Origin of the sequence: Pseudonocardia sp. DR1-2 (genome assembly GCF_023717215.1) — a bacterium.
Classification (GTDB): Bacteria; Actinomycetota; Actinomycetes; order Mycobacteriales; family Pseudonocardiaceae; genus Pseudonocardia; species Pseudonocardia alni.
The window spans coordinates 572,540-630,210 of sequence record NZ_JAMQOF010000003.1 but is presented as its reverse complement, the minus strand read 5'-3'; the positions used below and the strand labels follow the sequence as shown (position 1 = coordinate 630,210).

The window sequence follows — 57,671 nt, the reverse complement described above, 5'->3', positions numbered from 1 at the left end:
CCGCGGCTACGTCACGAAGACGATCTCGGGCCGGGACCTCGCCGACGCCGTGCGACGCGTACGGGCCGGTGACGCGGTCTTCTCGCCACGCCTGGCCGGGTTCGTGCTGGACGCGTTCTCCGACCGGCCCGGTGCGGCACCGCCGGTGGACCCGGAGATCGACCAGCTGACCAAGCGGGAGCGGGACGTGCTGCGGCTGCTGGCCCGCGGCTACGCCTACAAGGAGATCGCGAAGGAGCTGTTCATCTCCGTGAAGACGGTGGAGACCCACGTGTCGAGCGTGCTGCGCAAGACGCAGACGTCGAACCGGCACGAGCTGTCCCGCTGGGCTTCCGACAGGAGGCTCGTGTAGGTCGCGCAGCGACCGTGTCAGCCGCCCAGGAGCCCGCCCGCGCCCTTCGTGACGCCGCCGAGCACCCCGCCGACCGGCTCGGTCACGCCGGACAGGGCGCCCCCGACCGGCTCGGTCACCGTGCCGGCCACCTGCCCCACGGGCTTCGTGACGGCCTGCAGCGGCTGGGTGGCGTCCGAGGACGAGGAACCGGTGTCCGCGGTGGCCTTCTTCGCGGAGGTGTCGAGGAGCCCGGTGACCGGCTCGGCCGCCTTCAGGACCGGGCCGGTGAGCGGCTCCGTGCTCCTGAGGACGGGCTCGGTGACCGGCGACAGCGCGCCGAGCACCGGCGTCGTCACCGGCTCGAGGGTGTCGGTGAGGGGCCGGGTGACGGGCTTGACCGCGTTCGTCACCGGGCGGACGGCCTCGGTCACGGGGGACACGGCACCGCCGAGGGTCTTCCCGACCGGTGCCGCGGCCTGCGCGACCGGGGCGACGACGCCACCGACGGCGTCCCCGACCGGGCGGACGTTCTCGGTGACGTCCTGGATCGGACCGGTGCTGGTCCCGCCGCGCGACGGCGGGGTGCCGGTCACGGGCTCGAGGATGTTGCCCGCGGACGGCCGGTCCGGGTTGTTGATCGGGGCGACGATCGGGGCGAGCGGCGAGCCCGTCCCACCGGAGCCGCGCGGAGCCGGGACCGCCGGCGACGACGGGGACCCGGTGCCCGGGTTCCCGGTCAAGGGCGAGGTGGGCGTGCGGGGCGCGGGGACCGCGACGGCGGGCCCGCCGGCGGTGCCCGGGGTGCGGCCCGCCGCGACGGCCTGCGCCGGCTGCTGCGGACCGAAGGCGACGGCCATCCAGTCGGTGGCGCCGGGGGCGGTCGCGGGCGCGTCCGGCAGCGGCGAGCTCAGCGCCACGTTCGCCGGGAGGTACTGGGCGGGCAGCGTGTCCGGGGTGTCGCCCGCGGTGGGCAGGCCGAAGCCGGGGAACAGGCCGTCGGCGGCGGCGCGCGCGTCGGAGTTCTCGGTGCCGACGCCGTTGTAGAGCGCCGCGCCGAGCACGGAGCCCGCGGCGAGCAGCGCGCCGGCGACCACACCGGCACGACGGCGACCCGACACCTGACGGCCGGTCCAGCCCTCGGTGCCGGCCGCGGCGCGGGGCTGCGGGAGATCGATGTCCCCCCAGCCGCCCGGGGCACCCGCGGCGGCGATGTCACCGGCCGACGCGGCGTCGGCGGCCGCGCCGTCGGCCACCGGGGGACGCCCCTCACGGCGCAGCAGGTCACCGACGGACAGGACGGGCCCGGTGAGCGGACCCGCGCCGTCGGAGGACGCGTGGGATGCACGCGAGTGACGCGCCAGCAGTTCGGCGACGCTCACCACGTCGCGGGGCCCGGTGGCGCCGGGGGCGCCGGGGAGCGGGGCTCCGGCAGGTGTGTCGGTCACGGCCGCACGTCCTCCTTCGGGTCATTTCGACCTGGGAAGATGTACCGGAAAGAGTCCTCGATCCCCAAGTGATCACACTCCGCTCGTCGCAGGTCACCCGATCGGGTGGTTCCCGTTCATCGGCCGTATCCGACCGCTCGACCTGCTCGTTGCCTCGCAAGGCAACCACTGCGCAAGCCTGCCCCGACCTGAACCCCAGGTGGGGCCCGTGTGGGCGTGTCGCCCTGTGTACTGCGCGTGAATCGCCGAGCGGTCGCCGCTCCGGCCCCCGTCGCCGGGCGCGACAGGGTGTCACACGGCCGTCAACGGCCGCCGAGACGTCCGCGGCCCAGCCGCAGCAGCATCATCGCCAGCTCGCGGCCCTCGGGGCCGAGGTCGGCGAACCGGTCCAGCACCGCCATCTCGCGGCTGTAGACGATGCGCGGTCCGCCCGCGGCCATGCGGGCGGCACCGATGCGCTTCGAGACCTCGGTGCGGCGGAGGATCGCGTCGAGGATCTCGGCGTCGAGCCGGTCGATCTCCCGGCGCAGCTGCTCGATCTCGGGGTCGGCTCCGGTGCGCACCTCGGTGCTCGGGCCGGAGCTCGGCTGCGGGGCGGCGGGGTCGGTCACGGTCATGGTCTCCTCGTCTCGGTCACGGGCCGTCGGGACCGAGGACATGCGAACGCCCCGGGTCCGTCGGACTCCGGGGCGTGCGGGTGGCGTCTGGGCTCAGACGGTCGGCGCAGCGGGAACCGGGGTCCGGTACCCGTAGCGAAATCGCCTGTCGTGAGCCACGCGGCGAGTGTAGACCACCCGGCGCACCGGGCCGCCGTGGTTTCCGGGACCGGCGACGCCGGAGCGGGATCGTCGGACCCCCGGCGTACCGTGTTCGACACGATGAGTGCGCTGTTCGAACTCCCCGGGACGGGCCCCGCCGCCGCTGCCGAGCCGACGACGGCCCAGGGCCGCCGCCTGCTGGACGGCCTGAACGACCGCCAGCGGGAGGCCGTGACGCATGCGGGTTCACCGCTGCTGATCGTCGCCGGAGCGGGGTCGGGGAAGACCCGCGTGCTCACCCACCGGATCGGCTGGCTGCTCGCCGAGCGCGGGGTGCACCCCGGCGAGGTCATGGCGATCACCTTCACCAACAAGGCCGCGGCCGAGATGAAGGAGCGCGTCGACGCCCTCGTCGGGCGACGCTCCGGGCCGATGTGGGTGTCCACCTTCCACTCCATGTGCGTGCGGATCCTCCGGCGCGAGGCCAAGCACCTCGGCGTGCGCAGCGCCTTCTCCGTCTACGACGCCGACGACACGCGCCGCCTCGTCGGCATCGTCGGGCGCGACCTGGAGCTGGACCCGAAGAAGTTCGCCCCGCGCGCACTGGCCGCCCAGATCTCCAACCTGAAGAACGAGCTCGTCTCGCCGGACGAGGCCGCCGAGCGCGCCGCCACCGACCACGAGCGGCGCATCGCCGAGGTCTACGGCGTCTACCAGTCGCGGCTGCGCCAGGCGAACGCCTTCGACTTCGACGACCTGATCATGGAGACGGTCTCGCTGCTGGACCGGCTGCCGGCCGTCGCCGAGTACTACCGGCGCCGCTTCCGGCACGTCATGGTCGACGAGTACCAGGACACCAACCACGCCCAGTACGAGCTGGTCCGCCAGCTCGTCGCGCCGGCCACGGCGAACGGGCGTCCCGGCGAGCTGTGCGTCGTCGGCGACTCCGACCAGTCGATCTACGCCTTCCGCGGCGCGAACATCCGCAACATCATCGAGTTCGAGCAGGACTTCCCGGACGCGCGGACCATCCTGCTGGAGCAGAACTACCGCTCGACCCAGACGATCCTGTCCGCGGCGAACGCGGTGATCGCCCGCAACCCGGAGCGGCGGGACAAGCGGCTGTGGTCCGACTCGGGCGACGGCGAGCGCGTCGTCGGCTACGTCGCGGACAACGAGCACGACGAGGCGTCGTTCGTCGCCCGCGAGATCGACCGGCTCGTCGACACCGGCGAGTACCGCAACTCCGACATCGCGGTGTTCTACCGGACCAACAACCAGTCCCGCGTCTTCGAGGACGTGTTCCTGCGGGTCGGGCTGCCCTACAAGGTCGTCGGCGGGGTGCGGTTCTACGAGCGCCGCGAGATCCGTGACGCGCTGGCCTACCTGCGGGTGCTGTCCAACCCGGAGGACACGGTCAGCCTGCGCCGGATCCTCAACGTGCCCAAGCGCGGCATCGGGGACCGGGCCGAGGCCGTCGTCGCCGAGTACGCCGAGCGCGAGCGCACCTCGTTCGCCCGCGCGCTGCGCGCCGCCGCCGAGGAGCCGCAGCGGCTCCCCGCCCTGGCGACCCGCTCGCAGAAGAACATCGCCGGGTTCGTGCGGATGCTCGACGAGCTGCGCGAGCTCGTCGAGCGTGGCGACGACACCGCCGAGGTCCTCGAGGCCGTCTACGCGCGCACCGGCTACCTGGAGGAGCTGCAGGCGTCGGAGGACCCGCAGGACGGCACCCGGATGGACAACCTCGCCGAGCTCGTCACGGTGGCGCGGGAGTTCGCGGGGGACGCCGCCGTCGCGGACCTGGCGCCGGACGGCGGGGCCGCGATCGGGTCCGGTGCCGCCCCCGCCGACGGGGCATCCGACGGCGCGGCCCCCGAGGGCGAGGCCGACACCTACGACGACACCCCCGACGGTGTCCCGGAGCCCGGCTCGCTGGCCGCGTTCCTGGAGCGCGTCGCGCTCGTCGCGGACGCGGACTCCATCCCCGACGACGACTCCGGCGTGGTCACGATGATGACCCTGCACACGGCGAAGGGCCTGGAGTTCCCGGTGGTCTTCCTGACGGGCTGGGAGGACGGGATCTTCCCCCACCTGCGCACCCTCGGGGACCCGAAGGAGCTCGCCGAGGAGCGCCGCCTGGCCTACGTCGGGATCACCCGCGCGGAGAAGCGGCTCTACCTGTCCCGGGCGATCGTCCGGTCCGCGTTCGGGCAGCCCAGCACCAACCCGGCGTCGCGCTTCCTCGACGAGGTGCCCCCGTCACTGCTCGACTGGCGGCGCACCGAGGAGCAGCTCGCCGCACAGCGGCCGTCGGCGCCGGTGGGGCGGTTCGGGTTCGGGAAGCGGCCGCAGGCGACCGACCGCGGGAGCTGGAAGGTCCCGGAGAGGTCGCTGAACAACCAGTCGCTGCACCTCGACGTCGGGGACCGGGTCAACCACGACAAGTACGGCCTGGGCACCGTCGTCGCGGCCGACGGCACCGGCCCGCGCGCGACGGTGACGATCGACTTCGGCTCGGGCGGGACGGTCCGGCTGATGCTGATCGGCGGCGTCCCGATGCAGAAGCTGTAGACCTCAGTCGTCGTCGCGGTCCTGCGTCGCGGCCTCGGCCGGGGTCAGCACCTTCACCGACCCGAACGCCCCGACGACGTGCACGTCCACCGTCCGGTCGCCCGGCGCGGCGCACGCCGTCGGGCAGTCGGTCGAGCCGAACACGGTGAACCCGGAGACGTCCGCCCGGGTGCCCTCGGGCACCACGACCTCGACCGAGCCGAACAGCAGCACCCCGCCCACCCGCGGGGCCTCGGCCTGGACCCCGATCGTGCGGGACCCGAACACCGTCACGCCGTCGGTCAGCGGCAGCACCTGCGACCCGCCCCAGACGGCGGCGACGACCAGCGCGGCCGTGGCGAGGATCCCGCCGGCGCGCCGCCCGGCGGCCGCGGCGAACTCGCCGGTCGGTGCCCGAGCCGGGAGTGCCGTGGTCGGCGCCTGCTCGACGGCGGCGGTGGACGCCCCGGCGGTGTCGGCCGGGAGGTCGCGGGTCAACGGCTCCAGGTCGGCGCGGGTGCGGGCCGCCCAGGCCTTCGCCGAGCGTTCCTCGTACTCGGGCAGGGACAGCCGTCCCTCGCCGTGCGCGCGCTGCAGCCGGGCGTCGACCGCCCGTCGCTCGCCGTCCCCCACCCGGTACGCCGACTCGTCCGCCACCCGGCCATTCTGGACCGTCCGGGCGCGCCGGGGAGCGGCGACCGCCGGTCAGGCGTCGCGCGAGCCCGTCGCGGCGGTGACGTCGAGGCCGCGCGCGGCCAGCCACGGCAGCGGGTCGATCTTGGTGCCGTCCGGCTCCCACACCTCGAGGTGCAGGTGCGGGCCGGTGGACTGGCCGCGGTTGCCGACCTCGGCGATCTCGTCGCCGGCCTCGACCTGCTGGCCCTCCTGCACGAACGACCGGTTGATGTGGCCGTAGACGGTGCTGGTGCCGTCGGGGTGCTTGAGCACCACCCACATCCCGAAGCCGCTGGCCGGGCCGGACTTCTCCACGACGCCGTCGGTCAGGGCGAAGATCGGGGTGCCGATCGGGGCGGCGAGGTCGATGCCCTTGTGCTGCACGCCCCAGCGGGCGCCGAAGCCGGAGGTGAACCGGCCGGCCGTCGGCATGACCAGGGCCTCGCCGTTGTACATGACCGCCTTCGGGGCGCCGTGCGACATCGCGGTCGTCACGGCCCGCTCCAGCTTGGCGGCCTCGCGGCCCATCCGGGCGGCCTTCGTCAGGTTGGCGACGTCGACCTTCGAGGTGGAGTCCAGGTCGGGCAGCGACGCGGCCTGCGCGGAGAGCTGCTCGCCGCCGATCGCGGAGGTGTCCATCGGGGCGGTCGTGTCGGCCGGGCGGGTGTCGCTGGACACCGGCAGCATCGCCGAGGCGGCGAGCCGGGCGTAGGCCTCCTCGACCGCGGCCTCACCGCCCCAGCCGGGCACCCCGAGGGCACCGGCGACCGTCTGACCGGCCGCGACCAGGGCGCCACCGGCCGCCGCGGCGACGGTCACACGGGTACGCGAGACCACCGGCGGGGGAGCCGGGAGCGCCGGGAGCCGGTGACCGGCCGGCGGCACAGGGGGGAGCGTGCCGGGCCGGGCCTCCGGTCGCGTGGCGCCGCTGGGGAAGCGGTGGCGCGACAAGACTGCCCTTCTGGTGTTCAGGGCGCCGCGGGCCGTTCGGCGGTGATCGTCGGAGTGGGGGCTCCGTCGGGGGATGGCGTCGTTCGGGGCGACACCGATCACCGTGATCGGTCCGTGACGTGGACAACGCGACGGTAACCCGGGCCTCGCCGAGCGGCAACGGCGGCCCGCCGCGCGGTTGCGGACGGTCGTGGATCATCGACGACCGGTCGGGCGGTCGGCGACGCGACGGCGAACGGAGGATCCCGTTCCCCCGCCCGGACCGGGCGCTCAGGCGCCTTCGGCGGCGTGCCGGCCGACCAGCCGCAGCGACCCGCGCAGCCGCCGGTCGCGCACCCGGTCGTGCTCGCGCCGCTCCGCCTCCCCGCGGGCCAGCGTGCTCGCCACGAAGTGCACGGTGCGCCGGTCCACCGGCAGCGCGAGATGGCCCACGTCGTCGAGCTCCAGCTCGGTGACGTCGAGGTCCGGGTGACGCAGCCGGGAGTTCCGCTGCGGGACGATGATCTCGTCCATCCGCGACCAGACCACCAGGAACCGGGTCCGGCAGCCGGGGGCCGGTTCGTCCAGCTCGCGCAGGATCGCCGAGCCGGGGCAGAGCTGACGGCACAGCGGCAGCGGTGCGATCCGGGCCAGGTTGCTGCCCGAGTGCGGGCTGCCGAGCGTCGCCAGGGTGTCGACGACGGCGTCGCCCCCCATCCGCTGCACGTAGTAGCGGGCGATCACCCCGCCGAGGGAGTGCCCGACGATGTGCACCCGGTCCGACCCGGTGGCCTCGCGCAGCCGTTCGACGTGGCCGCGCAGCTCGTGCGCCGCGGTGCGGACGTCGTCGGTGAACAGGCTGTAGTTGATGGCGTGCACCACCCCGAAGCCGCGCCGGCGCAGCTCGTGGGCGAACACGGTGAACACCGAGCGGTTGTCCATGATGCCGTGGACCAGCAGGATCGGCGTCCCGGCGGCGGTGGGGTCGGCGACGACCAGGCTGCGCTTGACCGGCGGCAGGCTGTCGGTGCGCCAGTGGCCGTGCGGCCGGACGGTCTCCTCGGCCAGCCCGATCGGGTACAGCGCGAGGTGCGCGGCCAGCCAGGCGCCCTCCAGTGCCAGTCCGCGCAGTCCCGCACGCGAGGTGAAGGTCCGCGCGGCGTATCCCGCCGCCTGCCCGAGATCGGACGTCGCGGCCGTCACTGTCGACAGCGCCCCGTCGGCGATCGCGCGCAGGCGAGCGCCTCCGGGTAGCGACGTCGCCATGTCCGAAAGGTAAGGCAGGTCACAGGATTCTGCTGTGTCGCGGGACGATCGGTGGCCCCGATCACTCGGTCGGCCGATCTGAATCGAGCACTGCGCCGACGGGGTGACAGCGGTCACCGGCCCAGGTCAGGACCGGTGCGCGCGGCGTGGCTAGGCTCCCCGACGCAGCATCACCGACGTCCGCGACCGCTGCCGCCCGCCACCTGTGCGGGGCGCGCCCGGAGAACGAGCCGGGGTCGCGCCGGTCGCGGCGAGAGCGAAGTGGAGCGGGAGAGCCGAGTGGACCTCTACGAGTACCAGGCGAAGGACCTCTTCGCCGCGCACGGAGTCCCGGTGCTGCCGGGCCGGACCGTGGACAACGCCGCCGACGCGGCGGCCGCGGCGGCCGAGCTGGGCACCGCCGTCGTGGTCAAGGCACAGGTCAAGACCGGTGGTCGGGGCAAGGCCGGCGGCGTGAAGCTGGCCGAGAACGCCGACGAGGCCAAGGAGAAGGCCGAGGCCATCCTGGGCCTCGACATCAAGGGCCACACCGTGCACCAGGTCCTGGTCACCGAGGCCAGCGACATCGCCGAGGAGTACTACTTCTCCTTCCTGCTGGACCGGTCCAACCGCACCTTCCTGGCCATGTGCTCGGCCGAGGGCGGCATGGAGATCGAGCAGCTGGCCGTCGAGCGCCCGGACGCGCTGGCCCGGATCGCCATCGACCCGATCGCCGGAGTCGACAAGGCCAAGGCCGACGAGATCGTCGCCGCGGGCAAGATCCCGGCCGCCGTCGCCGACGAGGCCGCGAACGTGATCGTGAAGCTCTGGGAGACCTTCGTCTCCGAGGACGCGACGCTGGTCGAGGTCAACCCGCTGGTCCGTGACCCGCAGGACAAGGTGATCGCCCTCGACGGCAAGGTCACCCTGGACACCAACGCCGACTTCCGGCACCCGCAACACGCGGACCTGGTCGACGAGCGCACCGAGAACCCGCTCGAGGCGAAGGCCAAGGCCAAGGGCCTCAACTACGTCAAGCTCGACGGCGGCCAGGTCGGCATCATCGGCAACGGCGCGGGGCTCGTCATGAGCACCCTCGACGTCGTCGCCTACGCCGGCGAGGCGCACGGCGGGGTCAAGCCCGCCAACTTCCTCGACATCGGCGGCGGCGCCTCGGCGCAGGTCATGGCCGACGGCCTGGACGTCATCCTGGGTGACGACGAGGTCAAGAGCGTCTTCGTCAACGTCTTCGGCGGCATCACCGCCTGCGACGCGGTCGCCAACGGCATCGTCGAGGCCCTCAAGATCCTGGGCGACGACGCGACCAAGCCGCTGGTCGTCCGCCTGGACGGCAACAACGTCGAGGAGGGTCGTCAGATCCTCGCCGACGCGAACCACCCGCTCGTCACCGTGGTGGGCACGATGGACGACGCGGCCGCCAAGGCCGCCGAGCTCGCGAACGCTGGAGCCTGAGACATGTCGATCTTCCTCAACGAGAACAGCAAGGTCATCGTCCAGGGCATCACGGGCGGCGAGGGCACCAAGCACGCCACCAAGATGCTCGCCGCCGGGACGAACATCGTGGGTGGTGTGAACGCCCGCAAGGCCGGGACCACGCACACCATCGGCGACAAGGACGTCACCGTCTACGGCACGGTCGAGGAGGCGATCAAGGAGACCGGCGCCGACGTGTCGGTCATCTTCGTCCCGCCGAAGTTCGCCAAGGACGCCGTGATCGAGGCCATCGACGCCGAGATCCCGCTGGCCGTGGTCATCACCGAGGGCATCCCGGTGCACGACTCGGCGTACTTCTGGGCGCACGCGGTCGCCACCGGCAACAAGACCCGGATCATCGGCCCGAACTGCCCCGGCATCATCTCGCCCGGCAAGTCCAACGCGGGCATCATCCCGGCGAACATCGCCGGCGCGGGCAGGATCGGCCTGGTGTCGAAGTCCGGCACGCTGACCTACCAGATGATGTACGAGCTGCGTGAGTTCGGCTTCTCCACCGCCATCGGCATCGGCGGCGACCCGGTCATCGGCACCACCCACATCGACGCCCTCGAGGCGTTCGAGGCGGACCCCGAGACCGAGGCCATCGTGATGATCGGTGAGATCGGTGGCGACGCCGAGGAGCGCGCCGCGGACTTCATCAAGGCCAACGTCACCAAGCCGGTCGTCGGCTACGTCGCGGGCTTCACCGCCCCCGAGGGCAAGACGATGGGCCACGCCGGCGCGATCGTGTCCGGCTCGGCCGGCACCGCGCAGGCCAAGAAGGAGGCCCTCGAGGCCGCCGGTGTCAAGGTCGGCAAGACGCCGTCCGAGACCGCCGCGCTGATGAAGGAGATCCTCTCCGCCTGATCGGAGTTCGGGTCGCACGTCCGACGCGCGGGCCCCGGGAACTTCTCCCGGGTGCCCGCGCGTCGTGCTGTGTGCACCCCGAGCGCCTCACCCGGCCGGGTCGGGGGCATCGGCTAGCGTGCGGTGCAGCGAGTCCGTCCGTCACACGGGAGTGGTCGTCATGTCGAGCAACGAGCCCGGGGCCGTCCCGGCTCCGGAGCAGGCCGCGCCCGCTCCGACGGTGCGGGTCGCCGTCCTGGCGGGGGCCGTGCTGGCCCTGCTGGCGCTGGTCCTGACCTTCTTCGACGTCACGACCGGGCTGTTCCCGGTCGCGATGGTCGTCGCCGGTGGCGTCGCGGGAGGCCTCACCCTGCTGCCCGGTACCGGGCGCACCCTGGTCGCGGGCGTGGTCCTGTCGACGACGGGGGCGCTGACGATGCTGCTGCTCCTGGCCGGCAGCGGCACCGGGGCGGTCGGCGGCACGCTCGGGTGGGTCGTGTTCGTGGTCGCGCTGCTCGCCGCCGCCGCACTGCTCTACGCCCAGCTCCTCCTGTCCGGTGTCGTCTCCGCCCCCGCGCCGCGGGCGCAGCGCCCGTCGCACGTCGGGCAGCCCGGCTGGGGCCCCGGCCCCGGCCAGGTCCCGCCGGGCCAGCAGCCGCCCTGGATGCCGCAGCAGCCCTACGGTGCGGGCCAGCCGGGTGCCGTGGCCCCGTACGGTGCGGCCTCCGGTGCGACGCCCTACGGCGCGGACCCCTACGCCTCGGGCCAGTACGGCGCGAGCCCCTACGCCGCCCAGCCCGGCGCGGCCCCGTACGCCCCCGGCCAGCCCGGTGCGGGCCAGTACGGCGCCGGACAGCACGTCGCGGGGCAGCCCGGTGCGGGACAGCACGGTGTCGCCCAGCCGGGCGCCGGCCAGTACGGCGCCGGCCAGTACGGAGCGGGCCAGTACGGCGCCGCCCACGGTGCGGCGCAGTCCGGTGCGGTGCAGCCCGGCGCGGATCACGCCGGTGCCGCCGCGTACGGCGCCCCCGGTGCGGTGCCCGCCGCGTCGCAGCCCGCCGCCGGGCAGTACCCGGGGCAGTCCGGGGCCCACGGCGCGCCCGAGGTGCCCGGGGCGCAGGACCGGACCGGCGACGACGCGGGCCGTCACGCGGTCGGCGGCCGCACCCCGCAGGCGGACGCGGCACCGCACACGCCGTCCGGCGCGGGCGGCGCCTTCTCCGGGGTGTCCTACGGCGACCGCGCCGCCGCGGTGACCGGCGCGCCGGGAGGCGAGCAGGCCCCGCCCCCGACCACCCCCCACCCGGCGGGCGCGAGCGGTACCGGGGACGACGCGGGCGTCACCCGCCCCTCCGCGATCCCCGGCTCCGGCTCCGCCCCGGCGCCCGGCGAGCAGACCGAGCGCCCCGGGGCCCCGGCGTCCGGTGACGACGAGGCCACCCGCACCTTCCGGCCCGGCGGTGAGGGCTCCGCCTGAGCGGAGGGAACCGTGGGTCCCGGCACGTCGCGGCGTGCCTGCCCCTCCCGGGCCGCGTTCGCTGCGACGCTGACCGGGTGAGCACCACCCCGCCCCGTCCCGCCCGCGGCCGCCCGGCCTCCCGGGCCCGGTCCACCGGGCCCGCACCGGAGCGGTCCCGCGGTGGGCGCGCGACCGCCGTCGCGGACCGGGAGCGGGGGCGCCGCCGCCCCGCCCGGACCCCGACGCGCGGTACCGGGACCGGCACCGGGCTGGACCGGCTGCGGATCCTGCTCGTGGCCACGATGGGCGCCGTCCTCGCCGGGTACACGATGCTCGTCCCGGTGGCGGCGCTGCTGACCGGCACCGGCGGCGTCGCGGTCACCGCGGACGGGGCACTCGCCACAGCCGTCCCGCTGTGGCTGGCCGCGCACCTCATCCCGGTCGCGGTGGACGGGCGCCCGTTCGGGGTGCTGCCGCTGCTGCCGACGCTGGTGGTCGTCGCGCTGGTCGCCTTCTGCTCGCGCTGGGCGGTGCTCCGCCTGGGCGGGCGGGTCCGGCACGACGCGGGCGCCGTCGTCGCGTCCCAGGCCGGGGCCGCCGCCGCGCTCGCCGTGCTCGCCGGCGCACTGCTGCCGCGGGACATGGCCGTCACCGCCCCCTGGGCGTCGATGATCGGGGCCGGGCTGGTGGCCGGGGCGGCCGCCGGGATCGGCGTCGTCCACGCCTGCGGGGCGCCGGCGGCCTGGAAGCGGGTGCTGGCGGGTTGGCCCGGCGCGGCGCTCGCCGGGGCCAGGGTCGCGGCCGCCGCGCTGCTGCTGGTCGCCGCCCTCGTCCTGACCGTGGCGCTGGTCGCGAGCGCCTCGGACGTCGCCGACACCGCCGAGCGCATCGCCCCCGGCGCCTGGGCGGGCGTCGGGGTGCTGGTGCTGAGCATCGGGTACCTGCCGAACGCCCTGGTCGGGGCGCTGTCCTGGGCGCTGGGCGCGGGGGTGTCGGTCGGTATCGCCCGCTCCGGTCCGTTCGGCGTCGAGCCGGGTCCGCTGCCGCCGTTCCCGCCCGCGGTGGTCCTGCCCGTCACCACCGTCCCGACGGCCGCGGTGCTGGTCGTGCTGCTGCCCGTCGTCGCGGGGGTGCTCGGCGGGATCGCCTGCCGGCGGGCGCTGGCCGACGACGCGCCGGTCGTGGACCGGGTCGTGGCACCGGCGCTGGCGGCCGTGGTCGTCGCGGTCGGGGCGGCCGTCCCGGCGGCGCTCGCCGGGGGTGCGCTCGCGGGCGGGCCCTACGACCCGGTGTCGTTCCACCCGTGGGCGGTCCTCGGCTGCGCGCTGCTGCTGGTCGGGATCCCGGCCGTGCTGACCTGCGCCGGGACCGAGCTCGCCCGGCACGTCCCGATGGGCGGCACCGACCGGTCGCGGACCGCGGTCGACCGGGCCCGGGCGGCCCGGGACCGCCGTCGCGGGTCGACGGTGGGGGAGCTGGTCGAACGCCGTCGCACCGCCGGGGCGCCCGCCCGCCGTGCCGACGCCGCGTGGGACGACGACGGGGGCCACGACGACCTCCACCCCTACTCCGACGCCGCCCCCGACGAGGAGCCCGACGGAGCCGGTCGCACGGCCACCCGTCGCGTCGACGGTTCCGCCGGCCGTGACCCCGCCGGCGACGACGAGGACCCCGACCACGGCGACGGCGACGGCGACGACGCGGGGGACCACGGCCCCGACGGTCGCCGCGCAGCCGGGCGCCGCCCCGACCGGGACACCGACGGCGGGGACCCGTCCGACCGGCGCACCGACGGCCGGACCGACCGGATCACCCGCCCCCGCGACCGCTCCCGGGACGACTGAACCGCCCGGCCGGGCCGGGTGACCCGGGCCACCGCACCGGGCGCCCTCGTCGTCGGAGGGCGCGTCTACCCTGGCCAGGGGCCGTGGAGCGGCCCGGACCGGCGAGGAAGGGACACGGTGGGCGCGCAGGAGCGGCACGGGGCGCTGCGGGTCGTCGTCCTCGTCTCCGGGAGCGGCACCCTGCTGCAGGCACTGCTCGACACCGCGGGCGCCGGGTTCGCCGTCGTCGCCGTCGGGGCCGACCGGGCAGGTGCCACCGGGCTCGACCGGGCCCGCACCGCGGGTGTCCCCACCTTCGTCGAGCGGGTCGCCGACCACCCCGACCGCGACGCCTGGAACACCGCGCTCGCCGCGGCCGTCCTCGCGCACCGGCCGGGCCTCGTCGTCGGGGCGGGGTTCATGAAGCTCGTCTCCCCGGCCTTCCTGGACGCGCTCGGATGCCCGATGCTGAACACGCACCCGGCGCTGCTGCCGGCGTTCCCCGGCGCGCACGCCGTCCGGGACGCGCTGGCCGCCCGGGTGCCCGTCACCGGCGCGACCGTGCACGAGGTCGACGCCGGGCTCGACACCGGACCGGTGCTCGCGCAGGCGGAGGTCCCCGTGCTCCCGGGCGACGACGAGACCTCCCTGCACGAGCGCATCAAGACCGAGGAACGACGGCTGCTGGTCGCGACCGTGCGACGGTTCGCCGCCGCCGCCCAACCCCATGAGGTGAACAGTGAGTGAGCGCAGGCCGGTACGCCGGGCCCTGATCAGCGTCTACGACAAGGCCGGTCTCCTCGACCTGGCCACCGGGCTGCACGCCGCCGGGGTGGAGATCGTCTCGACCGGCTCCACCGCACAGCGGATCGCCGACGCCGGCGTCCCGGTCACCCCCGTCGAGGAGGTCACCGGGTTCCCCGAGTGCTTCGACGGCCGGGTCAAGACCCTGCACCCGCGGGTGCACGCCGGGCTGCTCGCCGACACCCGCAAGCCCGAGCACCTCGCGCAGCTCGAGCAGCTGAACATCGCGCCGTTCGACCTGCTGGTGTCCAACCTCTACCCGTTCCGCGAGACCGTCGCGTCCGGCGCGGGCCGCGACGAGGCCGTCGAGCAGATCGACATCGGCGGCCCGGCGATGGTGCGGGCCTCGGCGAAGAACCACGAGAGCGTCGCGGTCGTCGTCGACCCGTCGCGCTACGCCTGGGTGCTTGAGCAGGTCGGCGCGGGCGGGTTCGTCGTGGAGGACCGCCGCAGGCTGGCCGCCGACGCCTACCGGCACACCGCCGCCTACGACGTCTCGGTCGCGACCTGGATGGGCGAGCAGTTCCCCGCGGGCGACGACGACGCCTCCGCCGAGTGGGTGGGCGCCACCTGGACCCGCGAGCGCCCGCTGCGCTACGGCGAGAACCCGCACCAGTCCGCCGCGCTCTACACCGACGGCACCGGTTCCGGCCTGGCCGGCGCCGAGCAGCTGCACGGCAAGGAGATGTCCTACAACAACTACGTCGACGCCGACGCCGCCTGGCGCGCCGCGCACGACCACGGCGACCGCCCCACGGTCGCGGTGATCAAGCACGCCAACCCGTGCGGGATCGCGGTCGGCGCCGACGTCGCCGAGGCCCACCGCAAGGCGCACGCCACCGACCCGGTGTCGGCGTTCGGCGGGGTCATCGCGGTCAACGGCGAGGTCTCGGTCGCGATGGCCGAGCAGGTCGCCGAGATCTTCACCGAGGTCGTCGTGGCCCCCGGCTACGCCGACGGCGCCCTCGAGGTGCTCCAGCGCAAGAAGAACGTCCGTGTCCTCCGCATCCCCGACGGCGCCGCCCGCACCGGCACCGAGCTCCGCCCGATCTCCGGCGGGCTGCTGGTGCAGCAGCGCGACCTCGTCCACGCCGACGGCGACGACCCGGCCGCCTGGAAGCTCGTCACCGGCGACGCCGTCGCCCCCGAGGTGCTCGACGACCTCGCGTTCGCCTGGCGTGCCTGCCGCGCGGTGAAGTCCAACGCGATCCTGCTCGCCCACGACGGCGCCGCGGTCGGCGTCGGCATGGGCCAGGTCAACCGGGTCGACGCGGCGAAGCTCGCCGTGACCCGGGCCGGGGACCGGGCCCGCGGCTCGGTCGCCGCCTCCGACGCGTTCTTCCCCTTCCCCGACGGGCTGGAGGTGCTGCTCGACGCCGGGGTCGCCGCCGTCGTGCAGCCCGGCGGCTCGGTCCGCGACGACGAGGTCGTCGCGGCCTGCGCGAAGGCGGGCGTGCCGATGTACCTGACCGGGACGCGGCACTTCGCCCACTGACCCACCGCCCACCCCGACGGCCCGGGACCGCCTCGCGCGGCCCGGGCCGTCGGCGTTCGGAGCAGTTCGGAGGGTGTCCCGGCCGAGGATGTCGGGGGTGCGTGCGACGGTCCTCCCGTCGTCGTCGCCACCCCCACCCGGGGGATGCGGAGAGACGGCACAGGCCCTATGCTTCGAACGTCAGTTCGAGCACGCGTCGCCTTCCCCGCGGCGCGCCGGGCGAGGTCGCGACCGTTCGGTCGTGGCGCGGTGTGTGGCGGGGAGGTACTGCGGTGCGCGTCGGTGTGGGCGAGGGGCCGGTCGTCGTCGGAGGAGCGGCGGCGGTCGGCCGGGTGGTCGGCGGTGCCGGTGGGGGAGCCGGCGTCGACGCCGGGGACGACACCGGTCCGGAGGGGTCCGGGCCGGTGGTCGGGGCCGGGTCACGTGTCCCCGGGGGCGGGCGGGAGCCGCTGCCCGGGGCACGGGGCCCGGCCGGGGGGCCGGGGGCCGCGGCCGGCTCGGCCGCCGAGCGGCTCGCCCGGGCCCGGCACGTCCTGCGCCGCACGGAGACCCGGGCGGGCCTGGAGCGGTCCCGGCCGGGGCCCGTGGGGCCCTGCCCGGAGCCGGAGCCCCCGGCCCGCAGCGCCGGGACGGTCGAGGCGCGTCCGGTGACCGAGGCCGACCTGCTGCCGGTGCCGGGGCCGCTGGCCGGTCTGCTGCCCGGCGGGGGCCTGCGGCGGGGGTCCACCGTGGCGGTGGGTGTGGGGTCCGGCGCGGGGTCGCTGCTGTTCGCGCTGCTGGCCGCCGCGTCCGCGGAGGGCGCGTGGTCGGGCGTGGTCGGCCGTCCCGGCCTCGGCGCGACGGCCGCGGCCGAGGCGGGCGTGCGGCTGGACCGGCTGGCGCTGGTCCCCGACCCCGGCGCGGACCTGGTCGGGGTGACCGCGGCACTGCTGGACGGGCTGGACCTCGTGGTGGTGGCCGGGCCGGAGCGGGCCGGGCTGCGGGCCGGGGACCGGCAGCGGCTCGCCGCACGGGCCCGGCAGCGGGGTGCGGTGCTGCTCGCGCTCGGCGGGTGGCCGGGCGCGGACCTGCGGCTGCACTGCACCCGTCCGCGCTGGGAGGGCGTCGGCCGCGGGACGGGGCGGCTGCGGTCCCGGCGGGTCGAGGTCCGGGCGGAGGGGCGCGGGATCGGCCCGGCCGGGTGGGGGGTGGAGGTGCTCCTCCCGGGCCCCGGCGGGACGGTCGTCCCCGCCCCGGCGACACCCCCGGTCCCCGCGGTGCCGTCGGTGCCCGCGATCACCTCGGTGCCGTCGGTGCCCGCGGTCTCCGCGGCCGCGGTGGGCGAGGTCGCGGTCGCGCGGCCCGTGGCCCGGGCGGCGGGATGAGCACGCCCGGTACGACGGAGGCGGGCGGCGCGACGGGCACGGGCGGCGGTGGACGGGCGGAGCCCGACCCGCGGGTGCTGGCGGTCTGGTCCCCGGACTGGCCGGTCACCGCGGCCGCCCGCGCCGCGCACGTCCCGGCGGACCGGCCGGCCGCGGTCCTGCACGCCAACCGGGTCCTGGCCTGCTCGGCGACGGCCCGCCGGCACGGGGTCCGCCGGGGGCTGCGGCGCCGGGAGGCGCAGGCCCGGTGCCCGGAGCTCGTGGTGCTCGCCCCCGACCCGGGGCGCGACGCCCGGCTGTTCGAGCCGGTCGCCGCCGCGGTGGAGGCGCTCGCCCCCGGCGTCGAGGTGGTGCGGCCGGGGCTGCTGGTGCTGCCCGCGCGCGGTCCGGTCGGCTGGTTCGGTGGGGAGCGCGCCGCGGTGGAGCGGCTGATCGACCAGGTCGCCCTGCACGCGGGGACCGAGTGCCAGATCGGCGTCGCGGACGGGATGTTCGCCGCCGCGCTCGCCGCCCGCCGGGGGCGCGGGGTGCCGCCGGGACGGTCGGCGGAGTTCCTCGCACCGCTGGAGGTCGCCGAGCTGGACCGGGACCCCGACGTCGACCGGGCCGCGCTGGTGGACCTGCTGCGCCGGCTGGGGCTGCGGTCGCTGGGGGCGTTCGCGTCGCTGTCGGAGTCCGACGTGGCCTCGCGCTTCGGCGCCGACGCGGTGGCCGCGCACCGGCTCGCCCGTGGGCTCGACCCCCGCCCGCCCGCGCGCCGGGTCCCGCCGGAGGAACTGTCCGCGGCGGTCGAGCTGGACCCGCCGGTGGACCGGGTCGACGCGGCCGCCTTCGCCGCGCGGGCACTCGCGACCCGGCTGCACACCGCGCTCGCCGGGTACGGCCTGGCCTGCACCCGGCTGGGGGTGCACGCACGCACGGAGAGCGGGGAGGAGCTGCTACGGGTCTGGCGGTGCGCCGAGCCGCTGACGCCGTCCGGGACGGTGGACCGGGTGCGCTGGCAGCTCGACTCGTGGCTCGGGCGCGGCGGCTCCGGGACGCTGGTCGCGCTGCGGCTCACCCCGGAGGACACCGTGGTCGCCGGGGCGCTGCAGCGCGGGCTGTGGGGCGACGTCGGCGAGGGCGACGAGCGGGCCGGGCGGGCCCTGGTCCGGGTGCAGGCGCTGCTCGGGCCGGAGGCGGTGCTCACCGCGGTCCCGGCGGGCGGCCGGGACCCGGGCGAGCGGGCGCGGCTGGTGCCGTGGGGCGACGAGCGGGTCGTCGAGGACACGGCGGTCCCCGCCCGGCCGGGGCCCGTGGCTCCCGCGCGGGACGGCGCCGCCGGTGCCCCCGGGCATGCGGAGCAGGCAGCCCCGGAGCCGCCCGGGCCGGTCCCCGGGCGGCCGGCGGTGGCACGTTCCGACGACCCCGCGCCCGACGACCCCGCGCCCGACGACCCCGCGCCCGACGAGGCCGCGGGGAAGGAGCCGGGGGAGGCCGGGGCCGCGGGACGGCCCCGGGGCGGGGGGAGGAACGGGACCGCGCATCCCCGCCGCGCTCCCGGTCGTCGTCCACCCGCCGACCCCCCGGCGACCTGGCCCGGCCGGCTCCCGGCACCGTCCCCGGCGACGGTGCCCCCGGACCCGGTCCCGGTCCGGTTGCTCGCCGCGGACGGCGCCGAGGTGTGCCCGGCCGCGCCGGACCTGCTCGACGGCGTCCCGCGCCGGGTCGCGGGCGGCGGCCCGGACCGGGAGGTCACCGGCTGGGCCGGACCCTGGCCGGTGCACACCCGCTGGTGGGCCCCCGACGGCCCCGGGCCCGCGGTCCGGCTGCAGGTCGTGCTCGCCGACGGCACGGCCCTGCTGCTCGTGCACCGCGGCGGCCGCTGGGAGGTGACGGGTGTCTACGACTGAGCCACCGGCCGCCGCGGGCGGGTCAGCGCTGCGGGACCCCGGTGAGGTCGACGGCGAACCGGCCGATCGCCGAGGCCATCGCCGTCACGTTCCGGTCCAGTGCGGTCCGGTCGATGTTGGTCAGCCGGTCGCAGGCCGTGTGGTAGCAGGGGTCGTAGGACTGTCCCGGCGTGCCGCCCCACTTCTGCGCCTGCTCCGGGGTCTTCCGCTCCTCGGCGCCGGTGAACAGGCCACCGGCCGGGATGCCGGCCTGGATGAACGGGCCGTAGTCCGAGCGCCCGTCGAACGCGGTGCCCTCGGGGCCGTTCACGCCGGCCCCGACCAGCGCCTCGGTCAGGACGCGCTCCGCGGTGTCGGAGCCGGGCGGGCCCGCCTCGCCGCCGAGGCCGTCGGAGTTGTCGCCGTCGTAGACGAGGTAGCCGGGGTTCGGCGAGCCGACCATGTCGAAGTTGAGGTACAGCGCGATCCGCGCGCGGTCGGCCTCGGACAGCCCCTCGACGTACTTCGTCGAGCCGACCAGACCGATCTCCTCGGCGCCCCACCACGCGAAGCGCACCTTCTGGCCGACCGGCGGGGAACCGCCGAGCTTCTGCGCGATCTCGAGCAGGGCGGCGCTGCCGCTGCCGTTGTCGTTGATGCCGGCGCCCTCGGGCACGCTGTCGAGGTGGGCCCCGGCGACCACGACCCGGCCCGGGTCGCCGGTGGTGGTCTCGGCGATCACGTTCCGCGAGGTCTGCTGCCGGATCGTGGTGTCGAGCACCAGCGACGCCTGCTGCCCGTCGCGCAGGGCGGCTCCGGCGGTCCTCGTCACGGCCGCCGTCGGGACGACCCCCGGGGTGTCGCCGAGGGTGGCGGGCAGGGCCGCGTCCTCGGTGTTGACCACGATCACCGCCGCCGCGCCCGCCGCCCCCGCGAGCCGGGACTTCTGGCCGAACTCGCAGGTCCCGCGCTCGACGACGGCGATGGCCCCGGCCGGCATCCCGGCGTAGTCGGCGGCGTCGCAGCCCGGTGTCGGGTCCTGCGGGGTGCGCGGGCGCAGCGACAGCGGCGCGGTCAGCCCGCCGGGCGGGGTGGCGGGGGAGAAGCCGAGCACCTCGGTCGTCACCGGTGCGCCGGCCACGGTCAGCCGTGCGTCGCCCGCGGAGAAGGTGCGCACCTCGAACGACGGGGTCGACACCTCGAACCCGCTCGCACGCAGCGTCCCGACGACGTGGTCGACGGCCGCGTCGTACCCGGGGGTGCCCACCGCGCGGTTGCCGTCGTTCGCGTCGGCGAGCCTCTCGAACTGCTGCAGGTGGGCGTAGGCGCCGTCGCCGCCCACCGCGGCCGCGAGCCGCTGCGGCAGGCCGGGGTCGCCCTGCGCGGTCCCCTGGCTCCCGCCGCCGGTGGTGCCGATCGTCGCGGTGCCCGGCGTCGCGGGGACGTCCGCGCAGGCCGCGAGCGCGACGACGGCGACCCCGGCCGCCGCGACCCTGACCAGCCGGTTCCCGAGGCGTGGCCGGTGCAGGCCACCCGTCGTGCTCGCCCGTCCCATGGAGCCACCTCTGCCGTCCGGCCCGGTACCGGGCCTCGTCCGCGCCGGGTGTCCGGCGCTCCTCGTGCGTGCGCGGTACCGGTCGGGCGCCGCGGCGTCGGACCAGCATCCGCCATCGGGCGTGGCCGTGCGGTGAACCGACGATCACGACACGGCGTCACGAACACGACGGTACGACCCGGCGCGACCCGGGGCCGCGGTGATCCTCGGTCGATCCACACCGGGGTCTCAGTCGTTCCACAGGTTCGGCTGGTGAACTCGGAGATGTCGGCGGGGAGGTCCACGAACCACCTGCCGGCACCGGATGGGTACGTCCGGGTGGCCCGCGGGCCGGCGCTGGGGAGCGGCCGGTGTGCCGCGCCGGAGCCCGGACCCGCCGTGCGGGGCCGACCGGCGCTGGGGAGCAGCCGGCCGGCCCGCACGGCGACGCCCGTCCGCGGAACCCGGCACTCGACGTTCGAACTTGTGTTCGAGTACGCTGCACGGGTGGGCTGGCAGAATCCGGACGTCCCCTGGGCGGAGCTGGAGAGTGCGCTGTCGGGTCGTTCCGTGCGCGACGGCGCGAGCCTGCGCGGCGGCCCGGAGGCCGACGGCGGGGACGCACCGGCCTGGTCCGTCCATCGCGGCCCCTACGAGCCGCCCGAGGACCTGCACCCGGCGGGGCCCGGCGTCGTGCCGTACGCGGAGCTGCACTGCCACTCGCACTTCAGCTTCCTCGACGGCGCGAGCGCCCCGGAGAAGCTGGTCGAGCGCGCTGCCGAGCTGGGGCTGGAGGCCGTCGCGCTCACCGACCACGACGGCATGTACGGGGTCGTGCGGTTCGCCGAGGCAGCCCGCGCGCTCGGGGTGCGCACGGTGTTCGGCGCCGAGCTGAGCACCGGGCTGACCGCCCCGCAGAACGGCGTCGCCGACCCCGAGGGCGAGCACCTGCTGCTGCTGGCCCGCGGCCCCGACGGGTACCGCGCGCTGTGCCGCACCATCTCCACCGCGCAGATGCGGGGCGGGGAGAAGGGGCGGCCGGTCTACGACCCGGACGAGGTCGTCGCCGACACGGCGGGGAAGGTCGTCGTGCTCACCGGCTGCCGCAAGGGCGCGGTGCGCCGCGCCCTGGACCGCTCGGGCCCGGCGGCCGCCGCGGCGGAGCTGGACCGGCTGGTCGCGCGCTTCGGCGCGGAGAACGTGCGGGTCGAGCTGACCGTGTACGGCGAGCCCGGCGACACCGAGCGCAACGACGCACTGGCCGCGCTGGCCGAGCGGGCCGGCGTCGCGACGGTGGCGACGACCGGAGCGCACTACGCCACCCCCGACCGGGCCCCGCTGGCCGCGACCGTCGCCGCGGTCCGGGCCCGGCGCAGCCTCGACGAGATCGACCCCTGGCTGCCCGCGGCGGGCACCGCGCACCTGCGATCCGGGCGGGAGATGGCCCTGCGGTTCGACGAGCGCCACCCCGGTGCGGTGGAGCGCGCGGCGGAGCTGGGCCGGGAGCTGGCGTTCGAGCTGCACCTGGTGGCGCCGGACCTGCCGCCGTTCGACGTCCCGCCCGGGCACACCGAGACGACCTGGCTGCGGGTGCTGACCGAACGCGGCCGGATGGAGCGTTATGGCAGCTGTGACGAGAACCCGTTCGCGGCGCACACCGTGCAGCGCGAGCTGGAGATCATCGAGGCGAAGAACTTCCCCGGCTACTTCCTGATCGTCCAGGACATCGTCGACTTCTGCCGCCGGTCGAACATCTTCTGTCAGGGCCGGGGATCGGCTGCGAACTCGGCGGTCTGCTACGCGCTGGGCATCACCAACGTCGACGCCGTCCGGCACGGGCTGCTGTTCGAACGGTTCCTGTCCCCGGACCGCGACGGCTACCCCGACATCGACCTCGACATCGAGTCCGGCCGCCGCGAGGAGGCGATCCAGTACGTCTACCGCCGCTACGGCAGGCTGTTCGCCGCGCAGGTCGCGAACGTCATCACCTACCGGCCGCGGTCGGCGATCCGCGACACCGCCCGCGCGCTCGGGTTCTCACCCGGCCAGCAGGACGCCTGGAGCAGGCGCGTCGAACGCTGGCACGCCCTGGAGGCGAGCGAGCTCCCGCAGGAGATGCCGCCGCTGCTGCTGGACCTCGCGGGGCAGCTGATGGGTGCGCCCCGGCATCTGGGCATCCACTCCGGCGGCATGGTCATCTGCGATCGGCCGGTGTCCGAGGTCGTGCCGGTCGAGTGGGCGCGGATGGCCGACCGGACCGTCGTGCAGTGGGACAAGGAGGACTGCGCCGCGGCCGGGCTGGTGAAGTTCGACCTGCTCGGGCTGGGCATGCTCACCGCGCTGCACCTGATGGTGGACCTGGTCACGGCCGCCACCGGTGAGCGGATCGAGCTGCACGCGATCGGCGAGTCCGACCCGGAGGTCTACGCGATGCTGTCGCGCGCGGACTCGGTCGGGGTGTTCCAGGTGGAGTCCCGCGCCCAGATGGCCACCCTGCCGCGGCTGCGCCCGCGCGAGTTCTACGACCTCGTCGTCGAGGTCGCGCTGATCCGGCCCGGCCCGATCCAGGGTGGCTCGGTGCACCCCTACATCCGGCGGCGCAACGAGCTCGAGACCTGGGACCACGACCATCCGCTGCTCAAGCCCGCGTTGCACAAGACGCTGGGCATCCCGCTGTTCCAGGAACAGATGATGCAGATCGCCGTCGACGTCGCGGGGTTCACCGCGGCCGAGGCCGACGAGCTGCGCCGGGCGATGGGCTCCAAGCGGTCCACCGAGCGGATGGAACGGCTGCGCGGGCGGTTCTACGACGGGATGGCCGCGAACGGGATCACCGGCGAGCTCGCCGAACGGATCTTCGCCAAGATGCTGGCCTTCGCGAACTTCGGGTTCCCGGAGAGCCACTCGATCAGCTTCGCCGCGCTCGTCTACTACTCGGCGTGGTTCAAGCTCTACCACCCGGCGGCGTTCTGCGCGGGCCTGCTCAACGCCCAGCCGATGGGCTTCTACTCGCCGCAGTCGCTGGTGGCCGACGCCCGCAGGCACGGTGTGCGGGTGCACCGGCCGGACGTCAACGCCGGGCGGGCCGACGCCGTCCTCGAACCCGACGACGACAGCACCGGCGGCCGGGCGGTCCGGCTCGGCCTGGCGGGTGTCCGCACCGTCGGCGCGGACCTCGCCGGGGCCATCGACGCCGAGCGCGACGCGGGCGGGCCGTTCGCGGACCTGCCCGACCTGGCACGCCGGGTCCGGCTGACCGGCCCGCAGGCCGAGGCGCTGGCGACGGCCGGGGCGTTCGGCTGCTTCGGGGTGGAGCGGCGGGAGGCGCTGTGGGCGGCGGGCGTCGTCGCGGGGGTGCGCCCCGAGCACCTGCCGGGCACCGCCGTCGGGTTCGACGCGCCGGCCCTGCCGGGGATGACCGAGGCGGAGCTGACCGTCTCCGACGTCTGGGCCACCGGCGTCTCCCCGGACGGGCACCCGGTGCAGCACCTGCGCGCGGATCTCGACGCGCTCGGCGCGGTCCGGATCGACCGGCTCGACGAGGTGGGCCTCCGTGCCGGCCCGGACACCCCGGCCCGGGTGCTGGTCGGGGGACTGGTCACCCACCGCCAGCGCCCGGCGACCGCGCGCGGGGTGACGTTCGTGAACCTCGAGGACGAGTCCGGGATGCTGAACGTGACCTGCTCGGAGGGCCTGTGGGCGCGCTACCGGTCGGTGGCGCTGGGGAGCGCGGGGCTGCTGGTCCGGGGCCGGCTCGAACGCAGCCCGGAGGGCGTGCTGAACCTGCTGGCCGACCGGCTGCAGCGGATGCCGCTGGCGGTGAAGGTGGCGTCCCGGGACTTCCGCTGACCACCCCGCCCGCGCCCGGCGCCGGGCCCTCGCGACCTCCGGGCCCCGTGGTCCCGAGCACGCGGACCGCGGGACACGCGGACCACCGGGACCGGGCACACCACAGGCCCCGCCGGAGGAACCGGCGGGGCCTGTACGTGGTCGCGACGGGGTCAGGACTTGACGAGCGGCCCGCCCATCGACATCGCGCGTCCGCCCAGTGTCTGGCCGAACGCGTCGAACAGGATGTAGGCGAACACGACGCAGAACGCGAACGTCGTGATCCCGGCGATCGGGAACAGGCCCGCGTTGCCCGCGGTCACACCGATGTAGGCCAGCACGAAGGTGATGTCGACGAGCACGAAGCCGATCGTGAACATCAGCGGCAGGCGCAGCGTCGCCAGCGTCAGCAGGACGAACACCAGGGTGAACGAGAGCAGATAGGTCGACTGGATCGACCCGATCTGCTCGGTGGACAGGGCCTGTCCGGTACCGGCGTCGATGATCCAGCCGTTGTTCAGCGCCATGAGCAGCACGCCGAAGCTGGTCCAGAACGCGGAGAAGACCCCGAAGATCGCGGCGGTGACGCTGTCCCCGACGCGCAGCGCGACCATGGCCGACAGCAGCAGGAACAGACCCGCCGAGAAGGTCACGATCGGGATCATGCCGCCGGGCAGTGCGGTGGTGTCCAGGTAGCCCACGAACCACAGGCCCAGCGTGATGCCGGACGGCAGGAAGCAGATGAGGCCCATCAGGGCCGGGTTGGCAGCCGGGGCGGCTGCTGCCGGGGCGGGCGGGGCGGCAGCGGCGTGCGCCCCCGCGGTGTCGCTCTCCACGCTCATGGAAAACTCCTCGTCGAGTTCGTGACCGGTCGAGCACCGGCGGTGTGATTCTGCTCTCGCGGAGATCGTTTTTCGCCCCTCCGTACGACCAGACCCCGACCTGTACCCCGGTCGCACGGAACCGGGCCGTCGTCGCAGCTCGCGGGGTCGGCGCCCCCTACCTGCGCGGCACGTACGCGTCCTTCGGTCAGGTTCGACCGGCCCGGGCGTCACCTGAGAGGATGCCCGGGTGAGCGCACGCGTGATGGACGGCAAGGCGACGTTGGCGGAGCTGCTCGACGACCTGCGGGGCCGTGTCGAGAAGCTGACCGCCGCCGGGGTGACTCCCGGGCTGGGCACGGTGCTGGTCGGTGACGACCCCGGATCGCACGCCTACGTGCGCGGCAAGCACCGCGACTGCGCCAAGGTCGGCATGACCTCGCTGCAGCGCGAGCTGCCCGCCGACGCGAGCCAGGCCCAGGTCGAGGACACGATCGACGAGCTGAACGCCGACCCGACCTGCACGGGCTTCATCGTGCAGCTCCCGCTGCCGGACGGTCTCGACGCCGGCGCCGCGCTGGAGCGGGTCGACCCGGGCAAGGACGCCGACGGCCTGCACCCGACCAACCTGGGCCGCCTGGTCCTCGGCGAGCCGGGGCCGCTGCCGTGCACCCCGCGCGGCATCGTCGAGCTGTGCCGCCGGTTCGGTGTCGAGCTGAACGGGGCGCGGGTCGTCGTCGTGGGCCGTGGCGTGACGGTCGGCCGCCCGCTGGGGCTGCTGCTGACCCGCCGCTCGGAGAACGCCACCGTCACCCTGTGCCACACCGGCACCCGGGACCTGGCGGCGCACCTGCGGGAGGCCGACGTCGTCGTCGCCGCGGCGGGCCGGGCCGGGCTCATCACCGCCGACCAGATCAAGCCGGGCGCCGCGGTGCTCGACGTCGGCGTCACCCGTACCGACCTGGGCCTGGTCGGCGACGTGGCGCCCGAGGTCGCCGAGGTCGCCGGGCTGCTGGCGCCGATGCCGGGCGGTGTGGGGCCGATGACCCGCGGGATGCTGCTGACGAACGTCGTCGAGGCAGCCGAACGCAGCCTGTCGGAGTGAGAATCGATACCGAACGCAGCCTGTCGTCGTGACGGGCGGCGGAGGGCGGTGATGGTGGCGACCCGTTCCGGTCACGGCCTGCGGGCGCGGCTGCGGGCGCACTGGCCGCTGCTCGTCGTCCTCGGTGTGTCGCTGGTCGGGCTGCAGCGGGTGGTCACCGAGCACTGGCGCGAGGGGTCCGCGGCGCTGGCGGTGGCGATGCTGGTCGCCGCGGGCCTGCGCGTCGCGCTGCCGCCGGACCGGGTCGGGCTGCTCGCGATCCGCGGCCGCTACGCCGACGCGCTGGTGTACGGCGGGTTCGGCGTCGTCGTCCTGCTGCTGGCTCTGACGATCACCCAGGGGTCGCTGACCATCAGCTGAGTGCTCAGCTGCGGGAGCCGCCGGTCGTCTCCGGGCCCGCCGGGCGCCGGGTCGGGGGCCTGCGGGGCCCCGCGGGACGCTTGCTCCCTGGACGCCCGGGGCCGGTGCTGGTCGCGCGCACGACCCGGCCCGGCCGGGCGGGGAGATCCCCGGTCGGTCTGCTGCGGGACGGCCTGATAATGATCATCGCTAACGAGATTCTACCGGTGGGTACACCCGCTCCGGGACGGGGGTTGCTCCGGACGGGTTGCGTGACGTCGCCCACGGTGGCCCCGCTGATCACCCGTTGATCGCAACGAAGATCCATCCGCCACCCGGTCGGCGGCGCACGGTCCGGCGGGACCCCACGGACGGAGGTGGTCCCCGCCACCGTCCGCGAGCATGATCGCGCCATGACCGACCGCAGCGGCCACATCGTCGACACCCTCGTGACCGCCTTCGACGACCTGATGGCCGCCGACCCCGCGGCGTTCCGGACCAAGTTCCGGAAGATGGCCGCCGACCCGTTCGCGTTCTACCGGGGCAGCGCCTGTCTGTTCTACGACGACGTCGCCCGCCGCGAGGACCCCTGGGTCGACGAGCGGACCGCCCGGGTCTGGATCCAGGGCGACCTGCACGCGGAGAACTTCGGCACCTACATGGACGGCGACGGCGTGCTCGTCTTCGACGTCAACGACTTCGACGAGGCCTATCTCGGCCACTGGACCTGGGACGTCACCCGGTTCGCGGCCAGCCTGTGCCTGCTCGGCTGGCGCAAGGCGCTGTCGGACCGGTCGCTGTCCGAGCTCGTCGAGCGCTACTGCCGCAGCTACCTGGCCCAGGTGCGGCACTTCGCCGACCGCGACGACGACGCGTTCTCGCTGCGCCTGGACACCACCGAGGGCCCGGTGCACCAGGTCCTGCAGACCGCGCGCACGCGGACCCGGGTCGGGCTGCTCGACGCGGTCACCGAGACCGAGGGCTTCGACCGCATCCTGCGCGCCGGACCCGGCGTCCGCACCCTCGACGACGACGAGAAGGCCGCGGTCACCGCGGCGTTCGAGGCCTACGTGGCCACGATCCCGGAGTCCCGGCGCCATCGCGGCGTCGCCTACACCGTCAAGGACGTCGCCGGGCGATCCGGCGTGGGCATCGGCAGCGCCGGGCTGCCGACCTACACGGTGCTGGTCGAGGGGCTGAACCAGGCGCTGGACAACGACATCGTCGTGTCGATGAAGCAGGGCAACGTGGCCGCGCCCTCGCGGGTGGTCACCGACGAGCGGGTGGCGGCGGCGTTCCGCCACCACGGGCACCGGACGGCGGTCTCGCAGCGCGCGCTGCAGGCGCACGCCGACCCGATGCTGGGCTGGACCGAGCTCGACGGCGTCGGGTTCGTCGTCGCCGAGGTCTCGCCCTACGAGGCGGACCTGGACTGGTCGGAGCTCACCGAGCCCGACGAGATCGCGCCGGTCGTCGCGGACCTGGGCCGGGCCACCGCGAAGATCCACTGTGTGGCCGACGCCGACGCCGACCACGCGCTCGTCGACTTCCGGGTCGAGGAGGCGGTCGCGGCGCGCACCGCCGGTGCGGAGGACGCGTTCGTGGAGTGGGTCGTGGAGTTCGCCCACGACTACGCGCGGACCGTGCGCGCCGACCACGCGCTGTTCGTGGAGGCGTTCCGCTCCGGGCGCGTCCCCGGCGTCAGCTCGGCCTGACACGACGACGGCCCGCCCTCCCGGCAACGGGGGGACGGGCCGTCGCGGTGGGGCTACTTGCCGGCGAAGGCGTCGATCGCCGCGTTGAACGTGGCGCTCGGCCGCATGACCGCGTCGGTCTTCGCGCGGTCGACGTAGTAGTAGCCGCCCAGGTCGACCGGGTCGCCCTGGACCGCGTTCAGCTCACCGACGACCGTGTCCTCGACGGCGGCGAGCTTCTCGGCGAGCGGGGCGAAGATCGCGGCCAGCTCGGTGTCCTCGGTCTGCGCGGCGAGGGCCTGCGCCCAGTACAGCGCGATGTAGAAGTGGCTGCCGCGGTTGTCGAGCTCCCCGACCTTGCGCGACGGCGACTTCCCGTTCTCCAGCAGCTTGCCGGTGGCCTCGTCGAGGGTCTGGCCGAGCAGCTTGGCCCGCAGCGGCTCCTCGGTCTTCGACGCCAGCATCTCCAGCGAGACGGCCAGCGCGAGGAACTCGCCGAGGGAGTCCCACCGCAGGTGGTTCTCCTTCTGGAGCTGCTGCACGTGCTTCGGCGCGGACCCGCCGGCGCCGGTCTCGAACAGGCCGCCGCCGTTCATCAGCGGGACGATCGACAGCATCTTTGCCGACGTGCCCAGCTCCATGATCGGGAACAGGTCCGTGAGGTAGTCGCGCAGCACGTTGCCGGTCACCGAGATGGTGTCCTCGCCCTTGCGGGCCCGCTCCAGGGTGTAGCGGGTGGCCTCGGCGACCGGGAGGATCTCGATGGTCAGGCCGTCGGTGTCGTGCTCGCCCAGGTACGTCTCGACCTTCGCGATCAGCTGCGCGTCGTGGGCGCGCGCCGAGTCCAGCCAGAAGACGGCGGGGGAGCCGGTGGCCCGGGCCCGCTCGACGGCCAGACCGACCCAGTTGCGGATCGGGGCGTCCTTGGTCTGGCAGCCGCGCCAGATGTCGCCCTCGCCGACCTCGTGCGAGAGCTTCTCCTCGCCCGACGCCGCGTCGACGACGCGCACGGTGCCCGCGGAGGCGATCTCGAAGGTCTTGTCGTGGCTGCCGTACTCCTCGGCCTTCTGGGCCATCAGCCCGACGTTCGGGACGGTGCCCATCGTCGTCGGGTCGAAGGCGCCGTTGGCCTGGCAGTGCTTGACGGTCTCGTCGTAGAGCGGGGCGTAGGACGAGTCCGGGATGACGAACTTGGTGTCCTGCAGCGCGTCGTCGGCGTTCCACATCCGGCCGGAGGTGCGGATCGCGGCCGGCATCGAGGCGTCGATGATGACGTCGCTCGGGACGTGCAGGTTGGTGATCCCGCGCGCGGAGTCGACCTGGGCCAGCGCCGGGCCGGTCTCGTAGGCGGCGGTGATGGCCTTCTCGACGGCGTCGCGCTTGTCGGCGGGCAGCTTCTCCAGCGCGGTCAGGATCGAGGCGAGACCGTCGTCGGGGTCGGCGCCCACGGAGGCGAGGTCGTCGGCGAAGGAGGCGAACACGTCGGCGAAGTAGGCGCGGACGGCGTGGCCGAAGATGATCGGGTCGGAGACCTTCATCATCGTGGCCTTGAGGTGCACCGAGAACAGCACCCCCTTGGCCTTGGCGTCCGCGACCTGCTCGGCGAGGAAGGCCTGCAGCGGCTCGCGACGCATGACGGCGCCGTCGAACACCTCGCCGTCCAGCAGCGCGACCTTCTCCTTCAGCACCGTGACGGTGCCGTCGGCGGCGACGTGCTCGATGCGGACCGCGCCGTCACCGGCGGCGGTGAACGAGGTCTCGGAGTGGCGGAAGTCGCCGTCGTCCATGGTGGCGACGTGGCTGGTGGAGTCGGAGCTCCAGGCGCCCATCGAGTGCGGGTGCTTGCGGGCGAAGTTCTTCACCGACAGCGGGGCGCGGCGGTCGGAGTTGCCCTCGCGCAGCACCGGGTTGACCGCGGAGCCCTTGACCGAGTCGTAGGCGGCGCGGGCGGCCTTCTCCTGCTCGGTCTGCGGGTTCTCCGGGTAGTCCGGTACGTCGTAGCCGGCGCCCTGGAGCTCGGTGATCGCCGCCTTGAGCTGCGGGATCGACGCCGAGATGTTCGGCAGCTTGATGATGTTGGCGTCCGGGGTCTTCGCCAGCTCGCCCAGTTCGGACAGCGAGTCCGGGACGCGCTGGGCGTCGGTGAGCCGGTCGGGGAACTTCGCCAGGATGCGGGCGGCCAGGGAGATGTCGCGGGTCTCCACGTCGACCCCGGCCTGGCCGGCGAAGGCCTCGATGACCGGCAGGAAGGAGTGGGTCGCCAGTGCCGGCGCCTCGTCGGTGTACGTGTAGATGAGCTTCATCGCGTCCTCAGGCCTGCCTCGGCTCGTCGTGTGTGCTGCCGTGTCCAGCGAGCGGGCCGCGACGGCGCCGGCGGACGGGCCCGGGACGACCGGGCGGGTCCCCGGCGCGGCGACCCGCTGACTGGGCCACACGCTATCTGTTCACCGGCCCCGCCCGCCCGCAGGAGTAACCGGCCCGACACCCCCGTGACGGTCGAGCCCACGGCCGCGGACCGGCTACCGTGGTCGCGGCAGCGTTCGGCGGGAGGGGAACCACGGTGGCGAAGGTCTTCGGGCTCACCCGGAAGTCGCTCCTGAGGGGCTGGCCGCTGGTCGGGCTCATCGGAGTCGGCCTCACGGTCGTCGCCCTCGCCTACGGCGGTGTCACCGGGAACCTGGAGACCACCGGGTGCCGTGTCGTGGTGCAGGGCGAGCAGGTGACGGTGCGCTCGGCGCCCGGCAACTCGGCGGCGCCGGTCCGCACGCTCCCGGTCGGGACCGAGGTCGCGGCCGAGACGATCGTCGACGGCGGCTTCCGCAAGCTCACCGAGCAGAACCAGTGGGTCCCGGTGGACTCCGTCGCCGCGACCTCGGGCAGCCGGTGCTGAACCCGTCGCGCAGCGTGATCAGGGGTGCGGCACAGTAGACGGTGTGAAAGCGCTCGCCACGGTCAACGTCAACGGGGTCCGTGCCGCCGCCACCAAGGGGCTGCTGGAGTGGCTGGCCGCGACCGACGCGCGGGCGGTCTGCCTGCAGGAGGTCCGGGCCCGGCCCGACGAGCTGCCGGCCGCCTTCCTGGCCGCGCTCGACGAGGGCGGCTGGCACCTGCGCCTGGCCCCGTCACTGACGGCGAAGGGCCGCAACGGCGTCGCCGTGCTGAGCCGCGACGAGCCCGAGGCTGTACGGATCGGCCTCGGCGATCCCACCACCGACCTCGACGGCCGCTACCTGGAGGTCGACCTGCCCGGCGGGCTCACCGTGGCCTCGCTGTACCTGCCCAAGGGCGAGGCGGGCACCGAGCGGCAGGACCACAAGGACGCGTTCTGCGCGGCCTTCGGTGACCATCTGCGCACCGCGTTCGACCGGTGCGCCGCGACCGGGCGGCAGATGGTCGTCGGCGGGGACTGGAACATCGCGCCCACCGAGCTGGACCTGCGCAACTGGCGCGGGAACCGGCGCAACTCCGGGTTCCTGCCGCACGAGCGGGAGTGGTTCGCGAAGCTGCTCGAGCACGGCTGGCGCGACGTGGTGCGCGAGCGGCACCCGGGCGTCGACGGGCCGTACTCGTGGTGGAGCTACCGCGGGCGGGCCTTCGACAACGACACCGGGTGGCCGGTGACCACGTCACGATCAACGTGGTCGAACACGAGCGAGAGCTCGACGAGTTCCGTGACTTCGTCCGGAAGCACCTGAAGATCCTGGCCGCGGACACAGAGACCACCGGTCTTCAGATGTACGCGTCCGGGTTCCGGGTCCGGCTCGTCCAGTTCGGCACTCCTGACGAAGCCTGGGTCATCCCAGTCGAGCTTGGCAGGGCGTTCGAGAACGAGGCCCGCCAGGCTCTGCTCGGAGTCTCCAAGCTCGTCTTCCACAACGGCGTGTTCGACCTTCAGGTCATCGACAAGCACTTCGGCATCCGGATGGAAGACCTCTGGCCGAAGGTGACCGACACCCAGATCCTCGCGAAGTGATCGACCCGCGGGCGCCCGAGAAGGGCGGCATCGGCAACGCACTAGAGGACGTCACACGGCACTACATCGACCGGCAGATCGCAGACGGGGTCAAGGGCTTCATGTCTGCGCTGGCGAAGGAGATGAAGACGACCAAGGAGAAGGTCTTCTCCACGGTCGACCTGTTCAACCCCCAGTACGTCCGCTACGCCGGGATGGAAGTCATCCTCGCGGCTCGACTCCTGCGAGCACAGCTCGGACGAGTCCCCGCGAGCGCGAGGAACCTCTCGGCCTACGAGCACAAGGTCGCCGAGGTCTGCTCGTACATGCAGCGGACCGGGTTCCTTCTCGACCGGGAGTACGCGGAGAAGCTGTCGGACCGGCTGACTGCCGACGAGCTGCTGAACAACGAGCGAGCCGCAGAGCTGGGAGTCGAGAACGTCAACTCGACCGACCAGGTCGCAGACGGACTCGAACGTATGGGCGTCCGGATCGTCGAACGCACCCCGTCCGGCAAACGCAAGGTCGACAAGAAGCTGCTCGACCGACTCGTCGGCGAGGAGAACCCGCTGGCGATCGCGGTCAAGGAGGCGAAGAAGGCCGGCAAGTGGCGGAAGACCTGGGTCGACACGTTCCTCGCCACGGCCGACGAGAACGACAGGTGCCACGCCTCGATCAACACGCTCCAAGCCCGGACCGGTCGCATGTCGATCACGGGCATCCCGGCACAGGCACTCCCGTCCGGGGACTGGATGATCCGGCGCTGCTTCACGGCGGACCCAGGACAGGTCATGGCCTCGATCGACTACCAGGCTCAGGAACTCAGAGTCCTGGCAGCGCTGTCCGGGGACAAGACGATGATCCGTGCCTTCGAAGAGGGCGCAGACCTCCACCTCGTTACCGCACGAGCCGCCTTCGGTGACCACATCACCAAGGACGACAAGGAGCGGAAGTACGCGAAGGTCGTGAACTTCGGCCGGGTCTACGGCGGTGGCGCGAAGGTCGTCGCCGAACAGACAGGGCTCGACATGGCGACCGCGAAGCGAGTCGTCTCCGGGTTCGACAAGGCGTACCCCGGCGTGAAGACCTACTCGGACAAGCTCGCCCGGCTCGCGGGACGACAGGGGTACATCGAGACCCCGATCGGCCGGCGCCTACCGGTCGACCCCGAGCGCTCGTACTCGGCACTGAACTACATGGTCCAGTCGACCAGCCGAGATGTCACGTGCCGCGGAATCCTGCGGCTCCACAAGGCGGGGTTCACCCCGTACCTGCGACTCCCCATTCATGACGAAGTCCTCGCATCGGTTCCCGAGGCGAAGGCCGAGTGGGGCGCACAGAAGATCGCAGAGCTGATGGCAGAAACGATGGGACCGGTCTTTATCGGGACCGACCCCGAAGTGGGCGGGCGCTCATGGGGCTCGCTCTACGGCGCTGACTACTAGGAGAGGAATGTACGCAACACTCTACGGCCTGTTTGACGACGAGGAGACCACGGTCGCACTCGACGTCGTCGGCGACTGGGCAATCGAGAACGAGATCCTGCTCGAATACCGGAAGGTCCTGTCCGGCGAGGCCCATATCGTCACTCTTAACGTCCGGACCGGCGATCTCTCAGTCGACGACTGGTACTACGGACTCGCCGAGATCTTCGAGGTGGTCGTCCCGTGATCGTCGTCCCGATGCCCGAATGGTACGGCCAGTTCTCCGCGATCGTCGGCGTCGTCATGTTCTGCGTGATCGCACCGCTCGTCCTCTACGGGATCTACCACACGTGGAAGGATATGAAGTGAGCGACACAGTCACGCTCCGCGTGACCAGTCCGTGCGAGCACGGAGTCGACCACGAGATCTTAGAACTGATCGACGGCGCCGCGTTCTCTTTCCCCGAGTGCAAGGACTCGAAGGGGAAGCCCCGAATCCACATCGCCTCCAAGGAGGCGTACCCCGAGACGAAGAGGAGGCGATGATGGACGCCGTTCAGCGGACGCTCGACTACATGTCCACGTTCGGATCGACGATCGAACTCGCGAACGAGATCGGCGCTACCGGCGTCCGTGGCCGGCGGGACCACGACCCGTCCGAGTGCCTGGTCGCGCGGTACGTCCGGGCTGTCTCAGGCGTACCGGTCAAAGCGTTCCCGATCTCGGGGATCGAGGAGCAGGTCGTTACCCGGACCTGGGCAGTGCCCCAGGTCGTCGCACGGCTGATCGTCCAGTTCGACGACGGTCTCTTCCCGGAGCTGGTCGACGGGGAGGTGACCCACTACCCGTGGCCGGTGTGAGCAAGGACAGGCTGAAGGAGATCGCGAGGGAGCTCGTCCTCGACGAGCTGGACTCGTTCGAGTTCATCTCGGTCGTCGAGAAGTGCGACGACTACTACGAGGAAGACGAGCTGACCGACTCGGATCTTGGTCGGATCTTCTCGATGATGTACCAGGCCGAAGTCACGGTCGTGATCCCGTAGCTATTGCTGGGCGAAGATTGCCCAGACTGCCACTCCTACGCCCGCAGCACCGACCAGGAGGGCGACCAAGGCAATCGTGTTGGCGCGGATCGGATGCTTCTCTGACCGCCTTCTGTCGCGAAACTCGGCCATCGTACGGGGCTCAATGATCGCGTAGGACTTCGGAATGGCTAGGTCGCCCCTCTGGCGGCTGAACAAAGCGCCCATGGCGGCCGAAATGAAGACTACTCCGGATGCTGCCATCGAGAATAAGGCCGGATACTCCGGGAGGCCCAGGATCTGTGAGCCGACAAATGGTAGAACCAGGACCACGGCGATTACGATGATAAGTAGTTCGAGTCCAGATACGCGCACTGGTCCGCTCAGGCGCCCGCGTGGGGGTGTAGAAGTGGTCTGTCTTACTGACGCCCAGTGGACGACCTTCGCACGGATTGTCGTATTGGGGCTAACAACGGTCGCGCTCTGTGGGCTGAGCGTGATAGACGCTTGCATGGAATCGACAGCTAAGAAGGATAGCTCGCCGTCGCTGAGCGAGCGAATATCGTTGGCGTCGTCGAAGTAGCCGCCGTTGAACCTTGCGTGCACGTCGTCTGTGTCCGGAGTCTGGGCTCGAAGGATCTGGAAGAGTGCTTCCAGGTCGTCGATGGTTACGAGCACCTTGCCGAGCGTGTCGCTGGGAGTCGGCTTGCTACTCGGATTGCCGACTCTGCGGATAGTCATCTCTAGTCCTCGCTTTGGATCGGGGGCTCTGTACTACTTCGGGGCGAAGTACGCGAGGAAGATGCTTACCCCGATCGCGACTACTGCGGCCACCGCGCCCGCCGCGGCAATCAGGTTTGCCCGTCTGGGGAGCTTCACTGCTTGCTTCCGAGCTCGGTACTCGGCTGCTGTTAGTGGTTCGATAACGGCGCACGTCAGCTCCTCGGGCTGGCGAAAGGTATCTATGAGGAGCCAGATTCCTGAGATCACAAACGTGGTATTTCCAACGGCCATAAGTGTTGCATCAGAGATAAAGAGCAGATTGCCAATCGTTTGCCGGATCAGCGACACCGAGGTTAGCGCCATAGAGGATAGAAAAAAGGTGCAGGCAGTGATCGTTTCTTTCCGTTGGCGTCGACTGACTTTGCCGTCGCCCTTGCGAGGAGAGTCCTTGGTCTGCCTTGTGGATGCCCAGTGTTGAACCATACCTCGAATCTCGTCGTATGGGCTCACGACAGATGCGCGGTTCGACCGCAGCTGAACCTGAGCTGCTGGTGTCTCGACAGACAGGTAGCTGAGTTCGCCGTCGCTCAGCGATCGGAGATCATGAGGGTTGGTGAAGTGACCGCCGTTGAACCGGGCACGAACCTCGGTCGTTCCGTGGTTGCTTAATAGCTTGAACAGGGCTTCTAGGTCGTCGATCGTGACGAGTACGCGACCCAGCTCGGCGCTCGGGGTCGGACGGTCGGTCGGCTGTCCGACTCGGTGGATCGCCATTTCAGCCTCTCGGTCTTAACGCAGTAGCAGGGTTCTAGTGGGGCTACTTCGGTGCGTAGATCGCCCAGACTGCGACGACTACTCCGACCAGGCCGACCAGCATTGCGCCGAGGGCGATTAGGTTTGCTTGGCGTGGCGCGATCGCTGACTGCTTCCGATCGCGGTACTCGGCCATCGTTCGGGGCTCCACGATAACCCACGAACGATCACGCTCCTTGCTGAACTTGTATCCGCCCCACCCTAGATAAGCCAGCATGGCGGCGAGGACTAGTCCAGCGCCGAAGTACACACTGGTTGAGCTTGTCAACTCGGCGGGAACACCAACGTAAAGTCCCAAGTAGGTCCCCAACGCGATGCCGAGGAGGCTACTGAAGAACGGCCAGAGGTAGATTCTCGAGAACGCCTCCGGCCGGATCTTGGTGCGGCGTGCCGCGGCCCACGCCACGACGTCCTTGCGGTGTTCTTCTACTGTGCTTGTAACGGAGGCGCGGAGCTCGCTCAGTTCGACCGTTAAGTCGCCTGCTATCACTGTGAGTTGCGACAGCTCTGCATCACTTAGAGACCGCAGGTCGTTCGCGTCTGTGAAGTGACCACCAATGAAGTTGACCTTCACGGGTCGCTCCGGACTTTCGAACTTCGAGGCGATCTGCAACAGGGCATCGAGGTCGTCGATAGTCAAGAGAATGCCGCCGAGCGTGTCGCGTGGAGTCGGCTTGTTCGCGGAACTACCGGCTCTGTGGATCGTCATCTCAAGTCCTCACGGCCGTGCGGGGGCTCAGGGCTACTTTGGAGGGAAGTATGCAAGGAAGAGAGTCACCCCGATCGTAACCAGCGCGGCTACTGCGGAGACGGTAGCAACGATGTTCGCCTGGCGTGGTCGATGATCAGACTTCTGTCTGTCGCGAAACTCCGTCATCGTTCTGGGCTCGATGATCGCCCAGGAGTAGCGACTGCGATTGGCGCGTAGATCACGACTGCTGGTCGTCTGAAGCCAGACGACCATACCCAGGCAAACGATGCCAAAGATTATTCTGATCCAGTTCGGCGATTCTTGAGTGACTGCCCACCATAGAATGCCGAATAGTCCGGCCATCAGAACGGGCGGGATCCATACCTCAGCAATCTCGATCCGCCTGCTCTTCATGCCCACGGGGCGAATGTCTGTGGCTCGATCTTTCGCCCAAGTCTTAACAGCGACACGGAGTCGTTCGTCCTCGGTGACGACTGACGCGAAAGACGGGGTCAGCTCGACACTGACAGCGCCTGAGACGACAGTGAGACGAGACAGCTCTTGGTCGCTCAGTGAACGTAGGTCGTTCGCGTCTGTGAAGAGCCCACCGCTGAAGCGCACTCGCAGCGGTTCTTCATCTGTCTGGTGGGGTCCAAGGAGCTGCATCAAAGCGTCTAGATCGTCGATCGTGACGAGGACGCAACCCAACCTTTCGCGAGGGGTCGGCTTGTTCGGTGCACTGCCGGCCCGATGGATGACCATCCACTGATCTTAGAAGGAAACTAGTGGATCTAGTAACCAAGGGCTGCGACTCAGTCGCGCCCGTGAGTCGTCCCGACTGGGACGAGTACTTCCTCGGGATCGCCGAGGCGTCGGCCCGTAGAGCCGACTGCGAGAGACGACGTGTCGGCGCGGTCATCGTCAAGGACCGCCGGGTCAGGGGGACTGGGTACAACGGTGCCCCGTCCGGGCGACCGGGTTGCGCCTCATGTCCACGAAGAGTGAGCGAAGTCCCACCCGGAAGTTTGTACGACACTGGACCGGGTCAGTGTGTCGCAATCCATGCGGAGGCGAACGTCCTGCTGCACTGCGACCGGGAGGATCTGATAGGCGCCACTCTGTACGTGACCTGCGAACCTTGTGACGGCTGCCTGAAGCTGATCGCCGCGTCAGGCGTTCGTAAGGTCCGTTACCCAGTACGGACTATCTGGCTCTCAGACATGCCATAGGGGCTAGGTAGTCAGCACGGACCGCGCTACGCTCCGTGAGTCTCGCCGGATGAGAGAGTACGGAGACGACGGAAGCCCCGCGCGGGGGTTTGTGAGGGGCTTGGAGGTCCGACCACACACCCCCCGCGCGGGACTCGGACGTGATCCTAGGCGCAAGCGCTTGTCGCTCGCCATCACGGTGTGTCGTCACGCGTGTCGCGTTTGACACTCCTGTCGTGCGTAACGAACCCGGTATCTCGGGCGATCGTAGAGTGCTCAACATAACCAAGATCAAATTGTTGAGCGTCTGACTACTGTCGCGGTTGGCGCTCTCGGATGTGTAACGGCTGTGCCGGTACGACCGATGTGCCGCAAGACAACCTTTCGCCCCGGGTGTCCAGTGCACCCAGCGATGCCGGCCGGTCCTAGCTTCCCGCTCGGACCGCCTCCCCGAGAGCCGCAGCCGCCCCGCGAGCGGCGGACGAACCACGTGCTCCACCTGATCCTGACGGTCATCACGTTCGGCATGTGGGCCTTCGTGTGGATCATCATGGTCCTCGCCCACAAGGCGGGCGAGTCGGCCGACCAGACGCGGTACAGCCGGGAGTACGAGCAGTACCGGATCGCGTACCACCAGTGGCAGACAGGGCAGCCGCCCGGACCGGCGCCCAGGCGCTGACCCTGATCGCATAGCCCCGGCTTCGGCGGGGCTTTTTGCGTTTCTGGCGTGTCGCGTTTGGCATCGCTTGGCGCGTGCCGGTGTTATCTCGCGGTGCCTACGATTCGCTGGGAAGCTGATGTCTGCCGATTCTTCTGGTCTGTGTGGGTCGGATCGGATCTCGTATGGGGGCTCGAGGACACTCGGACCAGGTGCCAGAAGAAGATCGACGAGCTGATCGCCCCAGCCCTCGCGCGGCCGGGGCTGGACGGAGTGGTCGCAGGTGGGTCGGTACGCCAAAGCCGCAGGTAGGCGGCACATCGGCAGCGTGTCGTACGTTCTGCAACGCGCGCCGATCCGTGGGCGGATCGACCACCTGCTCACCACCCCCGGGCTCGCGGACGCCGCGCACGAGGCCGTCGTGGACCGGGCGCCCGCGCACGACCGGCGCTTCTCCGACCACGCCCCCGTCGTCGTCCGGCTGGGGGCCGTGTGATCGCCGGCCGGATGGTCGGCGGCCGCTACCTGCTGCTCGACGAGCTGGGCCGGCGCGGTTTCGGGCCCACCCACCGTGCCGAGGACCGCATCACCGGCCGCACCGTCGCCGTCACCGAGATCGCGCTGCCCGCGGTCGCGGGGGTCCGGGAGCGGCTGCTCACGGAGGTCCGGGCGGCCGGACGGCTGCGCCACCCGTCGGTCGTCGGGGTGCTGGACCTGGTCACCGACCGGTCCTCGGCCGGGGACATGCGCGAGTACCTGGTCACCGAGCACCCGGAGGCGCGACCGCTGGGTGCGGTCGTCGGGACGGCGCCGCCCTCTCCCCGGCAGGTCGCGCTCGTGGGCCGGGACGTGCTGGCCGCACTGCGTGCGGTGCACGCCGACGGCGGCACCCACGGCGGCCTCGACGCCGACGCGGTGCTGGTCACCGCCGACGGCCGCGCCCTGCTCACCGACGTCGGCCTCGCCCGCGCGGTCGGTCCGCGCCCCGGCGGCAACGGTGCGCCCGCCGCCCCCGAGGGCGCCGACACCCCGGCCGCGGACCTGTGGTGCCTGGGTGTCGTCCTGCGCGAGGCGGCGGGCCCGCGCCCGTCGGCGGGCAGCGCGCTCGCGACGGTCCTGGACGGCCTCACCGCCGACGACCCGGCCGACCGCCCGACCCACGACCGGGCCGCCGAGCTGTTCGAACGCGGCGCCCGGCCCCGGTCACCGGGCGGGGACCTCGGCCGCAACCGCTGGATCCTGCTGGGCGTGGCCGGGGTGCTGGCCGTGGTCGTCGTCGTGCTGCTGGTCCTCGCCGTCCTCTGAGCACACCCGCCGGCGGGAACCCGGCGGCGCCCGCGACGCGGCGGGGGCAGGATGGGCCGGGTGAGCCGGAGCGTCGAACACCCCGCCGACCACCCCCGCGTCGCCGCCGTGAAGGAGGCGTTGCGCCGGGCCGGTGCCGATCCCGCGTCGATCGCGGGCCTGGTGCTGCTGCCCGACGCGGTGACCACCGCGGCCGCGGCGGCCGCCGCGCTGGAGGTGGAGGTCGGCCAGATCGCGAACTCGCTGGTCTTCGACGCCGACGGCGCCCCGCTGCTCGTGCTCACCTCCGGCGCGCACCGGGTCGACACCGACAGGGTCGCCGCCCTGGTCGGCGCGCAGCGGGTCGGCCGGGCGTCCAAGGAGCTCGTGCTGGAGGCGACCGGGCAGGTCATCGGCGGGGTCGCCCCGGTCGGGCACCCGGCGCCGGTGCGCACCCTGGTCGATGTCGCGCTGGGGGAGTTCGATCGGGTCTGGGCGGCCGGCGGGGTGGCCCGCTCGGTGTTCCCGACGACCTTCGACGAGCTCGTCGCGGTCACCGGCGGGACGCCCGCCGAGGTCGCCTGAGCCGTATTCCCGCACCGGCCGTGATCCATCGCCGGGAAACGGACGGTCGCTGCGATGATCCGCGAAACCTAGTGTGGGTGGCATGGCCGATACTCCTGCCGCACCCGTCCCGGCCGAGGCCGAACCGCCGGTCGGACTCCCGACCCCCGCACCCGCCGAACCGGTGCCCTCGGACTCGGCGTTCCGCCGGGCCCTGCGCCGGGTCCGGGACGGGTCCACCCTCGACGTCACCGAGGCCGCCGTCCTGCTCGCCGCCCGCGGTGAGCACCTCGACGAGCTGCTCGGGCACGCCGGCCGGGTCCGCGACGCCGGACTGGTCGAGGAGGGCCGCCCGGGCGTGGTCACCTACTCCCGCAACGTCTTCATCCCGCTGACCCGGCTCTGCCGCGACCGCTGCCACTACTGCACGTTCGCGACCGTCCCGCACAGGCTCGACGACATGTACCTGGAGCGCGACGAGGTCGTCGAGATCGCCCGCCAGGGCGCCGCGCAGGGCTGCAAGGAGGCCCTGTTCACCCTCGGCGACCGCCCCGAGGACCGCTGGCCGCAGGCCCGCGAGTGGCTCGAGGCGCGCGGCTACGACTCCACCCTCGACTACGTCCGGGCCTGCGCGATCGCCGTGCTGGAGGAGACCGGGCTGCTGCCGCACCTCAACCCGGGCGTCATGAGCTGGGAGGAGCTGACCCGGCTCAAGCCGGTCGCGGCCAGCATGGGGATGATGCTGGAGACGACGTCGCAGCGGCTGTTCGAGAAGGGCGGCCCGCACTTCGGCAGCCCCGACAAGGAGCCCGCGGTCCGGCTGCGCGCCCTCACCGACGCCGGCCGCGTCGGCGTCCCGTTCACCACCGGCATCCTGATCGGCATCGGCGAGAACCGCACCGAGCGGGCCGAGTCGCTGTTCGCGATCCGCTCCGCCGCCCGCGCGCACGGGCACGTGCAGGAGGTGATCGTCCAGAACTTCCGCGCCAAGCCCGACACCGCGATGGCGAACGACCCGGACGCCGACCTGGAGGACCTGGCCGCCACCATCGCGGTCGCCCGGCTGGTGCTGGGCCCGAAGGTCCGGCTGCAGGCGCCGCCGAACCTCGTCGGCGACGAGCAGGCGCTGATGCTGCGTGCCGGCATCGACGACTGGGGTGGTGTCTCCCCGGTGACGGTGGACCACGTGTCCCCGGAGATGCCGTGGCCCGCCGTCGACGAGCTGGCCGCGATCACCGAGGCCGAGGGCTTCTCGTTGCAGGAGCGGCTCACCGCCTACCCGAAGTACGTGCGGGCCGGGTCGCCGTGGATCGACGCGCGGCTGCACGGCCACGTCGCCGCGCTGGCCGGGCCGGACGGGCTCGCCCGGCCCGACGCCGTCGTGGAGGGGCGGGCGTGGCAGGAGCCCGACGGCGGGTTCGCCTCGACCGGGCGCACCGACCTGAACGCGACGATCGACACGACCGGGCGCACCGAGGACCGGCGCAGCGACTTCGGCGACGTCTACGGCGACTGGGACGAGGTGGCCGCCGAGCTGGAGCACCAGCGCGCCGGGCACGGGGCGGCCCCCGAGCGGCTCGACTCCGACGTCCGGGCCGGGCTGGACCTGGCCGCGTCCGACCCGGCGGCGCTGCTCGACCCGGCGCACGCCGACGCCGCGATGGCCGTGCTGACCGCCGACGGGTCCGCGCTGCGCACGCTGCTCGACCTCGCCGACGACGTGCGCAGGCAGGTCACCGGGGACGACGTCACCTACGTGGTCAACCGGAACATCAACTTCTCGAACGTCTGCTACGTCGGCTGCCGGTTCTGCGCGTTCGCCCAGCGCGAGCGCGACGCCGACGCCTTCCGGCTCTCGCTCGACGAGGTCGCCCAGCGCGCCGCGGAGGCCGCCCGTGACGGCGCCACCGAGGTCTGCGTGCAGGGCGGCATCGACCCGCAGCTGCCGGTGTCGTTCTACGCCGACCTGGTCCGCGCGGTCACCGCGGCCGTGCCGGGGATGCACGTGCACGCGTTCTCCCCGATGGAGATCGTCTCCGCGGCGGCCAAGGCCGGGGTGTCGATCCGGGAGTGGCTGACCGAGCTGAAGGCCGCCGGGCTCGGCTCGATCCCGGGCACCGCCGCCGAGATTCTCGACGACGAGGTCCGCTGGGTGCTGACCAAGGGCAAGCTGCCGGCGTCGCAGTGGATCGAGGTCGTCTCGACCGCGCACGAGCTGGGGATCCCCAGCAGCTCGACGATGATGTACGGCCACGTCGACGAGCCCCGGCACTGGCTCGGGCACCTGCGCACCCTGGCCTCGATCCAGGACCGGACCGGGGGGTTCACCGAGTTCGTGCCGCTGCCGTTCGTGCACCACAACGCGCCGATCTACCTGGCCGGGATCGCCCGGCCGGGGCCGACGGAGCGCGACAACCGGGCGGTGCACGCGTTCGCCCGGCTCGCGCTGCACGGGCGGATCGACCACGTCCAGTGCTCTTGGGTGAAGCTCGGCGACGACCTCGCCGCGGACATCCTGGCCGGGGGCGCCGACGACATGGGCGGCACCCTGATGGAGGAGACGATCTCCCGGATGGCCGGCTCGGAGAACGGCTCCGAGCGCTCCGTCGCCGAGCTCACCGCGATCGCGGCGGCCGCCGGTCGCCCGGTCCGGCAGCGGACGACGACCTACCGCGGCGAGCCCCGCGTGCTCACCCCGGCGTCGGGTACCGGGCCGCGGATGCTGCCGCTGACCCCGGCCTGATCCCGGCCGGTCCCGCGTCGCCCCCGGGCCGCGCGGGACCGGCTCGGCCGCCGATCGGCCTACGGTGGCGGTATGGGTGTACTCGGAGAGATGTTCCCGCGGAAGCGGATGCACGAGGACTCGGACGCCGCGCAGGGCGGACAGCAGTGGCGGCTGGGCCCGATCGACCTCGACAAGGGAGTGGTGACGGTCGAGCCGGCCCCGCGGCCCGAGGACCCGGAGCAGGAGAAGGACCGGGAGAACGGATGACGTGCTGACCGGGACGACGCCCCGCGGCTGCCGCAGCCCCCTCACCGCGCTGTCGCAGGACGTCCGCCCCGGCCGGTGGGCCGACCCCCCGATCCGGCCCACCCCGCCGCCGGCCGGGCCCGGAGGCGCGGCTTCGATCGGCAGAGTGAGGCCAACGGTACGATCTTGAGCAGTCCGGGGTCAAGGGAGGCGAGCGGGTGCGGCCGCAGGAGCTGGGCGCCGTGGGGCGCGGTCTCGGCCTGCTCGCCGACACCTGGACGCTGCTGATCCTGCAGCGCGCCTTCCTCGGCGTCAGCCGGTACGCGGAGTGGCGGGAGACCCTCAACATCTCCGACGCGACGTTGTCGGCGCGGCTGCGCGGTCTCGTCGACGCGGGTCTGCTCGAGCCCCGCAGCTACGCCGACGGTGCCCGCGAGCGCCGCGGCTACGCTCTCACCGAGCGCGGCGGCGACATCTGGAAGCTGCTGATCTGCACCTGGGACTGGGAGAAGACCTGGGTCCCGCGGGAGGTCCCGCTCCCCGAGATCGTGCACCGCGACTGCGGCCGCCCCACCCGGGTGCGGGTGTGCTGTGCGGCCTGCGGCGGCGCGGTCGGGCCGCGGGACACCGAGGTCGAGCGCGAGCCGTGGGCGCCGGGGCTGGACCTGCTGGCCCGCAGACACCCGCGGCGCACCCGCGGCACGCTGCCCGTCGACCCGCTCTCGTTCCTGCCCGGTGCGATGGAGATCATCGGCGACCGGTGGGGTGCCGCCGTCCTCGGCGCCGCGCTCACCGGGATCCGGGCGTTCAACTGCTTCGCCCACGAGCTGGCGATCTCCCCGGAGGTGCTGTCGGACCGGCTGCGCCGCTTCGTCGCGCTCGGGGTGCTCAGCCGCAGCGGCGACGGCGAGTACCGCCTCACCGACAAGGGCCGGGCCAGCTTCCCGATCCACGCCTGCCTGGTCGAGTGGTCGCACCGCTGGTGCGGCGGGGACGGCGCCCCGATCGACCTCACGATCCGCCACCGGGCCTGCGGGCAGCCGCTCTGCGTGCGGCTGGACTGCGAGCAGTGCGGGCGGGCGTTCGCCCGGGACTCGGTGTCCCCGGTGCGCCCGAGATGACGGACGGTAGGGAACGATGGCGGGCATGAACGACCCCCACCGTCCCCGCGTGCTGTCCGGGATCCAGCCCACGGCCGACTCGTTCCACCTCGGCAACTACCTGGGTGCGCTGCGGCAGTGGGTGGCCCTGCAGGACGACCACGAGGCGTTCTACTGCGTCGTGGACCTGCACGCGATCACGGTGGAGCACGACCCGGCCGAGCTGGCCCGGCGTACCCGGGTCGCGGCCGCGCAGCTGCTCGGGCTGGGGCTCGACCCGGACCGCTGCACGCTGTTCGTGCAGTCGCACGTCCCGGAGCACGCGCGGTTGTCCTGGATCCTGGAGTGCATCACCGGCTTCGGCGAGGCCGGCCGGATGACCCAGTTCAAGGACAAGTCCGCCAAGCAGGGCACCGACCGGGCGACGGTCGGGCTGTTCACGTACCCGATCCTGCAGGCCGCGGACATCCTGCTCTACCAGGCCGACCGCGTCCCGGTCGGCGAGGACCAGCGCCAGCACCTGGAGCTGACCCGCAATCTCGCGCAGCGGTTCAACCACCGCTTCGGCGAGACGTTCCGGGTGCCCGAGCCGCACATCCCGCAGGCCACGGCGAAGATCTACGACCTGCAGGACCCGACGGCGAAGATGAGCAAGTCGGCGTCGTCGCCCAGCGGGATCGTGGAGCTCCTCGACCCGCCGCGGACCTCGGCCAAGAAGATCCGCTCCGCGGTGACCGACAACGAGCGCGAGATCCGCTTCGACCCGGAGAACAAGCCGGGCATCGCGAACCTGCTCACCATCAACGCGGCGATGACCGACCGGAAGGTCGCCGAGGTCGAGGCCGAGTACGTCGGCCGCGGCTACGGCGACCTGAAGAAGGACCTGGGCGAGATCGTCGCCGCGTTCGCGGAGCCGTTCGCGGAGAAGGTGAACGGCTACCTGGCCGATCCGGCCGAGCTCGACCGGGTGCTCGCGCGCGGTGCCACCCGTGCGCGTGAGGTCTCCGGCGCGACACTGGCCGCGGTTCACGAGAGGATCGGGTTCCTCCCGCCCGCCTGAGCGACGCTCCCGGGGCGGGGAGAACCACCGAACCGGGGGAATGATGGCCGAGAACCGCGCTGCCACGATCGCGCACCGGCTGGAGACCGACGAGGAGGAGACCGAGACCTTCCTCGACCGCCAGCGGGAGAAGCATCCGTGGCTCGACCACCTGGTCCGGGCGGGGGAGCGCTACACCGAGAACCACGGCGACCACTACGCCGCGGCGATCACCTACTTCTCCATCCTGGCGCTGGTACCGCTGCTGATGGTCGGGTTCGCGGCGGCCGGGTTCGTGCTGCGCGGGAACCCTGAGCTCCTCGACTCCCTGCGCCAGGCGATCCAGTCGGCCGCACCGGGCCAGATCGGCGAACTGCTCGGCGGGATCGTGCAGACCGCGATCGACCGGGCCGGGGCGATCGGTCTGATCGGTCTGGTCGGTGCGCTGTACTCGGGCATCGGCTGGATGAGCAACCTGCGCGAGGCGCTGACCGAGCAGTGGGGCCAGCGGGACGATGCCCCGCCGATGATCAAGCGGCTGGCGTTCGACCTGCTCGCCCTGGTCGGGCTCGGGCTGGCCCTGGTGCTGTCGTTCGCGATCTCCTCGATCGGTGGCGCGGCGGGGAGGTTCCTGCTGGACCTGGTCGGCCTCGGCGAGGCGACGTGGGCACGCGTGCTGCTGAGCATCGCCTCGTTCCTGCTCGTGCTCGCCGGGAACTGGCTGGTGTTCCTCTGGGTGATCGCCCGGCTGCCGCGCGAGCCCGTGTCCCTGCGCAGCGCGGCCAGGGCCGCGCTGATCGGCGCGATCGGGTTCGCGATCCTGCAGCGGGTGATGGTGATCTACCTCGGCTCGGTCACGAACTCCGCGGCCGGTGCGGCTTTCGGATCGATCCTCGGTCTGCTGGTCTTCATCTTCTTCACCTCGCGGTTCCTGCTGTTCGTGACGGCCTGGGCCGCCAGCGCCGAGGAGAACGACCTGGGCTACCGCGACCTGCCCGCCCCGGCGATCATCCGGCCGCAGTACGTCGTCCGGGACGGGCCGGGCGCGCTCGCGTCGGCGGGCCTGGTCACCGCGGGTCTGATCGGCGGGGCACTCGGCCTGCGGGCCCTGGGGCGCCGGCGGCGCTGACCCGGATCGCCGTCCCGCCCCGATATCGGAGGACGTGATCCCGACGAACTCGCTGACCCGGTAAGCGAGTTCGCAGGAGGGCGTGGCCCGGCCCTCGGGCACCGGGGTCAGCCTGTGCCGTCTCGGCCGGTCCTCCCGGCACAGACCCCGACGAACTCCTTCGCCCGGTGAACGGTGCCGGGCGCCGGGACGATCCCGGGCGTCTGCCGCAGGTCAACGGCGCCGGCGCAGCCGCGCGGCCACCAGCGCCCCGACGCCGGCGAGCGCGGCGACCCCGCCGACCAGCACCGCGGCGGGGATCGGCGCAGCACCCGCGGGATCCGGGGCGCTGGTCGCCGTCGCCCCGTCCGCGCCCCTGGATCCCGTTGCGCCGTCCGCGCCGCCTGCCCCGCCCGCGGGGGCCGCGGCGCCCGGGGGCGTGTCCGAGCCGTCGGCGGAGCCCGTGGTGCCCGGCTCGACCAGCGTCCCGATCCCGGTGGCCGGGGCGCCGAAGCCCCAGTCCAGCAGGGCGCGGGCCTGGTCGACCATCAGCACCGGCCGGGGCTCGCCGCGCACGACGGCGACGACCAGCCGTCGCCCGTCGCGCTCCATCGCGCCGACGAAGGTGTGCCGGGCGGCGTCGGTGAACCCGTTCTTGCCGCCGAGGAAGCCGGGGGCACCGAGGAGCCGGTCGTCGTTGCCGAGCAGGAAGCCGGGCTTGTCGGCGAACCCGGGGAACGGGATGCTCCGGGTGGTCAGCGCGGCCGCGATCCGCGGGCGCTCCAGCGCGGCGCGCAGCAGCAGGCCCAGGTCGTAGGCCGATGCGGACATCCCCGGGCCGTCGAGGCCGGAGGGCGTCGCGGGACGGGTGTCCAGGGCGCCGAGGCGGCGGGCCTCGTCGCGCATGGCGGCCAGCGCCGCGGGGACCCCGCCGAGTTCGCGGGCCAGGGCGTTCGCGGCGTCGTTGCCCGAGGACAGCAGCAGCCCGTGCAGCAGCTGGTCGACCGTGTAGCGCCCGCCGGGACCGATCCCGGCCCGGCTGCCGTCGACATCTCCGTCCTCGGCGGTGCCCACGACCACCCGGTCCATCGGCAGCCGCTCGTCGACGACCAGCGCGAGCAACAGCTTGATCGTCGACGCCGGACGCTGCCGCGCGTGCGGGGCCCGGGCGGCGAGCACCGCACCCGAGTCGAGGTCGGCGACGACGTACGACGCGACCCCGACCGGCGGGGGCGGCACCGGCCCGGCGTGGGTGTCACCGCAGCCGCCGAGCCCGCCGACCGGTGGCGACGGCACCGGCAGCGGGGGGACGGCCACCGTCTCCTCCCGCGCGGGCGGGCCGGGCGGGACCTCCTGCCCCGGGCACCCCGCGGCGACCGCGACCGGAGCGGCGGAGGCGACCGGTGCGGTGCCCGCCGCCCCGGCCAGCGCGAGCGCCACGACGACGGGAACGAGCAGCCGGGCGGCGGGTCGGCGCGGGGAGCCCGGGCCGGCGGGGGTCGTCACCGTTGCAGCATGACCCACGGCCCGGCGGAACGGGCCGCCCGCCGCGGGCCCGGCACCACGGACCGCGCTCCGCGGCACGGTCAGCGCTCGACGATCTCCTTGACCCGGTCCAGGCTGCGCTCCAGCCCGTCGCGCATCAGGGTCTCGCGGTCCCGGCCCAGGATCCCGCTGCGCTGCAGCAGCCGTACCGGCAGCGCCGCCTCGCCGGTCTTCTCCCGCCAGGCGACGACGGTCGTCGCCCCGTCGCCGGCCGGCTCCAGGATCCAGCCCCAGGCCGTCTTCGACTCGCCGACCACGAAGGTGAACCGGCGGGCCGGCTCGCACTCGGTGACGCGGCAGTGCGTCGACCAGCGGATCCGTCCGTGCCGGTTGCCCCCGGTGAACCTCGCGCCCACGGCGGGCCCGGTCGCGTCGCCGCGCCACCGTCCTCCGGTGGCCTCCGGGCTCCACTCACCGGCCCGGGTGATGTCCGAGACCAGCTCCCACACCCGCTCCGGTGGGGCCTGCACCGTACGTTCCGCGCGATCCATCGATCCTCCTCCGAGACTGCCGTCACCTCCCGGGTACAAGATCGTCCGGGTGCGCGGACGGTACCGTCCGTCAACCGCTCGACGATTCCGCGTCACGGCCGTGTTTCGAGTTCTGCCGAAACCGTTGTCCAGCGGTTACCGTCCCGTCCGGACATGCGCCGCCGAGCGGTGGCGCCGGAGGGGGAGGTCACCTCGTGCGGATCAACCAGCGCATCGGAGGCAGGAGCCGGTACGCGACCGCGATCGCGCTCGTGGCCGCGGCGGCACTCACGCTCGCGGGCTGTGCCCGCGACACCGGCGGGGGCGGCGGCGCCCAGGCCGGGGAGTGCGAGCGCGTCGCGCCGCCGTCGGTCCCGGCCGCGTCGGCCCAGCCGGCGCCGGAGGCCCCGAAGGCGGACGCGAGCCGGCTCAAGGTCGGGCTGGCCTACGACATCGGCGGGCGTGGCGACGCCTCGTTCAACGACGCGGCGGCCGCCGGCCTCGACCGCGCCGTCGCCGAGCTGGGGCTCCAGAAGGCCAACACGCGTGAGGCGACCGCCCAGGCGGGGGAGAGCGAGGACGCGGGCACCAACCGCCTCCGCCAGCTCGCCCAGGGCGGGTTCAACCCGATCGTCGCGGTCGGCTTCAACTACGCCACCGGCGTGAAGACCGTCGCGACCGAGTTCCCGAACATCCAGTTCGCCATCGTCGACGACGACACGGTCGACCTGCCCAACGTCAAGCCGCTGGTCTTCGCCGAGGAGCAGGGCTCGTTCCTGGTCGGCGCCGCGGCCGCGCTGAAGACCTCGGCCTGCAAGGTCGGGTTCATCGGCGGCGTCGACAACCCGCTGATCCAGAAGTTCGACGCCGGCTACGAGCAGGGCGCCAAGGCCGTCGCGCCGCAGATCGACGTCGAGTCGGCCTACATCTCCCCGGCCGGCGACTTCACCGGCTTCAACGACGCCACCCGCGCCACCGAGATCGCGTCCGGCCAGTACGACGGCGGCGCCGACATCGCCTTCGCCGCGGCGGGCCAGTCGAACCAGGGTGTCTTCGCGGCCGCGCAGACCGCGCAGAAGAAGGCCATCGGCGTCGACTCCGACCAGTACAACTCGCCGCAGCTGACGCAGGTCCGCGACACGATCATGACGTCGATGATCAAGCGGGTCGACGTGGCGGTCTACGACTACATCAACGCGGTCGCGGGCAACACCGTCGCGCAGCTCCCGGCGCGGTTCGACCTCGCCAACAACGGTGTCGGCTACTCCACCTCCGGTGGCCAGGTCGACGACATCGTCCCGCAGCTCGAGGCGTACAAGGCCGCGATCATCGCCGGACAGATCCAGGTCAAGTCCACCAAGTGACCGACCAGCCCGACGCGGTCGCACTCCGCGGGATCACGAAGCGCTTCCCCGGCGTCGTCGCGAACGACGGCGTGGACCTCACCGTCACCCACGGTGAGGTCCACGCCCTCTGCGGCGAGAACGGCGCCGGCAAGTCGACCCTGATGAAGATCCTCTACGGGATGCAGACGCCCGACGAGGGCACGATCGTCGTCGACGGGGCGGAGACGCACTTCCGCAGCCCCGCCGACGCCATCGCCGCGGGGATCGGGATGGTCCACCAGCACTTCATGCTGGCCGACAACCTGACCGTCGCCGAGAACGTGCTGCTCGGCGCCGAGCGCCTGCACGGCATCGGGAAGGCGGCCCGGGCGCGGATCACCGAGCTGTCCGCGACCGTCGGGCTCGCCGCCCGGCAGGACGCGCTCGTCGAGCACCTCGGCGTCGCCGACCGGCAGCGCATCGAGATCCTCAAGGTGCTCTACCGCGGCGCCCGCACGGTGATCCTCGACGAGCCGACCGCGGTGCTGGTCCCGCAGGAGGTCGACGAGCTGTTCGCGACCGTGCGCACGATGCAGGGCGACGGCTACACGTTCCTGTTCATCTCGCACAAGCTCGACGAGGTCCGCGCCGTCGCCGACCGGATCACCGTGATCCGCCGCGGCCGCACGGTCGGCACCGCGGACCCGCGGACCGTCACCAACCGCGAGCTGGCGGAGATGATGGTCGGCTCGGAGCTGCCCTCGCCGGAGACCCGCGAGTCGACCGTGACCGACCGCGAGGTGTTGCGCGTCGAGGGCCTCGGGCTGGCGAGCCCGGACGGCGGCCGCGACCTGCTCGACGGGGTCGACCTCGTCGTGCACGCCGGTGAGGTGCTGGGCATCGCCGGCGTCGAGGGCAACGGCCAGACCGAGCTCGTCGAGACGGTCATGGGGATGCGCCGGCACGCCCGTGGCCGGGTGCTGCTGAACGGCACCGACATCTCGGCGACGTCGACGATGGCCCGCCGCGAGGCCGGCATCGGCTACGTCCCCGAGGACCGGTCCCGCCACGCCCTGCTCGGCGAGCAGCCGCTGTGGGCGAACCGGATCCTCGGGTTCCAGTCCCGGCCGCCGATCGCCCGGCGCGGGCTGCTGGACACCGCCGCCGCGCGCACCGACACCGAGCGGATCGTGCGCGACTTCGACGTCCGCACCCCCGGTATCGACGTCATGGCGGCCGCGCTGTCCGGCGGCAACCAGCAGAAGCTCGTCGTCGGACGGGAGCTGTCCGGTGACCCGGTGCTGCTCATCGCGGCCCACCCGACCCGCGGCGTCGACGTCGGCGCGCAGGCAGGCATCTGGGCCGAGCTGCGCCGCGCCCGCGCGGCCGGGCTCGCGGTGCTGCTGGTCTCGGCGGACCTCGACGAGCTGATCGGCCTGTCCGACACCCTCGCCGTCATCTCCGGCGGGCGGCTGGTCGGCACCGCCGATCCCGCGACCGTGACCCCCGAGGAGCTGGGTACCAAGATGACCGGAGCCGCCACGTGAGCCGGCTGCGGGGCGCCGTCGTCGCGCCCGTCCTGGCGATCGCGGTCGCCGCCCTGCTCTGCGGGGTCGCCCTGGTGATCAGCGGGGCGTCACCGTGGACGGCGGTCACCACCATCCTCGCGCAGGTCGGGTCGGGCACGGTCGTCGTGGACACCGTGAACTCCGCCGCCGTCTACTACCTCGCCGCCCTGGCCGTCGCGATCGGCTTCCAGATGCGGCTGTTCAACATCGGCGTCGAGGGCCAGTTCCGGGTCGCCGCCTGCGTCGCCGCGATCGTCGGCGGGACGGTGGCGCTCCCGCCGGTCCTGCACACCGTGCTGATCATGGTGGTGGCGCTGCTGACCGGCGCCGCCTGGGTCGCGATCCCGGCGCTGCTCAAGGCCTACCGCGGCGTCTCCGAGGTCATCTCGACGATCATGCTGAACGCGATCGCCACCGGGCTGATCGCCTACCTGATCCGCGCCGAGACCTTCGGCGAGCTGCGCGGCAACAACATCACCACCCCGCCGATCCCCGAGTCGGGCTGGTTCCCCGGGATCCCGGTCGGCAACGGCGCGATCTTCGGGATGGTGTTCGTCGCGGCCGCGCTGGGCATCGGCTACTGGTTCCTGCTCGGACGCACCCGGTTCGGCTTCGAGCTGCGCGCCTCCGGCGAGTCGGCGACGGCCGCCGCGACCGGCGGGGTGAACGCGCGCCGCACGATCGTCGTCGCGCTGCTGCTCTCCGGCGCGGTCGCCGGGCTGGTCGGGTTGCCCGAGCTGCTCGGGCGCGACCACGCCTACACGCTGTCCTCGCCGCAGGGCTACGGCTTCACCGGCATCGCGATCGCGCTGCTGGGCCGCAACCACCCCGTCGGCATCGCGCTGGGCGCGCTGCTGTGGGCGTTCCTGGACAAGTCCGCGGTGGCGCTCGACGTCGTCGGCATCCCGCGGGAGATCGTGCTGATCATGCAGGGCCTGATCGTGCTGTCGGTGGTCGTCGCCTACGAGGTCGTCCGCCGGGTCGAGCGCCGGGCCGAGCAACGGCGGGTCGCCGCGGCGGCCCCCGCACCGCAACCCGCGGAGGTGTCGTCGTGACCGCGGTGCTGGATCGTGCACGGTCCCTGCCCGGCTGGGCCCGGTCGGCGCTGATCGCGGCCGCGCTGGTCGCTGTCCTGTCGGTCACGGTGACGCTGACCGGCCAGACCCAGCTGACCTCCGGCGGCACCGCGTCCGCCGCGGTGCGGCTGGGGCTGCCGATCCTGCTCGCCGGCCTGGGCGGCCTCTGGGCCGAACGCGCCGGGATCATCAACATCGGCCTCGAGGGCATGATGGTGCTCGGCACCTGGGGCGCGGCCTGGGCCGGCTACCAGTGGGGGCCGTGGGCGGCGATGCTCGGCGGGCTGGTGTTCGGCGCGCTCGGCGGGCTGCTGCACGCCGTCGCGACGGTCACGTTCAACGTCAACCACATCGTCTCCGGCGTCGCGATCACCCTGCTCGGGACGGGGCTGACGAAGTACCTGGCGACGCTGGTGTTCACCCCGGTCTCGCAGAACCCGCGCCAGTCCCCGCGGCTGGAGGGCTTCACCGAGTTCTCGATCCCCGGGCTGTCGGAGGGCCTCGCGGCGCTGGAGGCCCAGCAACGGGTGTTCGTCTCCGACCTCGCCGGGTTGCTGTCCGGGCTGGTCACCGGCCTGACGCCGATCCTGGTCATCGGGGTCGCGCTGGTCCCGGTGAGCTACCTCGTGCTGTGGCGGACGGCGTTCGGGCTGCGGCTGCGCAGCGCGGGCGAGTCGCCGGTCGCGGCGGAGTCGCTCGGCGTGAACGTGGTGCTGCACAAGTACGTCGCGGTCACGATCTCCGGCGCGCTCGCCGGGCTCGGCGGTGCGGCCCTGGTGCTCAACCCCGGCCAGCTCGGCTACCTGGAGAACCAGGTCGGCGGGCGCGGGTACATCGGCCTCGCCGCGATGATCTTCGGCAACTGGCGGCCCGCCGGGCTGCTCGTCGGCTCGGCGCTGTTCGGTTACGTCGACGGCCTGCAGCTGCGTGCCGGCGGTGAGGCGGTGCACGCGCTGCTCTACGGCGCGACGCTGGTCGCGGTCGTCGTCGCGGTGCTGTGGGCGATCCGCCGGATGTGGACCGCCGCCGCCGTCGCGCTCGTCGCGGGGCTGCTGGTCTACGCGGTCTACTGGTCGGTCGACACCGTGCCCAGCGAGTTCGCCTCCTACGCCCCGCAGCTGGTCACGCTGATCGTGCTCGCGGCGGCCTCGCAACGACTACGACCACCGGCCCGGCTCGGCGAGCCGTACCGGCGCGGGGAGGGCCGCTAGATGGCAGGCGGGGGACCGTCCGGAGCGGGCGCGGACATGGTGCCGCCTGACGCACCGGTCCCGGACTGGGACGCCCTGCGGGCCGCCGCGGTGCAGGCCGCGGCCTGGGCGTACGCGCCGTACTCCCGGCTGCACGTCGGCGCGGCCGCACTCGTCGACGACGGGCGGGTGGTCACCGGCTGCAACGTCGAGAACGCCTCCTACGGCCTCGGCGTCTGCGCCGAGGTGACCCTCGCCGGGCAGCTGCGTCTCTCCGGCGGCGGACGGCTGCTCGCGGTCGCCTGCCGCTCCGGCGACGGTGACCTGCTCATGCCGTGCGGACGCTGCCGCCAGGTGCTCCACGAGTTCGGCGGCGCCGCCCTGCTCTGCGACACCCCGCGCGGGGTGCTGCCGTTCACCGAGGTGCTGCCCGACGCGTTCGGCCCGGAGGACCTCCCGTGAGCTTCTCCGCGGTCGAGGTCATCGCGGCCAAGCGCGACTGCCGCACGCTGTCGAAGGCCCAGATCGACTGGGTGGTCGACGCCTACACCCGCGGCGAGGTCGCCGACGAGCAGATGGCCGCGCTGGCCATGGCGATCCTGCTCAACGGCATGGAGCCCGGCGAGATCGCGCACTGGACCCAGGCGATGATCGACTCCGGCGAGGTCCTCGACTTCGGCGACGTCGGACGCCCGCTGGTCGACAAGCACTCCACCGGCGGCGTCGGGGACAAGATCACGCTGCCGCTGGCGCCGCTCGTCGCGGCCTGCGGGGCGGCGGTGCCGCAGCTGTCCGGCCGCGGGCTCGGCCACACCGGCGGCACCCTGGACAAGCTGGAGGCCATCCCCGGCTGGCGCGCCTCGCTGACCACCGACGAGATCACCGCGCAGCTGCGGGAGGTCGGCGCGGTCGTCTGTGCGACGACGCCCACGCTCGCCCCCGCCGACAAGCGGCTCTACGCACTGCGCGACGTCACCGGCACCGTCGAGTCCGTCCCGCTGATCGCCAGCTCGATCATGAGCAAGAAGCTCGCCGAGGGCACCGGCGGGCTGGTCCTCGACGTGAAGGTGGGGTCCGGCGCGTTCATGAAGACCCTGCCGCGCGCCGGGGAGCTCGCCGACGCGATGACCGCGATCGGGGCCGCCCACGGCCTCCCGACCACCGCGCTGCTCACCGACATGTCCCGCCCGCTGGGCCGCTGCGTCGGCAACGCCCTGGAGGTCGCCGAGTCGGTCGAGGTGCTGCGTGGTGGGGGACCGGCCGACCTGGTGTCGCTCACCGTCGCGCTGGCCACGGAGATGCTCGCCCTCGCCGGTCTGCCCGACGCCGACCCGGCCGCCGTGCTCGCCTCCGGTGCCGCGTACGACGTGTGGGAGCGGATGGTCGCCGCGCAGGGCGGGGACCCGTCCGCGCCGCTGCCGGTGGCCACGCACGTCGAGACGGTCGTCGCCGAGCGGTCCGGGATCTTCGCCGGGGCCGACGCACTCGCCGTCGGCACCGCGGCCTGGAAGCTCGGCGCCGGGCGCGCCCGCAAGGAGGACCCGGTGCAGGCCGGGGCCGGGGTCCGGCTGCTGGTCGACCCGGGCGACGAGGTCCGTCCCGGCACCCCGCTCGCCGAGCTGCACACCGACGACGACGCCCGGCTCCCCGCCGCCCGCCGGCTGCTCGCCGGCGCGGCGCTGATGATCACCACGGACCCGCCGCCGGCACGCGACCTCGTCCTGGACGTCCGCCGGGCCGGCTGACCGGACGCCACTCGTCGCTGCGCCGTGACGTGCGCCCGGTGCGCCCGCCGGGTGGGCCGGGTACGACGGCCGGGCGGGCGTCGGCGCGAGGATTCCGATCCGGCACGATGGACCACGATGCGTGAGGACCGACGAGCGGCGGAGCGGGCGCCCCATCCCGCGGTGGTACGGCGCGAGCCGTTCCCCCGACCGGTGATGGGCGCGGGGCACCGCCCGGCCCCGCGGACGCCCCCGGAGGGTGCCGCGGAGGTGACCCGTCCGCTGGGCTCCGGCGGCCGTCCCGCCGACGGCACCGGGCCCGGCCGGGTGCCCGACGCGGGCGAGCCGACCGCGCCGCTCGCCCGGCCGGCCGAGCCGCCCCGGGCCGCGGACGGCGCGACGCCCCCCGCGGGCGCTCCCGCACCGGACCGGGGCATGGTCCCCGGGGCACCCGCCCCCGGGGCCGCCCCGGGCGGGGACGCGGCGACGCCGTCGGGCGGCGCGGAGCACACCGGGTCGCTGGTGCGCTCCTCCGGGATGATCGCGATCGCCAGCCTGGTCAGCAGGCTCACCGGCTTCGTCCGGAACCTCGCGCTGGTCGCGGTGCTGGGGTTCGCGGTCGTCAACGACTCCTACACGATCTCGAACACCCTGCCGAACATCGTCTACGAGCTGCTGCTCGGCGGGGTCCTGACCAGCGTGATGATCCCGGTGCTGGTCCGCGCCCAGGCCGAGGACGCCGACGGCGGCGAACGCTTCACCCGGCGTCTGCTCACCGTCGTCGGGGCCGCGTTGCTGGTCGCGACCCTGATCGCGATGGCCGCCGCCCCGCTGCTGACCCGGCTCTACCTCGGCTCGGGCGACACCGGGCAGGCCAACCCGGCCCTGGCCACGGCGTTCGCCTGGCTGCTGCTGCCGCAGATCTTCTTCTACGGGATCGGCGCGCTGCTCGGCGCGGTCCTGAACTCGAAGCAGGTGTTCGGGCCGTTCGCCTGGGCGCCGGTGCTGAACAACGTCGTGCTGCTCGGCGTGCTGGTCGTCTACGTGCTGGTGCCGGGGGAGATCTCGGTCGACCCGGTGCGGATGGGGGACCCGAAACTGCTCGTGCTCGGGGTCGGGACGACGCTGGGCATCGTCGTGCAGGCACTGGTGCTGATCCCGTTCATGCGCCGGATCGGGTTCCGCTACCGCCCGGTGTGGGGCTGGGACCCGCGGCTGTCGCTGGCCGGCGGGATGGCGCTGTGGATCGTCGCCTATGTGCTGGTCGGGCAGGCCGGCTACATCGTCACCACCCGGGTCGCCGCGTCGGCGTCCGAGGGGTCGGTCGCGACCTACATGAATGCGTGGCTGCTGCTGCAGGTCCCGTACGGGGTGCTCGGGGTGTCGCTGCTGACCGCGCTGATGCCGCGGATGAGCCGGGCCGCGGCGAAGGGCGACGTCGACCAGGTCGTCACCGACCTCTCGCTCGGCGCGCGCCTGTCCACCGTCGGGCTCGTGCCGATCGCGGCCGTGATGACGGCGTTCGGCCCCTCCCTGGGCACCGCGCTGTTCTCCGTCGGCGCCGGCAGCGGTACCGGTGCCGAGCGGCTCGGCCAGGCCGTGGCCTGGTCGGCGTTCGGGCTGCTGCCCTACGCGGTGACGATGCTGCAGATGCGCGTGTTCTACGCGATGACCGACTCCCGCACCCCGACGCTCGTCCAGGTCGGCATGGTCGGGGTCAAGATCCCGCTGCTGCTCGCCTGCCCGCTGCTGCTCCCGCCCGAGCAGGTCGTCCTCGGCCTGGCCGCGGCCAACGGGCTCTCGT

Annotated in this window: 53 protein-coding genes (2 of these 53 running past the window's edge); 39 read left to right on the top strand and 14 right to left on the bottom strand. The window is 73.3% G+C overall.

What is annotated here, in order from left to right; genetic code table 11:
* A protein-coding gene (locus ND486_RS11725) for a response regulator transcription factor (protein WP_062397730.1) crosses the window boundary here: on the top strand, positions 1-352 show its end. It extends 353 nt beyond the left edge of the window; the window shows 352 of its 705 coding nt (coding positions 354-705); its start codon lies off the left edge, out of view; the stop codon is at positions 350-352.
* 17 nt (positions 353-369) lie between these two features.
* Here the strand turns inward: ND486_RS11725 and ND486_RS11720 are convergent, their stop codons facing one another.
* Together ND486_RS11720 and ND486_RS11715 are read right to left on the bottom strand one after the other, a co-directional pair.
* The gene (locus tag ND486_RS11720) at positions 370-1,779 is read right to left on the bottom strand and encodes a hypothetical protein (protein WP_251784373.1); all 1,410 of its coding nucleotides are present in this window, start codon (positions 1,777-1,779) and stop codon (positions 370-372) included.
* Positions 1,780-2,081: 302 nt separating this feature from the next.
* Positions 2,082-2,396: a chorismate mutase gene (locus ND486_RS11715; protein ID WP_251784372.1), complete on the bottom strand. Its 315-nt coding sequence runs from the start codon at positions 2,394-2,396 to the stop codon at positions 2,082-2,084.
* A 261-nt stretch (positions 2,397-2,657) separates the two neighbouring features.
* Here ND486_RS11715 and ND486_RS11710 point away from each other — a divergent pair, with 261 nt between their 5' ends.
* The gene (locus tag ND486_RS11710; protein WP_251784371.1) at positions 2,658-5,108 is read left to right on the top strand and encodes a UvrD-helicase domain-containing protein; all 2,451 of its coding nucleotides are present in this window, start codon (positions 2,658-2,660) and stop codon (positions 5,106-5,108) included.
* 3 nt (positions 5,109-5,111) lie between these two features.
* Here the strand turns inward: ND486_RS11710 and ND486_RS11705 are convergent, their stop codons facing one another.
* From ND486_RS11705 to ND486_RS11695, 3 genes are all read right to left on the bottom strand, one after another.
* A complete protein-coding gene (locus ND486_RS11705) occupies positions 5,112-5,744 on the bottom strand; it encodes a DUF1707 domain-containing protein (RefSeq protein ID WP_251784370.1) in 633 nt (210 codons plus the stop codon).
* Positions 5,745-5,792: 48 nt separating this feature from the next.
* The gene (locus tag ND486_RS11700; RefSeq protein WP_238590144.1) at positions 5,793-6,581 is read right to left on the bottom strand and encodes a M23 family metallopeptidase; all 789 of its coding nucleotides are present in this window, start codon (positions 6,579-6,581) and stop codon (positions 5,793-5,795) included.
* A gap of 402 nt (positions 6,582-6,983) precedes the next feature.
* A complete protein-coding gene (locus ND486_RS11695) occupies positions 6,984-7,958 on the bottom strand; it encodes a triacylglycerol lipase (RefSeq protein WP_073576420.1) in 975 nt (324 codons plus the stop codon).
* Between the two features lie 261 nt (positions 7,959-8,219).
* On the opposite strand from ND486_RS11695, the gene sucC reads away from it, so the two are divergent.
* From sucC to ND486_RS11655, 8 genes are all read left to right on the top strand, one after another.
* The gene (gene sucC, locus ND486_RS11690) at positions 8,220-9,410 is read left to right on the top strand and encodes an ADP-forming succinate--CoA ligase subunit beta (RefSeq protein ID WP_301549002.1); all 1,191 of its coding nucleotides are present in this window, start codon (positions 8,220-8,222) and stop codon (positions 9,408-9,410) included.
* A gap of 3 nt (positions 9,411-9,413) precedes the next feature.
* The gene (gene sucD / locus ND486_RS11685) at positions 9,414-10,298 is read left to right on the top strand and encodes a succinate--CoA ligase subunit alpha (protein ID WP_073576419.1); all 885 of its coding nucleotides are present in this window, start codon (positions 9,414-9,416) and stop codon (positions 10,296-10,298) included.
* 160 nt (positions 10,299-10,458) lie between these two features.
* Positions 10,459-11,754: a DUF5336 domain-containing protein gene (locus tag ND486_RS11680; protein WP_251784369.1), complete on the top strand. Its 1,296-nt coding sequence runs from the start codon at positions 10,459-10,461 to the stop codon at positions 11,752-11,754.
* 77 nt (positions 11,755-11,831) lie between these two features.
* Positions 11,832-13,580, top strand: a complete 1,749-nt coding sequence (locus tag ND486_RS11675; protein WP_251784368.1) for a DUF6350 family protein — start codon at positions 11,832-11,834, stop codon at positions 13,578-13,580.
* A 117-nt stretch (positions 13,581-13,697) separates the two neighbouring features.
* On the top strand, positions 13,698-14,306 hold the full coding sequence (gene purN / locus ND486_RS11670; RefSeq protein WP_208827067.1) for a phosphoribosylglycinamide formyltransferase: 609 nt from the start codon (positions 13,698-13,700) through the stop codon (positions 14,304-14,306).
* Positions 14,299-15,858: a bifunctional phosphoribosylaminoimidazolecarboxamide formyltransferase/IMP cyclohydrolase gene (gene purH / locus ND486_RS11665; RefSeq protein ID WP_251784367.1), complete on the top strand. Its 1,560-nt coding sequence runs from the start codon at positions 14,299-14,301 to the stop codon at positions 15,856-15,858. The genes purN and purH overlap by 8 nt, the downstream gene beginning before the upstream one ends.
* A 272-nt stretch (positions 15,859-16,130) precedes the next feature.
* Complete coding sequence (locus ND486_RS29700; RefSeq protein ID WP_308215838.1) at positions 16,131-17,222, top strand: hypothetical protein; 1,092 nt, start codon at positions 16,131-16,133, stop codon at positions 17,220-17,222.
* Complete coding sequence (locus ND486_RS11655) at positions 17,219-19,114, top strand: DNA polymerase Y family protein (RefSeq protein ID WP_285898508.1); 1,896 nt, start codon at positions 17,219-17,221, stop codon at positions 19,112-19,114. Before ND486_RS29700 ends, ND486_RS11655 begins: the two co-directional genes overlap by 4 nt.
* A 22-nt stretch (positions 19,115-19,136) precedes the next feature.
* On the opposite strand, the gene ND486_RS11650 is transcribed toward ND486_RS11655, so the two are convergent.
* Positions 19,137-20,648, bottom strand: a complete 1,512-nt coding sequence (locus ND486_RS11650) for a M28 family metallopeptidase (protein ID WP_251784365.1) — start codon at positions 20,646-20,648, stop codon at positions 19,137-19,139.
* Between the two features lie 486 nt (positions 20,649-21,134).
* Here ND486_RS11650 and ND486_RS11645 point away from each other — a divergent pair, with 486 nt between their 5' ends.
* Positions 21,135-24,476, top strand: coding sequence for an error-prone DNA polymerase (locus tag ND486_RS11645; protein WP_251784364.1), 3,342 nt, complete (start codon positions 21,135-21,137; stop codon positions 24,474-24,476).
* 152 nt (positions 24,477-24,628) lie between these two features.
* Here the strand turns inward: ND486_RS11645 and ND486_RS11640 are convergent, their stop codons facing one another.
* Positions 24,629-25,297: a GPR1/FUN34/YaaH family transporter gene (locus tag ND486_RS11640; RefSeq protein WP_224401457.1), complete on the bottom strand. Its 669-nt coding sequence runs from the start codon at positions 25,295-25,297 to the stop codon at positions 24,629-24,631.
* 229 nt (positions 25,298-25,526) lie between these two features.
* On the opposite strand from ND486_RS11640, the gene ND486_RS11635 reads away from it, so the two are divergent.
* The 3 genes from ND486_RS11635 (at position 25,527) to ND486_RS11625 (ending at position 28,435) form a co-directional block, all read left to right on the top strand.
* Positions 25,527-26,381: a bifunctional methylenetetrahydrofolate dehydrogenase/methenyltetrahydrofolate cyclohydrolase gene (locus ND486_RS11635; protein ID WP_251784363.1), complete on the top strand. Its 855-nt coding sequence runs from the start codon at positions 25,527-25,529 to the stop codon at positions 26,379-26,381.
* A gap of 51 nt (positions 26,382-26,432) precedes the next feature.
* The gene (locus ND486_RS11630; protein ID WP_062397707.1) at positions 26,433-26,741 is read left to right on the top strand and encodes a DUF3017 domain-containing protein; all 309 of its coding nucleotides are present in this window, start codon (positions 26,433-26,435) and stop codon (positions 26,739-26,741) included.
* A 392-nt stretch (positions 26,742-27,133) separates the two neighbouring features.
* Positions 27,134-28,435: a DUF2252 domain-containing protein gene (locus ND486_RS11625; protein ID WP_251784362.1), complete on the top strand. Its 1,302-nt coding sequence runs from the start codon at positions 27,134-27,136 to the stop codon at positions 28,433-28,435.
* Between the two features lie 53 nt (positions 28,436-28,488).
* Here the strand turns inward: ND486_RS11625 and ND486_RS11620 are convergent, their stop codons facing one another.
* Entirely contained in the window at positions 28,489-30,717 is a 2,229-nt protein-coding gene (locus tag ND486_RS11620; RefSeq protein ID WP_251784361.1) for an NADP-dependent isocitrate dehydrogenase, read from the bottom strand.
* A 257-nt stretch (positions 30,718-30,974) separates the two neighbouring features.
* On the opposite strand from ND486_RS11620, the gene ND486_RS11615 reads away from it, so the two are divergent.
* From ND486_RS11615 to ND486_RS11580, 8 genes are all read left to right on the top strand, one after another.
* Positions 30,975-31,304: a hypothetical protein gene (locus ND486_RS11615; RefSeq protein WP_062397696.1), complete on the top strand. Its 330-nt coding sequence runs from the start codon at positions 30,975-30,977 to the stop codon at positions 31,302-31,304.
* Between the two features lie 43 nt (positions 31,305-31,347).
* Entirely contained in the window at positions 31,348-32,109 is a 762-nt protein-coding gene (locus tag ND486_RS11610; protein WP_251784360.1) for an exodeoxyribonuclease III, read from the top strand.
* Positions 32,052-32,387, top strand: a complete 336-nt coding sequence (locus tag ND486_RS11605) for a hypothetical protein (RefSeq protein WP_251784359.1) — start codon at positions 32,052-32,054, stop codon at positions 32,385-32,387. Before ND486_RS11610 ends, ND486_RS11605 begins: the two co-directional genes overlap by 58 nt.
* On the top strand, positions 32,384-33,811 hold the full coding sequence (locus tag ND486_RS11600; RefSeq protein ID WP_251784358.1) for a DNA polymerase A family protein: 1,428 nt from the start codon (positions 32,384-32,386) through the stop codon (positions 33,809-33,811). The genes ND486_RS11605 and ND486_RS11600 overlap by 4 nt, the downstream gene beginning before the upstream one ends.
* Positions 33,812-33,818: 7 nt before the next feature.
* The gene (locus tag ND486_RS11595; RefSeq protein ID WP_251784357.1) at positions 33,819-34,037 is read left to right on the top strand and encodes a hypothetical protein; all 219 of its coding nucleotides are present in this window, start codon (positions 33,819-33,821) and stop codon (positions 34,035-34,037) included.
* A gap of 118 nt (positions 34,038-34,155) precedes the next feature.
* Positions 34,156-34,335, top strand: coding sequence for a hypothetical protein (locus ND486_RS11590; RefSeq protein WP_251784356.1), 180 nt, complete (start codon positions 34,156-34,158; stop codon positions 34,333-34,335).
* On the top strand, positions 34,335-34,649 hold the full coding sequence (locus ND486_RS11585; RefSeq protein WP_251784355.1) for a hypothetical protein: 315 nt from the start codon (positions 34,335-34,337) through the stop codon (positions 34,647-34,649). Before ND486_RS11590 ends, ND486_RS11585 begins: the two co-directional genes overlap by 1 nt.
* On the top strand, positions 34,646-34,831 hold the full coding sequence (locus tag ND486_RS11580) for a hypothetical protein (protein ID WP_251784354.1): 186 nt from the start codon (positions 34,646-34,648) through the stop codon (positions 34,829-34,831). Before ND486_RS11585 ends, ND486_RS11580 begins: the two co-directional genes overlap by 4 nt.
* On the opposite strand, the gene ND486_RS11575 is transcribed toward ND486_RS11580, so the two are convergent.
* From ND486_RS11575 to ND486_RS11560, 4 genes are all read right to left on the bottom strand, one after another.
* Positions 34,832-35,488, bottom strand: a complete 657-nt coding sequence (locus ND486_RS11575; RefSeq protein WP_251784353.1) for a hypothetical protein — start codon at positions 35,486-35,488, stop codon at positions 34,832-34,834.
* A 96-nt stretch (positions 35,489-35,584) separates the two neighbouring features.
* Complete coding sequence (locus ND486_RS11570; protein ID WP_251784352.1) at positions 35,585-36,307, bottom strand: hypothetical protein; 723 nt, start codon at positions 36,305-36,307, stop codon at positions 35,585-35,587.
* 43 nt (positions 36,308-36,350) lie between these two features.
* Positions 36,351-37,055, bottom strand: a complete 705-nt coding sequence (locus ND486_RS11565; RefSeq protein ID WP_251784351.1) for a hypothetical protein — start codon at positions 37,053-37,055, stop codon at positions 36,351-36,353.
* 33 nt (positions 37,056-37,088) lie between these two features.
* Positions 37,089-37,457, bottom strand: coding sequence for a hypothetical protein (locus tag ND486_RS11560; RefSeq protein ID WP_251784350.1), 369 nt, complete (start codon positions 37,455-37,457; stop codon positions 37,089-37,091).
* A gap of 365 nt (positions 37,458-37,822) precedes the next feature.
* Between ND486_RS11560 and ND486_RS30025 the strand changes: the two genes are divergently transcribed.
* From ND486_RS30025 to yhjD, 10 genes are all read left to right on the top strand, one after another.
* Positions 37,823-38,266, top strand: coding sequence for a cytidine/deoxycytidylate deaminase family protein (locus tag ND486_RS30025; protein ID WP_374231401.1), 444 nt, complete (start codon positions 37,823-37,825; stop codon positions 38,264-38,266).
* Between the two features lie 469 nt (positions 38,267-38,735).
* Positions 38,736-38,924 (top strand): hypothetical protein, encoded by a 189-nt coding sequence (locus ND486_RS11555; protein WP_251784349.1) that lies wholly within the window; start codon positions 38,736-38,738, stop codon positions 38,922-38,924.
* A gap of 307 nt (positions 38,925-39,231) precedes the next feature.
* On the top strand, positions 39,232-39,399 hold the full coding sequence (locus ND486_RS11550) for a hypothetical protein (RefSeq protein ID WP_308215837.1): 168 nt from the start codon (positions 39,232-39,234) through the stop codon (positions 39,397-39,399).
* On the top strand, positions 39,396-40,208 hold the full coding sequence (locus tag ND486_RS11545) for a protein kinase (RefSeq protein ID WP_251784348.1): 813 nt from the start codon (positions 39,396-39,398) through the stop codon (positions 40,206-40,208). The genes ND486_RS11550 and ND486_RS11545 overlap by 4 nt, the downstream gene beginning before the upstream one ends.
* 60 nt (positions 40,209-40,268) lie before the next feature.
* On the top strand, positions 40,269-40,772 hold the full coding sequence (locus tag ND486_RS11540) for a YbaK/EbsC family protein (protein ID WP_373324028.1): 504 nt from the start codon (positions 40,269-40,271) through the stop codon (positions 40,770-40,772).
* Positions 40,773-40,854: 82 nt separating this feature from the next.
* Positions 40,855-43,494: a bifunctional FO biosynthesis protein CofGH gene (locus ND486_RS11535; RefSeq protein WP_251784347.1), complete on the top strand. Its 2,640-nt coding sequence runs from the start codon at positions 40,855-40,857 to the stop codon at positions 43,492-43,494.
* Positions 43,495-43,566: 72 nt separating this feature from the next.
* Positions 43,567-43,743, top strand: coding sequence for a hypothetical protein (locus ND486_RS11530; RefSeq protein WP_251784346.1), 177 nt, complete (start codon positions 43,567-43,569; stop codon positions 43,741-43,743).
* Positions 43,744-43,940: 197 nt separating this feature from the next.
* Positions 43,941-44,843, top strand: a complete 903-nt coding sequence (locus ND486_RS11525; protein WP_251784345.1) for a helix-turn-helix domain-containing protein — start codon at positions 43,941-43,943, stop codon at positions 44,841-44,843.
* Between the two features lie 25 nt (positions 44,844-44,868).
* Entirely contained in the window at positions 44,869-45,882 is a 1,014-nt protein-coding gene (gene trpS / locus ND486_RS11520; RefSeq protein WP_251784344.1) for a tryptophan--tRNA ligase, read from the top strand.
* Positions 45,883-45,925: 43 nt separating this feature from the next.
* Positions 45,926-46,990 (top strand): inner membrane protein YhjD, encoded by a 1,065-nt coding sequence (yhjD, locus tag ND486_RS11515; protein ID WP_251784343.1) that lies wholly within the window; start codon positions 45,926-45,928, stop codon positions 46,988-46,990.
* 213 nt (positions 46,991-47,203) lie between these two features.
* Here yhjD and ND486_RS11510 read toward each other — a convergent pair whose 3' ends face one another.
* A complete protein-coding gene (locus ND486_RS11510) occupies positions 47,204-48,475 on the bottom strand; it encodes a D-alanyl-D-alanine carboxypeptidase family protein (RefSeq protein WP_251784342.1) in 1,272 nt (423 codons plus the stop codon).
* 80 nt (positions 48,476-48,555) lie between these two features.
* Positions 48,556-49,005 (bottom strand): SRPBCC family protein, encoded by a 450-nt coding sequence (locus tag ND486_RS11505; protein WP_251784341.1) that lies wholly within the window; start codon positions 49,003-49,005, stop codon positions 48,556-48,558.
* A gap of 194 nt (positions 49,006-49,199) precedes the next feature.
* Between ND486_RS11505 and ND486_RS11500 the strand changes: the two genes are divergently transcribed.
* From ND486_RS11500 to murJ, 7 genes are all read left to right on the top strand, one after another.
* Positions 49,200-50,348, top strand: a complete 1,149-nt coding sequence (locus ND486_RS11500; RefSeq protein WP_224401467.1) for a BMP family ABC transporter substrate-binding protein — start codon at positions 49,200-49,202, stop codon at positions 50,346-50,348.
* Positions 50,345-51,856 carry an ABC transporter ATP-binding protein gene (locus ND486_RS11495; protein WP_224401468.1) on the top strand — a complete coding sequence of 504 codons (1,512 nt, stop codon included), beginning with the start codon at positions 50,345-50,347 and terminating at the stop codon, positions 51,854-51,856. Before ND486_RS11500 ends, ND486_RS11495 begins: the two co-directional genes overlap by 4 nt.
* On the top strand, positions 51,853-52,932 hold the full coding sequence (locus ND486_RS11490; RefSeq protein ID WP_062397669.1) for an ABC transporter permease: 1,080 nt from the start codon (positions 51,853-51,855) through the stop codon (positions 52,930-52,932). Before ND486_RS11495 ends, ND486_RS11490 begins: the two co-directional genes overlap by 4 nt.
* Complete coding sequence (locus tag ND486_RS11485) at positions 52,929-54,164, top strand: ABC transporter permease (RefSeq protein ID WP_251784340.1); 1,236 nt, start codon at positions 52,929-52,931, stop codon at positions 54,162-54,164. Before ND486_RS11490 ends, ND486_RS11485 begins: the two co-directional genes overlap by 4 nt.
* 36 nt (positions 54,165-54,200) lie before the next feature.
* A complete protein-coding gene (locus ND486_RS11480; protein ID WP_251784339.1) occupies positions 54,201-54,605 on the top strand; it encodes a cytidine deaminase in 405 nt (134 codons plus the stop codon).
* Positions 54,602-55,888 (top strand): thymidine phosphorylase, encoded by a 1,287-nt coding sequence (locus ND486_RS11475; protein WP_251784338.1) that lies wholly within the window; start codon positions 54,602-54,604, stop codon positions 55,886-55,888. The genes ND486_RS11480 and ND486_RS11475 overlap by 4 nt, the downstream gene beginning before the upstream one ends.
* 249 nt (positions 55,889-56,137) lie before the next feature.
* Positions 56,138-57,671: the 5' portion of a murein biosynthesis integral membrane protein MurJ gene (gene murJ / locus ND486_RS11470; protein ID WP_251784337.1), read on the top strand. The gene runs 299 nt beyond the window's last position; only the first 1,534 of its 1,833 coding nucleotides appear in the window; the start codon lies at positions 56,138-56,140; the stop codon falls past the right edge of the window.

Coding starts and splice junctions, on each gene's coding strand:
- ND486_RS11710 (WP_251784371.1), top strand. CDS start 2,658: ATGAGTGCGCTGTTCGAACTCCCCGGGACGGGCCCCGCCGCCGCTGCC.
- ND486_RS11695 (WP_073576420.1), bottom strand. CDS start 7,958: ATGGCGACGTCGCTACCCGGAGGCGCTCGCCTGCGCGCGATCGCCGAC.
- ND486_RS11535 (WP_251784347.1), top strand. CDS start 40,855: ATGGCCGATACTCCTGCCGCACCCGTCCCGGCCGAGGCCGAACCGCCG.
- ND486_RS11620 (WP_251784361.1), bottom strand. CDS start 30,717: ATGAAGCTCATCTACACGTACACCGACGAGGCGCCGGCACTGGCGACC.
- trpS (WP_251784344.1), top strand. CDS start 44,869: ATGAACGACCCCCACCGTCCCCGCGTGCTGTCCGGGATCCAGCCCACG.
- ND486_RS11570 (WP_251784352.1), bottom strand. CDS start 36,307: ATGGCGATCCACCGAGTCGGACAGCCGACCGACCGTCCGACCCCGAGC.
- ND486_RS11680 (WP_251784369.1), top strand. CDS start 10,459: ATGTCGAGCAACGAGCCCGGGGCCGTCCCGGCTCCGGAGCAGGCCGCG.
- ND486_RS11595 (WP_251784357.1), top strand. CDS start 33,819: ATGTACGCAACACTCTACGGCCTGTTTGACGACGAGGAGACCACGGTC.
- ND486_RS11655 (WP_285898508.1), top strand. CDS start 17,219: ATGAGCACGCCCGGTACGACGGAGGCGGGCGGCGCGACGGGCACGGGC.
- ND486_RS11585 (WP_251784355.1), top strand. CDS start 34,335: ATGGACGCCGTTCAGCGGACGCTCGACTACATGTCCACGTTCGGATCG.
- ND486_RS11625 (WP_251784362.1), top strand. CDS start 27,134: ATGACCGACCGCAGCGGCCACATCGTCGACACCCTCGTGACCGCCTTC.
- ND486_RS11650 (WP_251784365.1), bottom strand. CDS start 20,648: ATGGGACGGGCGAGCACGACGGGTGGCCTGCACCGGCCACGCCTCGGG.
- yhjD (WP_251784343.1), top strand. CDS start 45,926: ATGGCCGAGAACCGCGCTGCCACGATCGCGCACCGGCTGGAGACCGAC.
- sucD (WP_073576419.1), top strand. CDS start 9,414: ATGTCGATCTTCCTCAACGAGAACAGCAAGGTCATCGTCCAGGGCATC.
- ND486_RS11640 (WP_224401457.1), bottom strand. CDS start 25,297: ATGAGCGTGGAGAGCGACACCGCGGGGGCGCACGCCGCTGCCGCCCCG.
- ND486_RS11480 (WP_251784339.1), top strand. CDS start 54,201: ATGGTGCCGCCTGACGCACCGGTCCCGGACTGGGACGCCCTGCGGGCC.
- ND486_RS11530 (WP_251784346.1), top strand. CDS start 43,567: ATGGGTGTACTCGGAGAGATGTTCCCGCGGAAGCGGATGCACGAGGAC.
- ND486_RS11505 (WP_251784341.1), bottom strand. CDS start 49,005: ATGGATCGCGCGGAACGTACGGTGCAGGCCCCACCGGAGCGGGTGTGG.
- ND486_RS11715 (WP_251784372.1), bottom strand. CDS start 2,396: ATGACCGTGACCGACCCCGCCGCCCCGCAGCCGAGCTCCGGCCCGAGC.
- ND486_RS11630 (WP_062397707.1), top strand. CDS start 26,433: ATGGTGGCGACCCGTTCCGGTCACGGCCTGCGGGCGCGGCTGCGGGCG.
- ND486_RS11565 (WP_251784351.1), bottom strand. CDS start 37,055: ATGACGATCCACAGAGCCGGTAGTTCCGCGAACAAGCCGACTCCACGC.